This is a genomic window from Actinoallomurus sp. NPDC052274, from assembly GCF_040679475.1.
GTDB lineage: Bacteria > Actinomycetota > Actinomycetes > Streptosporangiales > Streptosporangiaceae > Actinoallomurus > Actinoallomurus liliacearum.
In genome coordinates, this window is the sequence record NZ_JBFAUT010000035.1 from 22,240 (window position 1) to 78,600 (window position 56,361).

The following is a 56,361-nucleotide window of genomic DNA, read 5'->3' on the forward strand; positions in this document are numbered from 1 at the left end:
CACCGACGGCAACGCCTCGGTCGACTCATCGCGACCCCTCGAAGCCGGCCGCTCCCGACTCGGCCCCGACTCAGGCACCGACGGCAACGCCTCGGTCGACTCATCGCGACCCCTCGAAGCCGGCCGCTCCCGACTCGGCCCCGACTCAGGCACCGACGGCAACGCCTCGGTCGGGCCTTCCGTGACGCCGGGATCATCCGGCAGCGGCAGGTCCTTCGTCGTCTCGGAGTCCAGCGGGGACAGGTCCTGGATCGTGCCGGAGTCCACCGTCGGAAGTTCCTTGGTCTCCGCGGCCGCGGACGGCGACTCGCCGGACGTGGGGAGCTCGGGGACGGGCAGGTCCTGCGTCTCGACGCTGTCCCCGGTGTCGGCCTGGTCCTCTTCGGGCGCCGGGACGACCGGCGGCGGAAGCTCCTGCGTCCCGGTCGACGCGACGTCCTCGCCCAGGGCGGGGAAACTCTGCGTGGGCTGCTCGGCGGCTTCGATCTCCTCCGGCTCGGGCACGGGCGGCAGCACGAGCGGGCGGCGCAGGACCGCGGGCGTGGGCGGCCGGCGTACGACCGGCGGCGGCGGCGCCACGGCCTCACCGTCCCCGGTGTACCGGTCGCCGAGCGACTCGGCGGCGATCTTCTCCTGCAGCTTGAGGATGCCGTGCAGGAGCGCCTCCGGCCGGGGCGGACAGCCCGGAACGTACACGTCGACGGGGATGATCTGGTCGACGCCCTTCGTCACGCAGTACGAGTCCCAGTACGGGCCGCCGCAGTTGGAGCAGGCGCCGAAGGAGATGACGTATTTCGGCTCGGGCATCTGCTCGTACAGCCGCTTCACCGCCGGCGCCATCTTGTCGCTGACCGTGCCGGAGACCACCATCAGGTCGGCCTGCCGCGGCCCCGGCGCGAAGGGGATGACGCCCAGCCGGATGAAGTCGTGCCGGGACATCGACGTCGCGATGAACTCGATGGCGCAGCAGGCCAGACCGAAGTTGAACACCCACAGGGAGTACCGCCGCCCCCAGTTGAGCACGAACTTGATCGGCTTCGGGGCGAGCCGGGAGGCGGGCCCGATACGCGGCTCGGGGAGATCGACGGCACCCATGCCCCCATTCTTACGTGTCCTCACACCGCACCGGCGACAAGGTGGATGACGGTGGGACCGTTGGGGCACAGTTGTCACAGATCGGTCATAGTGCGCAACCGACAGCGTAGTCGATCGATCACGTTGCGTACACCGACACCTCTGTCGAGGGAGAGCGGCTCGCACCGGCTCGCCGAACGCCCCGCCGACGGGGCGAAAGGGCCGGGTCACGCCGCCGTCCCCGGCGGAGGCCGGCCCGGCTGAGCCGCTGCCGCAGGACGACCGGCCGCGGTCGGCGGCTCAGACCCAGCCGAGGACGCCCTTCTTCCAGGCGTACGCGAGGCCGGCGGCGATGAAGGCGAGGAAGACGAACATCTCGCCGAGCGTCACGTAGCCGTATCCCTTGGCGGAGAAGACCGTCGCCCAGGGGAACAGGAACACCGCGTCGACCGCGAACACGACGTACAGGTAGGCGAAGACGTAGTAGCGGACGTACGACTGCGCCCAGCCCTCGCCGACGGGGTCGACGCCGCACTCGTACGTCGTGAGCTTCTCCGGGGTGGGCCGGTGCGGGCGCAGCGCCCGGTTGGCCAGGAGCGCGCCGCCCACGATCGCACCGCCGATCACGAACAGCACGACGACCGTCAGGTAGGTCCCGTAATAGCCGTGCATGAACCTCAGCGTAATCGGATCATCCTCCGCAGACGACCTCACCCGCCGCCACGCGGCATACGCCCCACTCCCGGGCGGAGGAAGGCGACCGAAGTCGCTCGGCCACCGCGAGCACGACCCGAGACGGGCGCAGCCCGGGGACGGACGCAGCCCGAGGCAGGCGCGGCCCCTCTCGAGCACGGGCCATCGCGAGCACGGGTCATCGCGGGCGATCGGCGGCTACCTCCGGCGGGGGTGGGCCCGGGGGGGCGTGCGGAACTCTCGGCGAACGGTCGGCCGCGAAACCGACGATCCGGACCTTCCAAGCACTTCGCTTCCCGGCCGCCCGACTTCACCGAGCCTTCGGCACACTGCGACGGTCAGTCGTCCGGAGGAACGGCGGCGAGGCCGTGCAGGCCCGCTCGGATGCGGTCCCGCGGCATCTCGCGAACGGTGACGGGCGCAGCCCGAGACGGGCGCGGGCCATCGCGGGCCGGGCGGTCGGCGGCCGCCTCCGCCGGGGTGAGCCCGGAGGGCGGGCGGAACTCTCGGCGAACGACCGGCCACCAGGCCGACGATCCGGACCTTCCAAGCACTTCGCCTCCCTGCCACCCGACTTCACCGAGCCTTCGGCACACTGCGACGGTCAGTCGTCCGGAGGAACGGCGGCGAGGCCGTGCAGGCCGGCACGGATGCGGTCCGGCGGCATCTCGCGAACGGTGACGAGATAGTCGATGACGTCGGCGCGCAGCGCCGTGAACAGGGCGTGCGCCAGGTACTCGGCGTCGTCGTCGGGACGGGTCGCGGCGAGGCGGCGGGTGAGCTCGTCGATCCAGAACCGGCTGGCGGCGTTCGCGTAGTAGGCGTGCGGACCGCGGTGTTCGAGCGCGCGGATGAGGGTTCGGTTGGCCCAGACGAAGTCGAGCAGGGCGTCCAGGTAGGCGTGCAGCGCGGCGGCGGGCGGACCGCCGGGGCCGAGCGGCGGCGGGCCCGCTTCGACGGTGGCGCGCAAGGCGGTGACCCGGGGCTCGATGACCGCCTCGATCAAGGCGGTGCGGTCTCCGAACCGGCGGAACAGCGTGCCCTTGCCGACACCGGCTGCCGAGGCGATCTCGCTCATCGACACCGCGTCCGCGCCGTCGCGGTCGAAGAGAGCGGCGGCGGCCGCCAGGATCGCCTGCCGGTTACGGGCGGCGTCGGCCCGCTCGGGCTTGCCGGGCATCGATTCTCCTCCTTGCCAACCGGACCATCGGTCCGCATCGTAACCGGGCCGGTTCCGGACCGGCGGTCCGGTTACCTTCGGAGGAGTCTTCACCATGGACACATCCACCACCGACTGGCGCGCGTTGAACGCGCAGGCGATCAGCCGCCTGCGCGAGAACGCCCCTGGCCCCTACCGCGAAGGCCGGCCGGTGCCACGGGTGATCTCGGTCGTGGGACGCCGGAGCGGCCGGCCGCGGCCGTTCCCGGTCAACATCACCCCTGTCGACGGCAGGCTCTACCTCTGCTCGGCGACCCGTCGGCGCGACTGGGTGCGCAATCTGCTCGCCGCCGGCCGGTGCACCGTGGAACGCGACGGCCCGCATGGCGCGGACACCGACTACGTCCCCGTCCTGGTCGAGGGCGAAGAGGCCGCGCGCGTCATGGCGACCTACCTTCCGCAGGCCGGATACGAGGATCCGCAACTGCCCTTCGCCATCGACGCCCCGGTCGAGCAGATCACGCCGCACACCACCGCGATCGCGGTGTTCCGGCTCGACCCTTGCCATCGCGAGGACGAACAGAACACTCGTTGAACGCCCCACCGCCGAGCCACCACGAGTGCGGGCCGACGCGGGCGGCCACCGGCCGCCCTCCGGTGGGGCGGACCGGGCGCCACAGGCGGAACGCTCGGCGAACGGCCCACCGCCGGGCCACCACGACTACAGACCTATGCGGGCGGCCGCCGGCCACCCCCGTCGGGGCGGATCGCTCGGCATGGGCAGAACGCTCGGCGAACGCCGAGCCGCCACGACTACGGGCCTATGCGGGCGGTCCCGTGCCGTCCCGCCGGGGTGGCACGGACGGAACGCTCGGCGAAGGGTCGGCCGCCGGGCCGACCATCCGGGCGTTCCGGGCACTGCGCGGCCCTTTCGCTCAACTTCGCCGAGCCTTCGGCACACCGGCCTGCTCGAACGCGACGCGCAGGGTCTCGACGACATAGTCCCGGCCGTGGAGTACGTCCTCCCAGGTGAAACGCAGTGACCGGTACCCGCCGAGCAGCAGGCGGTTGTGGCGGCGGCAGTCCTCGGTCCAGGCCGACCGGCCGGAGTGCGCCTCGTAACCCTCCACCTCGACCACCACGTGCGCCGACGGCCAGTAGAAGTCGACCCTCACCTGCCCGTCCAGCAGCCGGACCTGGGTCGCCGGCGGCGGGAACCCCGCGAGGTGGACGAGCACCCGGAAGACCGACTCCAAAACCGACTCGGCTTTGGGATCCAGCAGGCCGAGGGCACGGCGTACGCGCCGCGCTCCCGGTCCGCGCGACGCCTCGGCCCGGCCGGACAGGTCCTCGGCGGCCAGCGTGTCCCACGACTCGGCGACACGGGCGGGGCCACGGCGAAAGGCCGAGTCGCCGACCACCACGGCCTCGCCCAGCGGGAGCGTGCGCGCGCAGTCCACGACCGTACGGGCGAGGCAGGTGAGCGACCAGGGCCGACCGCGCAGGTCGCTCGGCACCAGGTCGGCGTAGTGCAGCCGGACGGCGGGGGCGGTCACCTGCTTCCTGCTTTTGGCCGGCACCGTCACATGACAGGTCTCCGATGGCCGGAGCAGCTCGCAGCCCCAGAGGCGCGCGGCCGACGTGTGGGAGACGACTCCTCCGTACCGGACCGCGGCGGCTACGGCACGCGGCGTGCCGGGTAAGGCGAAGGTGCCCCGGAACGGGCGGACCAGCCGCCCGTCGGCGAGGGCTTGGTCCAGCGACCGGCGGCCGGCCACGCGCAACAGCCGCGCGCGGGTGACGGCTCCGCCGTTTCGGGCGACGAAGATGACCGGGTCCATGGGTCCAGAGCATCCAGCAGCTCGGATGACCTGCACCACCATTCTCCACAGCCTGTGGATAACCCTCGGAACGGCCATCCCCCGCGCGGCCCGTCCCTAAGGCTCGGCGAACGCCGCGTCCAGCCGGGCGATTCGTCCGCCTCGCGCCGATCGCCGCTCCGATCACCGAGCCTTTCACTCGGCCCTTCCGCGACGAACCTCAACGCGCCGCTACTCCGAGCGGCCGAAGTGTCACCGGTACTCGACGGCGGCATCGGCGCAGGCGGCAGGGCGGAACCACCTCCACGGAGGGCCACACGTATGGGCATCGACCGGGTAACAGACCGCTTATCCGCCTTGTCCGATGATCAGTGCAAACGTAGGGTCTCGGCGTCGATCGTTATACAGGGGACATCAATTGAGCACGGAGCGAGACGGCGTTCAGGAGCCGTCGCCGGGACAGCCGGAAAAGCCGGAGGAGACCGAGCACGCAGGAGCGCCGGAAGGGGCGCATCCGTCCGCGCCGGGCGAAGGTTCAGCGCAGACGCCCCCGTCCAGCCCACGCGAATCGTCCCCGCAAGGAGCAGGATCGGGGTTTGGCCCACAGGCCGCCCCACCAGAGCAGGCCCCGCCAGGACAGACCGCGCCGGGGCAGGTCCCGTCAGGCCAGGCCGCCCCGCCGGAGCAGGCCACCCCAGGGCAGGCCGCACCGCCGCAGCAGGCCGCCTCAGGGCAGGGCGCCTCGCCGGAGCACGCCGCGTCAGGGCAGGGCGCGGAGGCCGTGCAGGCGAGTGGTCCGGTTCAGGACGCCGCCGAGCCGGCCTCCCCCGGCGAAGAACCGCGCTCAGACGAACCGGCCGGGCCCACCGACGCGCGGCCGGAGCCTTCCGGGCCGCCCGCTGAGACCGGCGTGTGGCCAGGGCAGTCGGGATCCCTATCTCCTGCTCCCCCTGCCCCTGCGCACCAGGGAACGTCACCCGCCGACCCGCCGAGCGGACCCGGCGGTGACGCCGGGTGGTCCGGCGTTCCGAACCTGGCCTCGCCGAGCGGACCCGCTCCGTACCCGGGCGCCCCGGCCGGCCCCGGCCCGCACCCGGAGAACCCCGGCGGCGGCGGCCTCCCCTACCCGGAGAACGCCGACGCACCCGGCCCCTACCAGAACACCCCGGCCGGGCCCGGCCCGCGTCCAGAGAACCCTGGCGGCGACCTCCCGGAGAACGCCGGCGGACCCGGTCCCCACCAGAACACCCTGGCCGGGCCCGGGCCACGCCCGGAGAATCCTGGTGGCACCCTTCCCTATCCGGAGGGCGCCGGCGGGCCCGGCTCCTACCCGGGCGGTCCCGCAGGACCCGGGGCGTACCCCGGAGGGTCGGGCGGGCCCGGGCCGTACGGGCCGAACCCCGGGGGGCCCGGGCCGTACGGGGCGAACCCCGGGGGGCCCGGACCGTACGGGGCGAACCCCGGGGGGCCCGGACCGTACGGCGGAGGCCCCGCGGGACCGTGGGAGAACCCCGGCGGGGCCGCTCCCGGCGGGCCGCAGGGGTGGGGCGGCGGGCAGACCTGGGGGGCGCCCCAGCCGTACGGGTTCGGGCCGCCGCCCGCGAAGAAGTCGAAGGGCGTGCTCATCGCGGTGCTGGCCGGCGCCGGTGTGGTGTTCGTCGTTCTCGCCGTCATCGGGGTCGTGGCGCTGGGCCGCTCCGGTGACGACCCCAAGACCACGTCGGGCAAGGCGGCGCGCCAGGCGGGTCAGACGATCGGCAAGGCGGGCGGGGTGACGCTGACGGGAACGTACGCCGGAAGCCAGGCGACGTTCAGTGTCACGAAGGCGGGGAGCGCTCGTGGCGCCTTCACCGGGGGCGGTTCGCAGGTCTCCCGGGTCGATGTCGGCGGAACCACCTACCTGAAGGCGGGCAGCGGCTTCTGGAACGACGAGGGGCTGTCCTCGACCAGCGCCGAGAAGGCGAGTGGCACGTGGACGCGTGCTCCTGACGACCTGACGCTGCTCGACCTGGCCGACCTGGCGCCCTCCCGGCTGGCGTCCGTTCTCGGCCAGGCCCCGAACGATCCCCTGGCCGTGCGGACCACGGTCAACGGCGTGCAGGCCGTCAAGATGAGGGTCAGCACCCGCACGTACTACATCACGAAGAGCGAGCCCCGCCGGCTGCTCCGGATCGAGGGCGCCTCGGGGGCGGAGCGGTACGGGTTCGACGTCACGCCGCTGACGTCGGCCGGCGTGGGCACGCTGTTCAGCGGGCTGCGCGGTGACGTGCAGGCGCTGAAGGACGCCTACGACCCCGACCTGACCGTGCTGCCGGTCAGCGCCATGAAATTCGGCAGTTGCATCGAGTCGGGCTGCACGGTCAAGGCCGACGTCCGGGCGACGACGCTCGGCGACTCGACCGGAGACGTCCGCGTCACCATGAAGGTGGTGTTCAGCGCCACCAAGGGCGGGTCCGCCGTGTCCACCTGCACCGACACGGCCACGACGAAGGTGGACTCCTCGGTGGGGCTGTCCTGCCGGACGAGCGGCGGGAAGTGGTCGTCCTGGTACCGCTCGCACAACGGAGGGTTCTCCATCCACGCGATGCCGTCGTTCTCCGCGACCGTCAACTCCGCCTCCGACGTCAACGCGCTGCTGAGCAAGCTGACGCAGGAGCAGCGGACCGGCTGAGGACGGTGGGCGCCGGGTCCACAGACCCGGCGCCCACCGGTCCTGCGGTTTCACGGGGTTTCACGCCGCTCGCCGCCCGGCTTCTCCGGGCCGTCGCGGCCGCCCGGGGACATGCCGTGCCTGCCCGCTTCGACGAAAGCCGAGGCTGAGGCCATATAGTTCGGCACGTGTCCGGACTCCTGCTCTTCGCGAGGCTGCACGTCGACCTGTGCCGGTCGGCGAGTGCGCTGTGTCCGGAGCCGGCGGCCTGATCCGGCCGCCCGACGCGGCGCGCCGAGCCGCCGTTCACATGTATGCCGACGCCATGGCCTGGGAAGTCAGTACGGGGCGGGTACGTGAACGGGGCAGATCTTCGAGCGCTGCGACGCATCTCACAAGCGCGCCTTTAGCCGCGGATGTTGAAATAACCACGTGATCCGGGACGTAGCATGAAGGTAAGCCTAAGTGGCACGTCGGATGCGGACGCCTCCCTCCGCCCGAGTGCCGCGCGTCGAGGAGGTCCTGCTCTGTGACCAAACAGGTCCGGCAACTCGACCGCGTCATCATCCGTTTCGCCGGGGACTCCGGTGACGGCATGCAGCTGACCGGCGACCGCTTCACTCAGGAGACGGCCGCCTTCGGCAATGACCTGTCAACACTGCCCAATTTCCCCGCTGAGATCCGCGCGCCGGCCGGCACGCTTCCCGGCGTCTCGAGTTTCCAGCTGCACTTCGCCGACCACGACATCCTGACGCCGGGCGACGCGCCCAACGTCCTGGTCGCGATGAACCCGGCGGCGCTGAAGGCCAACGTCGGCGACCTGCCGCGCGGCGCGGACCTCATCGTGAACACCGACGAGTTCACGAAGCGCGCCCTGGCCAAGGTCGGGTACGCGGCCAACCCGCTCGAGGACGGCTCACTCGACGAGTACCGCGTGCACTCGCTGCCGCTGACCTCGATGACCGTGAAGGCGCTCGAGGACTTCGACATCTCCAAGAAGGACGCCGAGCGGGCGAAGAACATGTTCGCGCTCGGCCTGCTGTCCTGGCTGTACCACCGGCCGACCGAGGCGACGGTCCGGTTCCTCGAGGTCAAGTTCGCCAAGAAGCCCGAGATCATGAAGGCCAACATCGCGGCCTTCCAGGCTGGCTGGAACTACGGCGAGACCACCGAGTCGTTCTCGGTGTCGTACGAGGTGAAGCCGGCGACGCTGCCGCCGGGGCTGTACCGCAACATCTCCGGCAACATGGCCCTGGCGTACGGGCTGATCGCGGCGAGCGTGCGGTCGGGGCTGCCGCTGTTCCTCGGCTCGTACCCCATCACGCCGGCCTCCGACATCCTGCACGAGCTGTCCAAGCACAAGCGGTTCGGGGTTCGAACGTTCCAGGCCGAGGACGAGATCGCGGCGGTGGGCGCCGCGCTCGGCGCGTCGTTCGGCGGTGCGCTCGGCGTGACGACGACGTCCGGTCCGGGCCTCGCGCTGAAGAGCGAGACGGTCGGCCTCGGCGTCGCGACGGAACTGCCGCTGGTCGTCATCGACGTGCAGCGGGCGGGTCCGTCGACGGGCATGCCGACCAAGACCGAGCAGGCCGACCTGATGCAGGCGATGTACGGGCGCAACGGCGAGGCGCCGGTGCCGGTGGTGGCGCCGCGCACGCCGTCGGACTGCTTCGCGACCGCGGTCGAGGCGGCGCGCCTCGCGGTGAAGTACCGCACCCCGGTGATCCTGCTGTCCGACGGGTACCTCGCGAACGGCTCCGAACCGTGGCAGCTCCCCGACGTCGACGCGCTGCCGGAGATCGACCCGGCCTTCGCACAGCCGGGTGAGGAGGAGTTCCAGCCGTTCAAGCGCGACCCGGAGACCCTGGCCCGGCCGTGGGCCGTGCCGGGCACGGCGGGGCTGGAGCACCGCATCGGCGGCATCGAGAAGGCCGACGGCAGCGGCAACATCTCCTACGACCCGGACAACCACGACCTGATGGTGCGGCTGCGCCAGGCGAAGATCGACGGCATCGCCCGCGACATCGCGCCGCTGGCCGTGGACGACCCCGCCGGTGACGCGCGCGTGCTCGTGCTCGGCTGGGGCGGCACGTACGGCGCGATCACCGCGGCCGTGCGGCGGGTCCGCAACTCCGGGGGCGAGGTCGCGCAGGCGCATCTGCGGCACCTCAACCCGTTCCCGGCCAACCTCGAAGAGGTGCTGCGCTCGTACGACAAGGTGATCGTGCCGGAGATCAACCTGGGCCAGCTCGCGCTGATCCTGCGCGGCCGCTTCCTCGTCGACGTGATCGGCTACAACCGCGTCCGCGGCCTTCCGTTCAAGGCCGCGGAGCTCGCGGATGTCATCCGGGATGTGATCAACTCTTGACCTCTCCCCGAGCCGAAGCAGAGGGATTCAACCCTCACGAGTTGAGCTTTCTGCTTCACAGCCCGTCGCCGACCCGGATCACCGGCGAGGGACGGAATGCCGCCCATCGGTCTCACACAGGCTCCACAGACGTGACTTCCCGCCAGCCCGGCGGTAGGCCCAGCGGGCTTGGTTATCAGCCGCCGAGCAAAGGTCACGCTACCACTCGCATACGAGCACATGCGGACAGTTACGGAGATCAGGCGGTGCCGATTTCCGGCCTCGCTCCGCATGGCCCGATTCTTTCCCCGCCCGAAGGCGGGAGTCTTCTCGGAGGTGTGTGATGAGCGATCCTCTTGCTCTCGTGCCGAAGGACCCCGAGCGGCAGACCGCGAAGGACTTCAAGACCGACCAGGAGGTCCGCTGGTGCCCCGGGTGCGGTGACTACGCGATCCTCGCGGCGGTGCAGGGGTTCCTGCCGGAGCTCGGCCTGAAGCGGGAGAACATCGTCTTCGTCTCGGGCATCGGCTGCTCGTCGCGGTTCCCGTACTACATGAACACCTACGGGTTCCACTCGATCCACGGGCGCGCTCCGGCGATCGCGACGGGACTGGCGGCCTCGCGCCCGGACCTGTCGGTGTGGGTGGTGACCGGTGACGGCGACTCGCTGTCGATCGGCGGCAACCACCTGATCCACGCGCTGCGCCGCAACGTCAACCTGAAGATCCTGCTGTTCAACAACCGGATCTACGGGCTGACGAAGGGGCAGTACTCCCCGACCTCGGAGGTCGGGAAGATCACCAAGTCGACCCCGCTGGGTTCGCTGGACTCGCCGTTCAACCCGATCTCGCTGGCGATCGGCGCGGAGGCGTCGTTCGTGGCCCGGACGATCGACTCCGACCGCAAGCACCTGCAGTCGGTGCTGCGGGAGGCCGCCACGCACAACGGCACGGCGCTCGTCGAGATCTACCAGAACTGCAACATCTTCAACGACGACGCGTTCGCGCCGCTGAAGAACCCCGAGACCCGCGACGACGTGACGATCCGCCTCGAGCACGGTGAGCCGGTCGTGTTCGGCGCGAACCGGGACAAGGCGCTGCGGCGGTCGGCCTCCGGCTCGCTGGAGGTCGTCCCGGCGGACTCCCCGGACATCCTCGTGCACGACGCGAAGAACCCGGACCCGTCCCTGGCGTTCGCCCTGTCCCGGCTCGACTCGCCGGCGTTCGAGCACACGCCGATCGGGATCTTCCGCAACGTCGAGCGCCCGTCGTACGACGAGCTGATGCGGACCCAGATCGACGAGGCCATCGCCCAGCAGGGCCCGGGCGACCTGGCCGGCCTGCTCGGCAGCGGAGACACCTGGCGCATCGACTGACACCGGCGGGCGCGGCGGTCGACGCGCTGTTCCACCCGCGCGCGAATCATGGAATCGTTTGGTTCCATGAGCGTGCGGGTGGAGAAGCAGGGTCCGGTGACGACGGTGGTGCTGGCCCGTCCCGAGGTGCGCAACGCGGTGGACGGGCCGACCGCGCGGGCGCTGGCCGAGGCGTTCGGTGAGTTCGACGCCGATCCCGCGGCGAGCGTCGCCGTGCTCTGGGGCGAGGGCGGCACCTTCTGCGCGGGCGCGGACCTGAAGGCGATGGGCACCGATCGCGGCAACCGGCTCGATCCGCCCAGTGCGGGCGCCTCCGCGCACGACGTGTCCCGCTCCGCGGAGGGCCCGATGGGTCCGACGCGGATGCGGCTGTCCAAGCCCGTGATCGCGGCGATCAGCGGGCACGCCGTCGCGGGCGGCCTCGAGCTGGCGGTCTGGTGCGACCTGCGCGTCGCGGAGGAGGACGCCGTGCTCGGGGTCTTCTGCCGCCGCTGGGGCGTCCCCCTGATCGACGGCGGCACCGTGCGCCTGCCGCGCCTGATCGGCGAGTCGCGGGCGGCGGACCTCATCCTCACCGGCCGCGCCGTCCCGGCGCCCGAAGCGCACGCGATGGGGCTGGTCAACCGCGTCGTGCCGCCGGGACGGGCGCGCGCGGCCGCGGAGGAGTTGGCCGCCGAGATCGCCGGGTTCCCGCAGGACTGCCTGCGGCACGACCGCATGTCCATGCTGGAGCAGCAGGGCCTGGAGGAGGACGCGGCGATCGCGAACGAGTTCCGCCACGGCCGCGCCGTACTCGAGGAGACCGGGCTGGCCGGCGTCCAGCGGTTCCGCGACGGCGCCGGGCGGCACGGCTCCTTCGGCCGCTGATCAGACCGACAGCGGGTTGCTCGAGGTCGTCGTCGCGCCCGGGGTCGGGGCCGACGTGGTCCCGGTCGGCGTCGGGCTCGGCGACGTCGACGTCTGGTTCGGGGTGGGCGTGGGGGTCGGGCTCGGCGTCGGGGTCTGCGTCGGGGTCTGCGTTGGAGGCGTCCAGACGGGGGCCGGGGTGGGCACCGGCGCGCCCTTTCCGGTCTTGAGCCGGTTCACGATCTCTTGGGCGGTGCTCTGACTGAGGTTGCCGGTGATGAGCACCCGGCCCTTGGTGATCGGGGCGTCCACCCGGGGGGCGGCCACCACCTGGTCGCGTACGGTCAGTGCGAAGGTGCGGCCGGCGGCGTTGCGGGTGAGGCGTTTCAGCGCCCGGCCGTCCGCCGGGGCGAGGCTGATCGACACGGCGTACCCACCGCTCTTCTTGGCGCGTTCGACGTGGATGTCGTTCACCCGCTTGATGGTGATGCCGGTCGTCAGCTGATAGCACACGGGACCGATGCCGCTCTGGCCCATCATCCCCTGCACCCCGGGCGGGCACTGCTGACCGGGGATCGCCTGGGCGACCGGATAGATCTTCAGCGGGGCGGCGAAGCGCGCCGGATGCTCCTGGGAGAACGCCACGATGAGCGTGCCGGTCAGCGCGATGGCGGCGATGACGAGCCACAGGATGACGACGGCCGCGATCAGCCCCGGCCGGCCGCCGGCCCGTCGCGCGGGTCCCGTCGCGGCCCCGCGTTCCGGCCGCGCGCCCGGGCGCCGCACGATCCGCATCACCGACCTCCGATCCTCCGGTCTCCCGGTGGAGGACGGCTCTGCGCCGCCGGAGGTTGTCGTGCCGGCGCCGACCGGTGGCATCGGGGTGATCGGGGACCCGGCGGGCGGCATCAGCCGCGTCCGGCCGGTCGCGGCGTCACCGCCGGAGTCCGGAGGCCGGACGGGAGGCATCGGTCGGGTCGTGTCCTCAGCGTCGGCGCCGGACTCCGGGGGCTGTCCGTGCGGGGAGGCCGGTCGGCGGGCGGACCGGTGAACCGCGAACCTCAAGTGCTTCTCCTCCGCGTGGGGGCGGGCGGAAGTCTCTCGCCGGGGCATGAATCAGGTCAATCGCATCATGCGGACGGCCTGGCACGCCAGACCGGGCGGCCCGTGTCCGTGGGCGGGACGGGCCGTATTCCAGGTTTTCGCCGGTCCTGGCCGGGTAGTCCGTGCCGCAGAACTCTGCGCCGAACCTGGAAGGCCACGGCCGACTCGCATTGGATCTTCGTGCGTCAAACACGATTCACTCGCCGCAGCCGGGTATGAGCGTCTGGTCACCGATCACCCTGGGTGCGGGTTTCGGCCGACCCGAGGACCACGGAGAGGGGAACGAACATGGTTGCCATCGGTTACACGATGATGTGCGAGCAGGCGACTCCGGACCAACTCGTGCGCGATGTCCGGTCCGCAGAGAACGCCGGGTTCGACTTCTCGGTCATCAGCGACCACTACTTCCCCTGGCTCCCCTCGCAGGGCCACGCCGGGTACGCCTGGGCGATCCTGGGGGCCGCCGCGCAGGCCACGGAGCGGATCCCGCTGATGACCTTCGTGACGTGCCCGACGATGCGCTACCACCCGGCGATCGTGGCCCAGAAGGCCGCCACGGTGCAGATCCTGTCCGGCGGACGGTTCCGCCTCGGCCTGGGCGCCGGGGAGAACCTCAACGAGCACGTCGTGGGCAAGGGCTGGCCGATGGCGAGCGTCCGGCACGAGATGCTGAGCGAGGCCGTCGAGGTGATCGCCGCGCTGTTCGACGGCGGGACGATCGACTACCGGGGCGCCCACTTCGACGTCGAGGCGGCCAAGCTGTGGGACCTGCCCGACCAGCGCGTGCCGATCGGCGTGGCCGTCTCGGGGCCCGAGTCCTGCCGGGTGGCGGGCGAGCAGGCCGACATGATGATCGCCACCGAGCCGAAGGGCGAGCTCGGTGAGCTGTTCGACGCCGCCGGCGGGTCCGGCAAGCCGCGGGTCGGGCAGATCGCCATCGCGTACGACACCGACCGGGAGGCGGCGGTCAAGCGGGCCCACGAGCAGTTCCGGTGGTTCGGCCTCGGCTGGCCGGTGAACGCCAACCTGCCGGGGACCGGCGCGTTCGAGTCGGCGAGTCAGTTCGTCACGCCGGAGCAGGTCGCCGAGCAGCTCTCGTGCGGTCCGGACGTCGACGAGCACGTGGAGAAGATCAAGGGCTTCGTCGACGCCGGGTTCGATGAGGTCGCGATCGTGCAGATCGGCGGCGAGCACCAGGACTCCTTCATCTCCTGGGCCGAACGCGAGCTGCTGCCCGCGGTGCGCTCGCTCTGAGGAGCGTCTGAGGAGCGTCAGAGGACCGGTCAGGGGGCCATCAGGTCGCCGTAGTCCGAGCACGTCCGCTGGCGACCGACGACGACCGTCCAGCCGGGCGAGGGACGCTGGTCGTCGAACGTCGGTGGTTGGTCGGGCTCGGGCCCGACGTATCTCCAGCCGGCCACCTGTACGCGGCGGATGTCCGGCTGGGCGGTCCCGGAGCAGACGATCTGGGCCATCAGCAGCCGGCTCACCGGCGCGTCCCGCTCGTACTCGACCGTCAGGATCCCGTCCCAGACCCTGACCTTGTACACCAGGACGTTCGCGAGAGGGCTCCACATGCCCGCCGCGAGCTCGTCCGCGGTCGGCCCGCTCTGCCACAGGTCGTACAGCGCGGCCTGGGGAGCGCCGGGGAAGGCCACGCGGCGGACCGGCACCAGCCGGCCGCCGCGGACGAGGTAGACGGTCGTCTGGGGCACGGCCTGCTGGGCCACGGCCGGTTCGCCGGCCCCGATCACGCCCGTGGGCCGTACTCCGCAGGCGGTGCCGAGCAGCACGGTGACCAGGGCGAGGACGACGCGGAACCCGAGACGGGCCGTCATGCGGAGTCCTCGGGCCGGTTGGGCAGCCACAGCTCGAACGTCGTACCGGTGTCGGTGTCGAGCAGGGTCAGCTCGCCCCCGTGCAGTTCGGCGTTGGCACGGGCGATGGCCAGGCCGAGGCCGCTGCCCTCGCTGCGGGTCCGCGCGGCGTCGGCCTTGTAGAAGCGCTCGAACACGTGCTTGCGCACTTCCCTGGGGATGCCGGGCCCGCTGTCGGACACGCGCAGCCGGATGCCGGGCCCGTCCGGCACGTACGACCGCCGCAGCCGTACGGTGACGGGTCGTTCGCCGTGCCGGAGCGCGTTGCCGACCAGGTTCGCCAGGATCATGTCGAAGCGCCGGGGGTCGACGCGGGCGCGCAGGTCCGGAACCAGGTCGGTCTCGACCTCATCGCTCCAGTCGCGCAGCCGCAGGCTCTGCAGGACGAGCTCCGGCAGGTCCACGTCGTCCAGGACGAGCGCCGCCGCCCCGGCGTCGAACCTGCTGATCTCCAGCAGGTGACCGATCAGCGTCCGCAGCCGGCGCGTCTCCTCGGCCACCAGCCCGGCGGCCGTGGCGGCGCTCCCGGTCGCCTCCTCCTCCAGGGCGTCCGTGACGGCGGTCATCGCGGTGAGCGGCGTGCGCAGCTCGTGGGACACATCGGCCACGAACCGGCGGGCCGACCGCTCCATCTCCCGGAGTTCGGTGACGCTGGCCTCCAGGGCCTCGGCGCTGGAGTTGAAGATCCGCGCGAGGCGGGCGAGCTCGTCCCGGCCCCGGACCTCGACCCGCCGCTCCAGGTCGCCGGCGCCCAGGCCCTGCGCCGCCGCCGCCAGCCGCCGGACCGGCCGCAGCACACTGCGCGCGGCGAGCAGGGCCAGCAGCAGCGCGACGACGCCGGCCGCGCCGCTCCCGACGGCGACCGAACTGGCCATCCGGTCGAGGTCGTCGCGTTCGCGCTGGAGGCTCACGATGACGTACGCCTCGATGGGGCTGGCGGTGCGGCCGCTCGTGGTCGGGAGGTAGACCGGCGTGCCGACGACCAGGTAGGGCACTCCGCGCGAGGTGATCCGTTGGAAGTAGATCTGCTGCCCGCGCAACGGCCGGGCGAGCCGGTCGTGCGGACCCGGCCCGCGGACGGCGGCGATCAGCTTGGGCGGGATGCGCAGGTGGGTGAAGTGCGCGCCGCTCGTGGCCCATCCTCCGGGCTCGTCGCCGAGCACCCAGGACTGGCGGCCGGGCTGGCGGGCCAGGGCCCTGCTGATCGGCTGGAGGAGGTCGGGGGTCAGGGTCGTGCCGGGCAGCCGCGTGGGCACCGTCTGGGCCAGGGCGTTGCGGACGTCGTTGACGACGGCGTTCTGCACGCGCTCCAGCATCGCCAGCCGCACCAGCCAGTACGCGATCCCGGCGGTGATCGCCGAGGCCAGCAGCGCCACGGCGGCGAACGCCGCGACCAGCCGGGCGCGCAGGCCGATCACGAGGCGACGAAGCGGTAGCCGAAGCCGCGTACGGTCTCGATGTACCTGGGCCGGGACGGCACGTCCTCGATCTTGGACCGGACGCGCTGCACGGTGGCGTCCACCAGCCGGGAGTCGCCGAGGAAGTCGTGCTCCCAGACGGAGGCCAGCAGCTGCTGCCGGGTCAGCACCTGGCCGGGGTGCCGGGAGAGCTCGAGCAGGAGCCGGAGCTCGGTGGCGGTCAGGTGCACGTCCTGGCCGGCCCGCCGCACCTTCATCGTGCCGCGGTCGATGACCAGGTCACCGTGGGTGGAACGGTCCCCTGGCGCGCGCTCGACGCGGCGCAGCACCGCCCGCAGCCGCGCGTCCAGGACGCGCGGCTCGACCGGCTTGACGATGTAGTCGTCGGCCCCGGCCTCCAGGCCGACGACGACGTCGATGTCGTCGCTGCGGGCGGTCAGCAGGATGACCGGCAGGGAGTCCTCCGCGCGGATCCGGCGGCAGACCTCGACGCCGTCGATGCCCGGCAGCATGACGTCGAGGATGACGATCTCCGGGCGCTGCGCGCGTACCTGCTCCAGACCGAGTTCGCCGGTCTCGCGGGCGGTCACGGTGTGTCCGAGCCGGGTCAGCGCGAACTCCAGACCGGCGCGCGCTGAGGGGTCGTCCTCCACGAGCAAGATTGTCGCCACGCGTTCATTATCAGGACGCTCGGCGCAATAGTCAGAACGAAAAGATCATGTAACAGTTCTGGGACACGACGAACTTTTCCACGCCGCCCAGGGCGCGGGCGAGGTGCCGGAGTAGGCAACCCGCCAGCCGGCCGGGTGCCGCGGCCACGACGCCTCGGGCGCCGTACGGTCCGGCACCGGCACGATGACCATGCATGTCCCGGCCGGTGGCGCCTCGTTTCCGCTGTGGAAGAAGGCGACCCGCGTCCAGGAGATCTGGTACGTCTGCCGCACCCAGACCCGCCACGTCAGGCCCGCGTCGACGGCCACCCCGCCACGCGACGGACCGGGCCGGAAGATCGGCTCGCGCGCCGGCAGCCAGGGCTTGGCGATGACGAGGGCCGCGACGAGGTTGAAGGCCGTGAGCCCGACGGCGATCGTCCACGCCGGGCGCGGCAGGGACGCCACCGCGACCAGCACGCCCAGCAGCCCGAGGGCCGTGAGCGAGGCCGCGCCGAGCCGGAATGACGTCCAGTCCCAGGTGAGGAAGCACGTCTCGGGGAAGTCGAACGCGATGAAGGTGTAGTGGGTGAGCCGGTCCCCGGCGTACACCGCGGCGGACAGCCCGGCCCCGGCGAGCACGACCCCCGCCGCGAACGCGTACCCGACGACGGCGTGCCGCCGCCGGATCAGCACCGCGAGCCCGCACAGCGCGTGCGCGACGGCGAGGCAGGCGAGGTAGCGGCCGTAGAAGTAGTTGCCGACCCGGTGCTCGTCCGGCAGCGCCGCTGAGGACGCCAGGGCCGTGCCGACGGTCGCGGCCAGCAGGACGCCGGACAGGATCCGGTCGGCCGGGTCGCTCCAGGGCCGCCAGAGCGTACGGACGGCGGCGACGAGGCCGATCCCCGCCAACCCCCAGGTGGCGACGACGAGGTACCAGATCTGCCCGGCCGCGCCGCACACGGCCCATTCCAGGCCCGCGACCGTGGTGAGCCGCGTCGACAGCAGGCCGCCCAGGTCGCGGACACCGTGGGGGTACAGCGCGGCCCGTACCGCGCCGTTCAGCGCCCACCCGGCACCGGCCGCGAGGAGGACGACCGCCACCGGGACCAGGCTCATCCCGAGGCGGCGCGCCGGCTCCCGCCGCAGCACGTCGCGGGCGAGCACGCCGCCCAGGGTGAGGACGTGCACGGCGAGGATGACGGAGCCGCGGGCGTGCGCGGTGTAGGCGTACGCCGCGGCCAGGCTCGCCAGCGAGCCGGCCGTCACGGCCCGCCGCGCGTACGCCCGGCGGGCCTCCCCGGACGCGGTCCGCCCCTGGGACCAGGCGCGCAGGAAGGAGTGCAGCGCCAGCAGCCAGCCGAGGAGGAGAGTGGGCAGGACGGCGTCGGTCAGCGCGAGCCCGCCGAAGACCGTCGCGGCGGGCAGCAGCGCGGCCGCGAACGCCAGCGCGTACGCCTGCGGGCGGGCCAGCCGCATCCGGCGCAGCGCGACGACGCCGAGCGGGAAGATCGCCGCGCCGACGAGGGCGTTGATCCCCAGCACGATGCGGTAGCAGGTCTGCGGGTCGTGGCTCAGCCAGAACGCCGGAGTCAGCAGCAGCGGGTAGCCGCCCTGGTAGAAGGTGCTGCCCGACAGGTCACCGCCGGGCCCTCCGGCGAGCCACCGGGCCGCGAGCAGGTATCCGCTCTCGTCGGGGAACGCCGCCGGGACGCGTCGCCCCCCGGCGAGCGCGAACCGGATGCCGACCTGGGCGAGCCAGCCGGCCAGGACCAACAGCGGCCAGGACGGCCGGCGACGCGGACGGACCGCCGGTGTGCGCGGCGGTGCCGGGGTCCGGACGTCGAAAGTGCTCGGAGACGACATGCGGACCAAGATCGCGACCCAGTGTCATGGCACTGTCCGCACGATGTCCGGGTTCTGTTACACGCGCCGCTAGTGTCTACCGACATGAGGCGGGGACGGTGGGCGGCGATCGTCGGTGCGGCGGCCGTGCTGGCGGGCGGCGTGACCTGGGCGGCGCTGCCCGGGCCGCCGAGCGTACGGACGACCGAGCAGCGCATCGAGGTGGTCGACGGGCCGCGTGACGACCGGCGCGTCGGCCTGGACACGACCTTCTTCGCGCCCGCCGGCCACGGCCGCGCCCCCGCGGTGCTGCTCGCGCACGGATTCGGCGGCAGCAAGGACGACACCCGCGACGAGGCGGAGCGGCTGGCCCGGCACGGGTACGCGGTGCTCACCTGGTCCGCGCGCGGCTTCGGCCGCTCGGACGGGGAGATCACCCTGGACTCCCCCGACTACGACGTGAAGGACGTCCGGCAGCTCATCGACTGGCTGGCCCGCCGTCCCGAGGTGCGGCTCGACGCGCCCGGCGACCCGCGCGTCGGCATCGCCGGACAGTCCTACGGCGGCGGGATCACCCTGCTGACCGCCGCGTACGACCACCGCGTCGACGCCATCGCCCCACAGATCACCTGGTACGACCTGGCCGACTCACTGTTCCCCGACGCCACCGGCAAGGGCGCGGCGAACGGCGTGTTCAAGAAGGTCTGGGCCGGCATCTTCTTCACCGCGGGCGCGTCGTCCACAGGCTGTGGACGATTCCTGCCGTCGCTGTGCGCGATGTACCAGAAGGTCGCGGAGAGCGGAGGGCCCACGCCCGAGGCCGTCGCGACGCTGCGCCGATCCAGCACCTCGTCCGTCACCGGCCGGATCCACGTCCCGACCCTCCTGGTCCAGGGCCAGTCGGACTCCCTGTTCCCCCTCGACCAGGCCGACGGCAACGCGCGGGCGGTCAGCGGCGCGCCGGTGAAGGTCGTCTGGTTCCAGGGCGGGCACGACGGCGGCGACCCGGAGACCACGCGCGTCCGCGGCCTGGTCACGGACTGGTTCGACCGCTACCTCAAGGGCGACCGTACGGCGACGCCGGGCGAGAAGGGGGCCGGTTTCACCGTCACCCGCAGCGGCGGCATCGACTCCTCCACCCAGCGCGTCGTCGTCACCGCCGCGACCGCGCCCTGGTACCCGGGCCTGTCGGGCACCACCCGCCGTACGCTCCCGCTCGGCGGGCAGGAGCAGACCATCCAGAACCCGCCCGGCGGGTCCCCTGCCTCCATCTCCACACTGCCCGGGCTCGGCGCGCTCGGCGGCGTGAGCGGGTTCGGCACCGGCGGCGCCCAGTTCGACATGCCCGGCCAGTCGGCGGTGTTCGACACCGAACCCCTGAGCGCGCCGGTGACGCTCACCGGGTCCGCGCGCGTACGCGTCCACGTCGCCGGCGGCAGGGCGACGCTGTTCGCCAAGGTGTACGACGTCGGGCCGGACGGTCAGGCCGAACCGGCCCGCCGCCTCGCCGCCCCGTTCAATGTCGACGGCACGGCGGACGTCGCCCTGCCCGCGCTGGACCACCGGTTCGACGCGGGCCACCGCGTCCGGGTCGTCTTCAGCACCACCGACATGGGGTTCGCGTCCCCGACCCGCGCCGCCTCCTACCGCGTGTCCGTGGACTCCCCGCTGACCGTCCCCGTCGACCCGGCGCTGCGCACGCCCCCGGCCCCGCTGCCCTGGTGGGTGTGGGGGTTCCCGGCGATCGCGGTGGCGGCGGCCGTCGTGCTCGTCGCGACGGGACGCGGGCGGCGCCGGCGCGGCGGCGAACCCGGCGACCCCGAGGTGCCGCTGGAGATCGCCGGGCTCACCAAGCGCTACAAGAACGGCCACCTCGCCGTGGACGACCTGTCGTTCCGCGTCGAACGCGGCCAGGTCTGCGGCCTGCTCGGCCCGAATGGCGCCGGCAAGACCACCACGCTGCGGATGCTCATGGGTCTCATCCACCCCGACGGCGGGCAGATCCGCATCTTCGGCGAGCCCGTACGGCCCGGTGCCCCGGTGCTGTCCCGGCTCGGCTCGTTCGTGGAGGGCCCCGGCTTCCTGCCGCACCTGTCCGGCCGCGACAACCTCGAGCTGTACTGGAAGGCCGCCGGGCGCGGCGAGGCGTACCTCGACGAGGCCCTCGAGATCGCCGGGCTCGGCGACGCGATCCGCCGACCGGTACGCACCTACTCGCAGGGGATGCGGCAGCGGCTGGCCATCGCGCAGGCCATGCTCGGCCTGCCCGACCTGCTCGTCCTCGACGAGCCGACCAACGGCCTCGACCCGCCGCAGATCGCCGAGATGCGCGAGGTCCTCGTGCGGTACGCCGCCGCCGGCCGGACCGTCATCATCTCCAGCCACCTGCTCGCCGAGGTCGAGCAGACCTGCACCGACGTCGTCGTCATGCACCGGGGCACCCTCGTCGCCGCGGGGCCGGTCGCCGAGATCGCCGGCCACGACGGCTCGATCCTGATCGGCACGCCGGAGGCCGACCGCGCGATGAGCGTGCTCACCGCCCTGGATGGTGTCGAGGGTGCGGAGCCGTACGCCCCGGGCGTCCTCGTGCGCCTGAACGGCTCGGCGCCGGCGGCCGTGGTCGCCGCCCTGGTCGCCGGCGGCGTTCCGGTGGAGCGGGTGACGCCGCACCGCCGTCTGGAGGACGCGTTCCTCGCGCTGATCGGAGACGCCTCATGACGCGGAAAGGGCTCGTGACTCGGGGAGGGCCGGTGGCCGAGGATCCCACCTACCGGCGGCGTCGGACCCTGCCGCTGCGCGTCGAGGCCGTTCGCCAGTTGCGCCGGCGCCGCACCTGGATCGCGTTCCTGGTCCTGCTGGCGCTGCCCTGGGTGCTCGCCGCCGCCTTCAAGCTCGGCGGTTCGCCGTCGGGGAACGACGCGAACACCCCCGGCCTCGTCACGGTGGCGACGGCGGGCGCGCTGAACTTCACGGCGTTCACGCTGTTCGCATCCGCGGGCTTCCTGCTCGTCGTGGCGGTGGCGCTGTTCTGCGGCGACACGGTGGCGAGCGAGGCCGGCTGGGCGTCCCTGCGGTACCTCCTCGCCGCCCCGGTGCCGCGCGTCCGGCTGCTGCGCCAGAAACTGATCGTCGCCCTCGCGTACGCCGCGCTGGCCGTGGTCAGCCTGCCCACGATGGCGATGATCACCGGGATCTACGTCTTCGGCTGGGCCCGCCTGCGGGTGCCGGGCGGAGACGTCGCGCTGCCGAACGGCACGGCCCTCACCCGGATGCTCATCATCGTCGGCTACATCCTGGCGTCCGAGCTCGTCGTCGCCGCCCTGGCGTTCCTGCTGTCGGTCACCACCGACTCGCCGCTCGGCGCGGTCGGCGGCGCGGTCGGCCTCGTCATCCTCAGCAACATCATCGACGCGGTGACGGCGCTCGGCCACTGGCGGGAGTTCCTGCCGACGCACTGGACGTTCGCCTGGACCGACGCCCTCCAGCCGCATCTGGAGTGGACCGGCATGATCAAGGGCACGGCCCTGTCCGCCTCCTATGCCATCGTCTTCCTCGCCCTGGCCGTCCGCCGCTTCCGCACCAAGGACGTCGTCAGCTGACCCGCCCCTCCTCGACCGCCGCGCGGCCTCACCGCCGGCACATGGCACGAGCGGGCCACTGTCCGCCCCGGAGTCGCCGGGCCGAACTCTCGGTGAAGACCTGCACCGGCGCCGGACGAAAATCCCGCTGAGGGATGTTCCGCAGCCGGTGGATCACTTTCACCGAGCTTTCCGTACGGCCGGCGGGAGCCGAGACTTCAGTACGCCCGTCGGGCTCAGTCGGTGTCCAGCGGGCGGACGAATCGGGCGGAACGGTGGCACGCGTCCTCGAAGCCCAGATGCTTGCGCTCCGTGGTCGACGGATAGCCGAGCTGCGTCAGCAGCGCGGCGATCACGGGAGCGTCGGCGTCCAGAGCGTCTCTGATCAGAACGTCCATCGATGGCTCCTCCCCACCCGGCCGAGCGTTTCACACGCGCGGTGCCGGGAGCACCCGCCCTGATGCTCCCGGCACCGCGTTAGGCGTCCGCCCGCGCGCGGGCCGGCGTCCTGGACACGGTGACCGCGGCATGGGCCTGGGAGAACGGTCTCGTACATCCGTCCGGCCGGTGACCGGGTCACGGCAGATCGATAGTGACGAAGGCGGCCGTTCCGGGGATGATCGTGGCGGACGGCGCGGGAGGCGATGCTGGTGACCGGTTCCGACTTCGAAGAGCTGCTGGTGTTCGGCGGAACGGGCAGTCCGCGACTGACCGCCGCGATCTGCGACCATCTGGGCGTGAAGCCGGGTCGCGGGGAGGTGATCCGTTTCTCCGACGGCAACCTGTTCGTGAAGGTCAACCAGAATGTCCGGGGCCGGCACGTGCACCTGGTGCAGTCCACGGTGTTCCCCGCCAACGACAACTTCGTCGAGCTGCTGTTCTGGATCGACGCGTTCAAGCGGGCCAGCGCCGCGTCGGTGACGGTGCTGATGCCCTACTTCAGCTACGCCAAGGCCGACAAGAAGGACGAGCCGCGGGTGTCGATCCGCGCCCGGGTGTGCGCGCAGTCGATCGAGGTGGCCGGGGCCGACCGGGTCGTCACCATGGACCTGCACGCGCCGCAGATCCAGGGGTTCTTCACCCGGCCGGTCGACGACCTGTACGCCCTCCCCCTGCTCGCCGAGGCGATCGGCGACTCGGGCGACCTCGTCGTCGTGTCGCCGGACGCGGGGTTCGCCAAGCAGGCCCGGAAGTACGCCAGGCGGCTCGGCGCGCCGCTCGCCATCGCCGACAAGGAGCGCGTCGACCACAGCGAGACGGCGCGGGTCGTCGACCTGATCGGTGACGTACGCGGCCGGGACGCCGTGATCGTCGACGACTTCACGATCACGGCCGGCACGCTGACGGAGGTCGCGGAGTCCGTGATGGAGCACGGCGCGCGGAGCGTGCGCGCGGCCGTGACGCACGGGGTGTTCACCAGCAAGTCGATGGAGCGGCTCGACTCCAGCCCGATCTCGCGGCTCTACGTGACCGACACGGTGGAGAACCAGCCGGTACGGCTGTCGCCGAAGGTGCAGAAGGTCTCGGTCGCGCCGCTGTTCGCCGAGGCGATCGCCCGCATCCACCGCCGGGAGAGCATCAGCGTCCTGTTCGACTTCTGACGTCGGGCGGCCCGCGCCGGTCGCGCTTCGCGGCGACACGGATCCGTACGGCCGGTGAGCAGCGGCTTTCCAGATATCGGCGAAACCGGGGAGATGCGCGACCGATATCGCTATTTTGTCAGAATGATCTTGAACCGTTATCGTAAGCACGGTCGGGGCTGGGTAGCGCTGGGCGGCGCCGTGATGCTGCTGGCCACCGTCGCGCAGCCGGCGCAGGCGGCCGAGCCGGACACCAGCGGTGTCGCGCGAAAGCTCCAGAAGACCATGGCCGCGCTGCAGTTCGGCCAGGTCCTGGACACCGAGCCCCCCACGTCCACCCAGGCGAAGAAGTCCGCCTCGGTCGACGTCGACCCGGAGAAGAAGCTCGCGGGACGGGATCGGGCCCCCAAGCTGAAGGCGGCGGCCATCGCGGCCGCGACACAGATCCACCAGCAGCCGAACGTCGACGTGACCGTCCTCGAGCTCGACGACAAGGGCCGGCCCGTCTCCTCTGGCACCGTCGTGACCAGCCCGACGTACAAGAACGGCGTCATCGTCCCGGTCGACCGGAACTTCCACACCACCGCGGTGCGCTACCGGCACTGGGACACCAACCTCTGGAACACCAACAACGGGCAGGGCGACACCGACGTCGTCCCGGGCCGCGAGAACGCGCCCATCGACTTCATGTCGCCCTACCCGGCGTCGACCCTCAAGCTGATGGTCGGCTTCGGCGTCCTGCAGTTGGTGGACAAGGGCGTCATCACGCTGGACGACACGTACTCCTACCAGCCGACGCAGGCCTCCGACCTGTGCGGCGCCGCCACGACCGACACCGTCCGCAACTACTTCGACCGCATGATCACCGTCTCCGACAACGGCTCGGCGTGCGCGATGATCAAGCTGTTGAACGACAAGGGCGCGATCGACGGTCTCAACCAGACCTTCCAGGGCATCGGCCTGGAGACGATGCAGCTGAAGGACACCAACCCCGCCAACGGCGGGAACTGGACCTCCGGCATCAACATGTCCTCGCTGGACACCGCCAAGCTGCTGGCGCTCCTCAACGGCGTCACGGGCACGGCGTGGACCGCTCCGAACGGCAAGGCGGTCACCAGTGACGTCCTGAGCAAGTCCTCCCGCGAGTTCTTCATGAAGGAGCTCGGCGACCAGGGCTGGAACAACGTCCTGTCGACGACGAACTACTGCGGCTACCCCTACCCGGCGGCGGGCATGCCGCAGCGGATCTCGGACCGGTGGATCGGCCCGGACGGCACCGTGACGGTCAACGACGACCCGACCGACGGCAAGTACCAGTACCCCGTGCAGCCCTGCCAGGACGCCGCCCAGGTGACGTTCGCCCACAAGACGGGCCTGTCGGAGAACGCGGTGAGCGACGCGGGCATCGTCAAGTCGCTGCCCGGCAAGCCGAACCGGCACTACATCATCGCCGCGTTCAGCAACCTCGGCTACCGGTACATCGACCCGAACCGCCAGGAGGTTCAGCCGTCGGTCAACCGGACCGAGAAGTTCGCGCTGCTCGGACGCACGATGGACGCCTACGAGGCCGCGCGCTGACCTAAGCGGACAGGGGGCGAAGGGGCCGGGGAATCCCGGCCCCTTCCGCTCATCCGCCGACGATGACCTCATCTCCTGGGGTCCGCACGCCGACGCACATCCGCCGGTCCGCACGCCGACGCACATCCGCCGGTCCGCACGCCGACGCACATCCGCCGGTCCGCACGCCGACGGGCATCTGCCGGTCCACGGACCGGCAGATGGCTGTATTCGTCATATCCGCGTCATTGCGGACATTCGGCCGGAGCGGCGACGCTGAGGACGTGCGGATCACGTTCCTCGTCCACCCCGGCTTCCAGTCGTTGGACCTCACCGGCCCCCTGGAGGTCTTCGACCTGGCCGGCGGCGGCTACACCACCGAGGTCGTCGCCGCCGAACGCACGCCGGTCGAGTCGTCCAGCGGCCTGGCGGTCCTCCCCCACCGCGCCTTCCACGACGACCCCGTCGACACCCTCATCGTCGTGGGCGGTCCCGGCACCGCGGAGGCCGCGCGGGACAAGCGGACGATCGCGTGGATCTCGGCCACCGCGCGACGCGCCCGCCGCGTCGGCTCGGTGTGCAGCGGCGCGTTCCTGCTGGCGCGGGCCGGGCTGCTCGACGGCCGGCGGGCGACCACGCACTGGTCCGCCTGCCGCCTGCTGGCCGAGCGGTTCCCCGCCGTCGAGGTCGATCCGGATCCGATCTTCGTACGGGACGATCCCGTCTGGACCTCGGCGGGCGTGACCGCGGGGATCGACCTGGCGCTCGCCATGGTCGAGGACGACCGCGGCGCCGCGACCGCCCGGGCGGTCGCCCGGCAGCTGGTCGTGTTCGTGCAGCGGCCGGGCGGGCAGGCGCAGTTCAGCGCCCAACTGGCCGCGCAGCGGCCGGACCGGCCCGGCATGCGGGAGCTGCAGCGGTGGATCGCCGACCACCTGACCGCGGACCTGTCCGTGGAGGCGCTGGCGGCCCGGACGGGGCTGAGCCCACGGCACTTCGCCCGCGTGTTCCGCGAGGACGTCGGCGTGACTCCGGGGTCGTACGTCGAGTCGGTGCGGGTCGAGGCGGCCCGCCGGCTGCTGGAGACGACCGCCCGCCCGCTCGACGTGATCGCCCGCGAGTGCGGCTTCGGCACCCCCGAGACCATGCATCGCGGTTTCAAGCGGACCGTGTCCGTCACTCCCGGCGACTACCGCCGCCGGTTCCGTTCATCCGTGACATCCCGATGAGGAGCAGGCCCGTGCGGATCGTATTCGCGCTGTACGAAGGATTCACCCCGCTCGACGCCGTCGGGCCGTACGAGGTGCTGTCGCGCCTGCCGGGCGTCACGACCGTCTTCGCGGCGGCCGAACGCGGCCCCGTCCGTACGGACGGGGCGCTCACGGTCGTGGCCGACGCCGCGTTCGACGCCATCGACCGGTGCGACGTCCTCCTCGTGCCGGGCGGTCCGGGGACCCGCGACGTCGTGCTCGGCGACCGGCGGTACGTCGACTGGGTCCGGCGCGTGCATCCCACGACCCGGTGGACCACGTCGGTGTGCTCCGGCTCGCTGATCCTCGGCGCCGCCGGGCTGCTCGACGGTCTGCGGGCGACCACGCACTGGGCCGTCCGGAAGGAGCTCGAGGCCACCGGCGCGACGTACGTCCCCGAACGCGTCGTGACGGCCGGCAAGGTGGTGACGGCGGCGGGCGTCTCGGCCGGCATCGACATGGCGCTGACCCTGGCCGCCGACATCGGCGGCGACGTCGCCGCGCAGGCGATCCAACTGTGGACCGAGTACGACCCGCGACCGCCGTTCGACAGCGGCTCACTGCCGAAGGCGTCTCCCGAGGTCCTGGACTTCGTCACCGCCCACCTGGCGGCCGGCTGACGGATGCCCCGACGCACGCCCGGGCCGCGGGGCGCACGACTACCCGCCGGTGCCACGCGGTCCGGCGCGACCGATCGGCGATCAGTCGACGAGGCAGAACTCGTTGCCCTCCGGGTCCCGCATCACCTGGAACCGGCCGTGGGCGTCGGTGCGCAGGTCCTCGACGGCGGTGGCGCCCTCGGCGCAGAGGCGTTCGCGCGCCGCGTCGATGTCCGCGACCTCGACGTCGAGATGCAGGCGGTTCTTGACCTCCTTGCCCTCCGGCACGAGCTGGAACGCCAGGCGCAGCGGCTCGTCCGGCGGATCGACGTAGGACCAGTCGGGATCGCGGTCGACGGCCTCTCCGCCGACCACGGCCGTCCAGAAGCGGGCCAGCTTCGGCGGGTCGGCGCAGTCGATGACGAGTTCCTGCAGTCGTCCGATCATGCCGGAACGCTACCCGGCGGCTCGGCTTCCACTCCCGGCCCGGCGGGCCCGGCCGAGATCTGCCCTCCGCTTACCGTCTGATCTGGGAAAAGTCGTCTACCGTGAGATACCCGGGCGGCCGAGAGTGAGGGGGCAGGCATGCCGGATGAGCTGGCGCGCTTGACGGAGTTCGTCTACGAGATGGGACTGCTCAAGCGCTACAAGCGGAGCGGCTGGCTGGTCGCGGGCGTCGTCGCGCCGGAGAGCATCGCGGACCATTCCTTCCGGGCCGCGGTGCTGGCCGGCGTGCTGGCCGCCCTGGAGGGCGCGAACCCCGAGCGGGCCATCCTGCTCAGCCTCTTTCACGACAGCCAGGAGACCCGGCTCACCGACCTGCCGTACCTCGCCAAGCGGTATGTCACCCGCATGCCCAACGAGCAGGTCACCGCGGATCAGGTTCGCGGGCTGCCCGCCCCGGTGGCCGATCTGATCACCGGTTCGGTCGCGGAGTACGAGCGGCGGACCAGCCTGGAGGCCCGCTGCGCGCGCGACGCCGACAAGCTCGAATGCCTGTTGCAGGCCATCGAGTACCGGGACCAGGGGCATCACACCATCCAGCCGTGGATCGACAGCTCGCTCGCCGCGTTGCAGACGCCGACCGGGAAGAAGCTCGCGGATGAGGCGCTGGCCACGGGGTCGCTCGACTGGCTCCCCGGCGTCGTGAACGGCGAGGACGAACCGGCCGCCGGCTGAGCGGCGCACGGTTCGTCCCGGATGTCCAGCCTCGCAGGCCGTGAGGTTTGTTACTTGGATGTTTCTGACAGACGGGGTTAGCGTCTGTTACGTGCATGATGCATCCAATGAGGAGGCGTTCCGTGTGCGGCATAGCCGGCTGGGTGGATTACGACCGCGACCTCACTCTCGAGCGCGAGACCGCGCTCACGATGACGCGCACGATGGCGCTCCGCGGCCCGGACGCCGAAGGCCTCTGGATCGACCCGCACGTCGCACTGGGGCACCGGCGCCTCGCCGTGATCGACATCGAGGGCGGCGCGCAGCCGATGAGCGAGGGACCCGCGACGCTGGTCTACAGCGGCGAGACGTACAACTTCCGTGAGCTCCGCCGGGAGCTCGAGTCCCACGGGCACCGGTTCCGCACCCGCAGCGACACCGAGGTGGTCCTGCAGGCGTATCTGCGCTGGGGCGCCGACCTCGTCGAGCGCCTGAACGGGATGTACGCCTTAGCGCTGTGGGACCGGCGGACCGAGGAACTGCTGCTGATCCGGGACCGGATGGGCATCAAGCCGCTGTACTACGCGCCGACCCGCCACGGGGTGCTGTTCGGCTCCGAGCCCAAGGCCATCCTGGCCAATCCCCTCTTCACCCCGCGCGTCCGGGACGACGGCCTGTTCGAGCTGCTCTCCACCGCCAAGACCCCCGGCCACGCCGTCTTCGACGGCATGTACGAGGTCGAGCCCGGGCACGTCGTCCGCGTCTCGCGCGGCGGGGTGACCGACCGGCGCTACTGGGCGCTCACCGCCCGGGAGCACACCGACGACGTCCCCACGACCGTCCGCCACGTCCGCGAACTGCTCGAGGACATCGTCGAACGGCAGCTCATCTCCGACGTACCCCTGTGCACCCTGCTGTCGGGCGGCCTGGACTCCAGCGCCCTGACCGCGCTGGCCGACCGGGCGCTGGGGGCCGGCACCGTACGCACCTTCGCGGTGGACTTCACCGACGAGGGCGGCGGGTTCGTGCCCGACGCCATGCGGGACACGGCCGACACGCCGTACGTCCATGACGTCGCCAAGCACGTCGGGTCCCACCACACCGACGTCGTCCTCGGCAGCGACAACCTCACCTCGCCGGAGGCCGTCGAGACGGTGATGCGCGCCCGGGATCTGCCCGGCGGCGGCGACATGGACACGTCGCTGTACCTGCTGTTCGCCGAGATCCGGCGGCACTCCACCGTGGCGCTGTCGGGCGAGTCCGCCGACGAGGTCTTCGGCGGGTACCGCTGGTTCCACGATCCAGCCGCGGTCGCCGCCGAGGGCTTCCCCTGGCGCCACGGCCTGGGCAGAGAACAGGACCTCATCGACCGCGACCTCGGCCGGCGCACCGACGCCTACCTCGCCGCGCGGTACCACGAGACGATCGACGAGGTGCCCCGGCTGCCCGGCGAGAGCGGCCTCGAGCGCCGCATGCGGGAGATCTGCTACCTCCACCTCACCCGGATGGTCCGCTTCCTCCTGGACCGCAAGGACCGGATGAGCATGGCGGTCGGCCTGGAGGTCCGCGTGCCGTTCTGCGACCACCGGCTCGTCGAGTACGTGTTCAACACGCCGTGGTCGCACAAGACCTACGACGGCCGGGAGAAGAGCCTGCTGCGCGGCGCGACCGCCGATCTCCTCCCCGAGTCGGTCGTACGGCGGCGCAAGAGCCCGTACCCCGCCACGCAGAACCCCAGCTACGAACGAGCGGTCCGCGACCGCCTGTCCGGCATCCTCGCCGACCCGAACGCGCCCGTACGGCCCTACGTCGACGAGGACGCCGCGCGCACGGCCCTGCGCCGCCCGATCGGCCGGGCCAGCCTCCAGCAGGACCGCATGGCGATGGAGCGGATCGTCGCCCTGAACGACTGGCTGACGGCCTACCGCCCCGAGCACATCTAACTAATCACCATTTATCGCAATTTTAGACTGATCAATTCGCAGCCGATGGCATGGCCGGTTTAAAGTCCCGGCCATGCCATCACTGAGTCACGAATCACTCGCCTTGCTCTTCAAGAACCGTCCGGCCCTGGCGGCAGAGATTCTGCATAACGCTTTAAAGGTGGATATCCCGGACTATAAAGCCGTCCGGGTCGAATCCGGCGATCTCACCGAGTGGAGCCCGGCGGAGTTCCGTGCGGACGCCGTGGTCGTCTTCGAGGCGGCGTCCCCCGTGCTGGCCGTCGTGGTGGAGATCCAGCTCGGGCGGGACCAGGACAAGCGGTGGAGCTGGCCGGTCTACCTCGCCGGGCTGCGCGCGCGGACCCGCTGCCCGGCGGTCCTGCTGGTGATCTGCGCGGACGCCGCGATCGGTGACTGGTGCGCCGAGCCGATCGAGCTCGGCCATCCGGGTTGGACCCTGACTCCCCTGGTGCTCAAACCCGAGGCGGTCCCGGTCGTCACCGACGCGGCGGAGGCCGTCCGCGCACCCGAGCTGGCCGTCCTGTCGACCATGACGCACGGGGCCGCCTATAACCGGGCGAGGATCTTTCATGCCCTGCTTTGCGCTGTCGCCGCGATGGAGGACGGCGACCGCGCGGAACTGTACATTGATGTCGTGCTCGCGGCGCTACCCGAGGCACCCGCCACCGAATTGGAGGCAATGATGCGAAGCGATACATCCCCCTACAAAAGCGACGCGTTCCGCAGAACTTACGCCGAGGGCGAGGCCGAGGGCGAGGTCAAGGGCGAGGTCCGGGGCAGGGTGCGCACCCTCCTCCAGGTACTCGACGCGCGTGGTGTCCCGGTTCCGGACGAAGCACGCGAACGCATCACCGCCTGCACCGACGTCGCGCAGATCGAAGCCTGGGTCAAACGCTCCGTCATCGTCCGCACGGTCGACGCGCTCTTCGAGTGACGCCGCGGCCGGTCAGTCGAGATCTGCGAAGAGGTGGCGGGTGAGGAAGTCGTTGGTGAAGGTGCCGTTCGGGTCGTAGTGGCGGGCCAGGGCGTGGAAGTCGGATAGCCGCGGGTACCTCGCGCGCAGCGCGTCGGCGGGAGTGGTGAACAGCTTGCCCCAGTGCGGCCGGGCGTCGAAGGGCGCCAGGCGCTCGTCGACCAGGTCGAGCACGGGGAGCACCTCACCGGTGTCCTTGACCCAGGTGAAGTGCACGGCCACCGTGTCCCGCCCGTAGGACGTGCTCATCCACAGGTCGTCCGCCGCGACGGTCCTGATCTCGCAGACCTGCAGGACCGGGGCGATGCGGTCCCGGACCTCGTTCAGGGCGTGCAGCGCCTCGACGGCGTGCGACCGGGGCAGCAGGAACTCCGACTGCAGCTCGTCGCCGCTGCTGCTCGGCGCGAAGTCGGGCCGGAAGTGCGGCAGCCGGTCGAACCACGGACCGGGCACGCCGAGCTGCTCGGTGCAGGCGACGGCGGACATCCCGGGGACCGGGTGCCGTGGCCCGTCGGCGGGCCGGGCGCCGAACCACTCCTCCGGCATCGCGTCCCCGTCCGCCGCGTCGACGCGCTGCTTCACCCAGACCTGGTCGATCCGCGCCTCGCGCCACGTGGTGAACAGGCTCACGCTGTAGGCGCCGGAGACGACCTCGGCGAAGCGCTCGTCGAGGACCTCGAGCGGCAGCCCTTCGTACACCCGCTGCCGTACGTCGAACGTCGCGCCGAGGTCCAGCGTCACGCTCACGACGATGCCGAGGGCGCCGAGCCCGACGACCGCTCCGGCGAACCGGTCCCCGTCCCGCTCGCGGCTCAGCGTCACGAGGTCGCCGCCGGCGGTGACCAGCTCGAGCCCGGACACCGCCGTGGCCAGGTTGCCGTTCGTCTCACCGGAACCGTGCGTCGCCGTCGCGATCGAGCCGGCCACGGAGATGTGCGGCAGGGACGCCAGGTTGGGCAGGGCGTACCCCTTGTCGTGCAGCTCCCGGCTCAGCTCGGCGTACCGGACGCTCGCCCCGACCCGCACCGTCGCCGCGGCGCTGTCGATCTCCACGGCGGCCGGCAGCTTGGCCAGGGAGACCAGGGTGTCCGGCGTGTCGGCGATGTCGTTGAAGGAGTGGCCGCTGCCCAGCACGCGCACCTTCGGGCCGCGCGCCGCCAGGCTCCGTACCTCGTCCAGAGAGGCCGGATAGCGGACCTGCTCGGCCTGGAAGCCGATGTTGCCCGCCCAGTTCCGTACCGCACCGGCCACCGGACCACCACCCTTCGCCCGCCGTCGGCCACCCCACGCGGTCGATCAGCCCACCTCGCACGATATGCCCTGGCGGAAATTCCGTTGCCCGCCGTGGCCGCCCTCTGTTGTACTCCCCGCGTACGAGCAGTCGACCGAGGAGATGGTCATGCGCCCTGCGTACGTGTCCACCCAGCAGGCAATCGCCACCTACGCGAAGGACACGACGCCACGTGCGACCATCGACCCGACCGGCGCGGGCAGACGCCGGTAAGCAGACCTCATCGACCACCGTCCTGGGCTGCCTCCGCCCGGGACCTCGCGCGACCACGGCCCTGGTCGCCGCCGTCACGGCGGCGACCGCGCTGCCGCTCGCCGCGCCGCAGCTCACCCGGCGTTTCGTCGACGACGCCATCGGCGGCGCGAGCACCCGCCATCTGGTGTTCGTCGCCGTCGGCTACCTGGCCCTCACCGTCGCCGGGCAGGGCGCCCGTGCCCTCACCGCCTGGCTGGCGAGCCGGCTGGCCTGGGACGGCACCAACCGCCTCCGGGAGAGGCTGGCCGAGCACGCGCTCGGCCTCGACCTGGGCTTCCATCGGCGGCGTACGCCCGGCGAGCTGATCGAACGGGTCGACGGCGACGTCGTCGCCATCGCCGAGTTCGTCGTCGCCTTCCTGCTGGACGTCGTCGCCGGCGTCCTGCTCCTGGCGGGCGTGCTCGTCGTCATGCTGTCCGTGGAGCCGCGCGTCGGCGCCCTGCTCCTCGCGTACTGCGCGGCGATCGGGTTCGCGATGGCCCAGGCGCAGCGGCTGGCCGTGCCGGCGGCCGCGCGGTCCCGCGCGAGGTACGCCGCGTTGTTCGGCGACATCGAGGAGCGGCTGGCCGGCCTCGAGGACCTCCGCGCGAACGGCGCCGGCGAGCACGCCGTGCGCCGGGTGCATCAGGCCAGTGGCCGGAAGTACCGCGCGGAGTTCCGGTCCGAGCGCATCGGCAGCGGCCTGCTCGCGGGCACGTCGGTGGCCTTCGCGGCGGGCACCGCGCTGGTGCTCGCGCTGGCCGCGTGGGCCCGCCAGTCCGGGACGCTCACCGTCGGCACGGCCGTGCTGCTGTTCCAGTACACGCAGATGGTGCGGACACCGTTCGAGCGGTTGCTCGACCAGTTGCGGCAGTACCAGGCGGCCCTCGCCGGCGTCGCCCGCGTCCGGGATCTGCTGGCCGAACGCCGTACGCTGCCGGAGCCCGCCGACCCGCAACCGCTGCCGGCGTCCGGCCCGCTCGGGCTACGGCTCGACCGCGTCGACTTCGCGTACGCCGACGACGACGCGCCGGTCCTGTCCGGAATCGACCTGACGCTGGCGCCGGGCGAGACCCTCGGCCTGGTCGGCCGTACGGGCAGCGGCAAGACCACCATCGCCCGGCTCGTCCTGCGCCTGTACGACCCGACCGGCGGCGTCGTACGGGTCGGCGGGGTGGACCTGCGGACCGCCGACCCGGCCTCCGTACGGCGGCGGATCGGCGTGGTCACCCAGGACGTGCAGTTGTTCACCGCGAGCGTGCGGGACAACCTGACGCTGTTCCGGCCGGGGCTCGCCGACGACCGGCGGCTGCGCGAGATCCTCGCCGAGGTCGGCATGGGCGCGTGGCTGGCCGCCCTGCCCGACGGCCTCGACACCGAGCTGGGGGGCGACGCGGTCGGCGTGTCCGCCGGTGAGGCGCAGCTCCTGGCGTTCGCCCGGACGCTGCTCACCGACCCGGGGCTCGTGGTGCTGGACGAGGCGTCCAGCCGGCTCGACCCGGCGACCGAACGGCGCATCGAGGAGGTCGTCGACCGGCTCCTCGCCGACCGTACCGGCGTGCTCATCGCGCACCGGCTGTCCTCCCTGGCGCGGGTGGACGTCGTCGCGGTGGTCGACGGCGGCCGGATCGTCGAGTCCGGCCGCCGGGAGGAACTGGCGGCCGACCCCGGCAGCCGGTTCGCGCGGCTGCTGAGCGCGGCGGGGGTGGCGCGATGAGGCCCGTACCGACCGTGATGGCCGGCCTCGCCCGCTCCTCCGGGCTGGGCCGGTACATGCTCGGCGGCCTGCTGTGGCTGCCGACGTACCTGTTCCCCATCGGCGGCGGTCTGCTGCTGAAGCGGCTGTTCGACCAGCTCAGCGGGCACCGGGCCGCCGATCTTCGGGAGGCGCTGTGGCTCTGCGCCGCGTTCGTCGGGCTGGAGGTGGTCCGCGGTCTGAACCTCGTCACCGCGTGGGCGTACGGGGTGTACTGGTGGGAGGCCGCGGCGACCACGCTGCGCGTCAACGTGCTGCGCTCGATCCTCACCGCCCGCGGTACCGCCGCGACCCGGCTGCCGCACTCGTCGGGTGAGGCGCTGGCCCGGCTGCGCGACGACGTGGACGACCTCGTCCAGGTCACCGACGACCTGGTGGACCTGACCGGAACCGCGCTGTTCGGCGGCACCGCGCTGGTGATCATGGCCACGATCGACCCCGTCGTGACGCTGGCGCTCGCGGCGCCGATGCTCGCCGCCGGCGTGCTCAGCCGGCTGCTCGGCACGGTGATCCGGCGGCTGCACCGTCGCGCCCGGCGGCTGGGCGCGGTCGTGACGGCCCACATCGGCGACGCGTTCGCGGGCATCCTGGCGGTCAAGACGGCCGGCGCCGAGGACGCGGTGCTGGCACGGCTCCGCGCGCACAACCGCCGGCGGCGGGACGCCGCCGTCCGGGACCGGCTGGCGAGCGACCTGCTGGAGACGGTGACGGGCGCGACCGTGGAGATCGGCATGGGCCTCGTCCTGCTCGTCGCCGCCCCCGCGATGCACCACGGGACGTTCACCGTGGGCGACCTGGCGCTCTTCACCGGCTACCTCGGCTGGCTGACCGCGCTGCCGCGCTCCCTCGGCACGTTCCTGTACCGCCTGCCGCAGGGCGCCGTCGCCGCCGAACGCCTCGGCCGGCTCATGGCGCCGCACGAGGACGTCCACGACCTGGCGCGGCCGAGCGGCGTCTGGTTCCGCCGGGAGCCGCCACCGGTCCGGACGCCACCGCCGCACCCCGACCCGCTGGAGGTCGTCGAGGGCCGCGGACTGACCGTGCGGTACGGCGGCGGCCGCGGCCTGGACGCCGTCGACCTGCGGATCGAACGCGGCTCGTTCACCGTGCTCACCGGAGCCGTCGGGGCCGGCAAGACCACCCTCGTACGGGCGCTGCTCGGGCTCGTGCCGCTGGACGCCGGGACGATCGCCTGGAACGGCCGGCCCGTCGACGACCCGGGAACGTACCTGGTCCCCGGCCGGGTCGCGTACGCGAGCCAGCTCCCCCGGCTGTTCTCCGACTCGCTCGGGGAGAACCTCCTGCTCGGCGCGGCCGACGACCGGCTCACCACCGCGCTCGAGCTCGCGGCCTTCGACGCGGACGTGGCGGACATGCCGGACGGCCTCGAGACGGTCGTCGGTTCCCGGGGCGTACGGCTGTCCGGTGGCCAGGCGCAACGGGCCACGGCCGCCCGGGCCCTCGTACGGGCGCCGGACCTGCTCGTCGTCGACGACCTGTCCTCCGCGCTGGACGTCGAGACCGAACGGCTGCTGTGGGAACGGCTCGCCCGCGCCGCCCGGGACGGCCGCGGACCGGCGACGCTGCTGGTCGTCTCGCACCGCCGGGCGGCTCTCGAACGAGCCGACCGGATCGTGGTGCTCGACCGCGGCCGCGTCGTCGGTCAGGGCCGGCTCGATCGGCTGCTGGCGGACTGCCCGGAGATGCGCCGGCTGTGGACGGGCGGCTCCCTCGCCGAGGCCGAGGAGCAGCCGGACCCCACCATCCGCTGATCCGGGCGGTGGGTCGCGGGGCCGCCGAGAACGGACGGCAACCGAGGACGGCGGGTCACCGAACGGACGGCAACCGAGGACGGCAGGTCACCGAGAACGGACAGTGGATCCCGCGGCGAGGGCGGCGGGCCGGGCAGGTGCGCCGTGAGGTCGAGCTGGTGCACGCCCGCCTCCACCGCCAGCGTCGCCAGTATCGCAGCGCCCGGAGCGTTGATCACTGGCGTTCGGTGCGGATAGAGCGCCGTGACCGCCAGTGATCAGTCGACTCGTCTCAGCAGTAACGGGAGCTCCCCGACGAGCCCCAGGAGCACTTGTCGATCAACGTGCCGGAGGAGCTGCGGAGGTAGGCGGTGTCGCCGGTGTTGTTCCAGACGTAGGCCCGCCGGCCCCAGTAGCGGTTCTTGGTCGTGTCGGTGCCCCTGCCGGTGTGGACGTAGACGATCTTCCGGGCACCCAGCCGGAAACTGCCGAACGTGTAGGTGTAGCCGGTCCGGTCGCGCAGTTTCCAGCCGGTGAGGGACCGTGAAGTCGAGCCACGGTTGATGATCTGGACCCACTCGGCGTTCAGGCTCGCGTTGCTCCGGTTATCGGAGCCCGGCGAGTCGTAGTAGACCCGATAGATCTGAACGGACGAGGCCGCCTGGGCGGGAACCGCCGAGAACAGGGTGGCCGCTACGAACGCTGCCGTCATTCCGGCGATGTGACGTGACTTCATGGCGTGATCATAGTTTTACGTCCTGAAAACATCCGCTATGACCGGCCAGTAGGAAATGGCCCGATAAGGCCCAATCGAAGGGGCAACCACGGCCACCTGACCCGCGTCGCAGTCGGAGCGGACAGGCCGCTCGGTCAGGTCATAGGCTCAGGGGATGGTCTGGAGTCTGTTCGGAGCGATCGCCGCCGCGATCTGTTTCGGCACCGCGAGCGTGCTGCAAGCCCTCGCCGCGCGCACGACACCGACGGGTGCGGGCGTCGATCCGCGGCTGCTGGTCCGCCTCATCCGGCGGCTCCCGTTCCTGGTCGGCACGGCACTCGACCTGCTCGGCTTCGTGGCCGAACTGGCGGCGCTGCGGTCGCTGCCGCTGTTCGTCGTGCAGGCTGTGATCGCCGCCAACCTGGCCGTCACCGCGGTCGTCGCCGCCTGGGTCCTGCACTTCAGGCTGTCCGGCCGGGAGTGGACCGCGGTCGCCGCGGTCTGCGTCGGCCTGGCATTGCTCGGCCTGGCCGCCGGCCATGAGAATCCGGCATCGGTGAGCCTGGCGTTCAGACTCGCGCTGCTCGGCTGCGTCGTCGTGATGGGAGCGGCGGGCATGCTGGCCGGGCGCCTGCGCGGAGAGGCCCGGTCCGCGGTGCTCGGGTTCATCGCGGGCCTGGGGTTCGGCTTCGTCGCCATCGGCGCGCGGGTACTGGTGAGCCTGTCCCCGCTCGACCTCCTGTCCGACCCGGCGACGTACGTCGTGGCCGGTGGCGGCCTCTCGGCGTTCCTGTTCTTCGCGACCGCGCTGCAGCGCGGCGCGGTGACCACGACCACCGCCGCGATGGTCGTGGCCGAGACCGTCGTTCCGGCGCTGGTCGGGGTCGTCCTCCTCGGCGACGGCACCCGTCACGGGTACGCCTGGAGCGCCGTGCTGGGCTTCCTGATCGCTGTCGCGGGCACACTCGCCCTCGCCCGCTTCGGCGAGCCCGCCGCCGAAGCGGCGGAGACCACCCCTACACCGACGACCCTTCGCTGAGCTTCGCGATCACCGATGCTCGACGCGGTCTCGCCTGCGGGATTTGTTCTGCTTCCAGGACAGCGGGCCGGGCAGGTCGACTCGGTGCGCCCGAGAACGGGAGTTCCACGACCAGCGGCCGATTCTGATGCTCCAGGACGAGAAACCGTGCTCGGTGAAATTCAGGATCAGCGGTCCGAACTTCTGCCGCTTGCGGAACATCACGCCCATCGCCGCGCTCCCCTTCGTGCCTTGTAAGCAGGTGTGTCGGCAGGTGCCCGTTATGTCCTGAGTCAAACTTCTCGCATTTCACGCCGACAATCCGGCACCATGCCCGTCCTGGGTTTCCACCGCGCAGGTGTCCGGACCTCGAGGAAAGCAGCACCCACCCCAACCGGACAGCCTGCGAGCGGCCGGTCCGGGTAACGCCTCTCGGCTCTCACGCCAAGTAGGGATGAACCGGCAAGAGGAGTGACTGCATGAGCTGGCCCCAATCCGACGGTGCCTCCGATGAGGAGGGCATCGCCCGCATCGGGCACGATCCCGCGGCATTCGAGGCGTTCTACCGACGGCACATCGAGGCTATCGGAAGGTTCGTGGCGCGACGGGTGGATGATCCGCATACCGCCGCCGATCTGACCGCGGAGGTGTTCCTGGCGGTGATCGATTCAGCCCATTCCTACCGGCCTGGTGCGGGTAGCGAGATCGCCTGGCTGTACGGGGTGGCGCGCAACGTTGTCAGCGCCGAACGCCGCCGATCGGCCCGTGAGAGAGACGCGACCATGCGGATCGCCGGGCGGCGTCTGCTCGACAGCCTCGACATCGCGCGACTGGAGGAGCGTATCGACGCCGAGAGCACGGCACGGGCCGCTTACCGGGCTATCGCGGACCTGCCAGAAGGGACACGCGCCGTCCTGGAGCTGATCCGTATCGAGGGGCTGACGGTGACCGAGGCGGCGGCCGCCCTGGGCATCAGGCCGACCACCGCTCGAGTCCGTCTGCACCGAGCGAGGAAAGCCCTGGCGAAGGTCACTGCCGTCCATCATCACGCGCTCGCCTACGTCAAGGAGTAATCATGAAGACCTTCGAAGACCGGCTTCTGATGGAGCTGAAGAATGTCGTGGCCGCCCGCGTGCCGGCGGAGGGGGAACGACGGCCGGCGCGGCAGCCGACGTTCCGCCGCCGTTGGGGCATGGCCGGGGTCGCCGTGCTGGCCGCCGCCGGGGTCGCGGTCGGCCTTCCGATCGCGCTGGGCGAGAACGGGACCAAGGCGAACGCGGTGGAACGAGAGCCCGACGGGTCGATTCGCATCTACGTCCGAGACTTCCGGCACCCCGAAGTGATCGAACGCAAGCTGCGGGACTTCGGCGTGAAGTCGAACGTGACATTCCTCCCCGAGGGGAAAAACTGCAAGGAACCGCGCGCGGCTCTCATGCGGGACGATGATCCGCGCAGGTCATATCTGCTCCAGTGGGCGGATAACGCCCCCACGGGCGCGGATCAATACCTCCGGCTGGCCGCCAAGGCGATTAAGCCTGACGAGACGTTCGTCTTCACCCTGTGGTACGCCGAACAGGGCGAAACGGCGGCCAGTACGTCCGTGGGTGATCTGGCGACCGGACCCGTCCGACCGTGCCAGGTGGTCTCCGGCGGACCTGGATTCACACGAGGACCCGAGGGAGTGGGTGGCGTCACCGCCGGTGACCCCACGCCATCTCCCCGCGCCACCTGAGGACGGCCGGCGCAACTGCCGTTCTTCCTGACCCGTGCGGCCTCCGGCTCCTGACCGGACCGCGAGGACACCTGCGTACTCCCCGCGGAAAGAAAGCAGCCCCCCGGACCGGGGGGCTGCTGAGCCAGAGCGGCTCGCTGTCAGCGCGGACTCCCCCAGCCCGACCAGCACCGCACCCGCCGCGACCACACCCTGGGGAGTCCCGCGCAGGGGTGCCACCAGGGGTCTGCCTGTTCGTCGTCAACTCCGACGGATTGCCCTTGCTCGCGATACTCGGATAACCGGAACGGACCATCGAGCGTCACCGCCCGGCGGCGTCAGTGGCGCTTCCGCTCCCAATCGGCTCTGCTCAGCGCGTACTCGACCTCACCATGCTCGGAGCCCTCGATGGGTTCCAACCCGTCGGGGTGGAAGGTGCGCACCAGCGTCAGGCCGGCCTTCTCCATCACGCGCCGAGAGGCGGCATTGACCGTCATCGTCTCCGCGACCACGCGTTCCGCGCATGTCGAGGTCATCACGCCGGTCGCCGAATCGGGCCCGCTGATCGCTCGATGGGGTCGGGCGGCCCGTCCTGGGCGACCTACCGCATCCCACGGGTTTTTCCGGAGCTCGATGAGACGGTCCAGGCGCGACAGGACCGCGAGCCCACCGACGATGACGGGTGGCTGGCCGATGAGCGTACGGACCTCGATGACACCCTGGACGACTGCGGCCATCGCATCGCCCCCGAAGGTGACGCGGCTACCAGACACGAGTCCACCGATCATCAGGGGTCCAGGCGGCGAGGATCTCGCGGCCCCGGCCAACGTCCTGGGCCAGGTCCAGCGCGACGAACAGCGGATGCGCGAGAGGCCACTCAAGCGCGTTCGTCTCCAGGTTGATTCTCCCCTGCACGACCGCGGGCACGGGGGCAACGCGCACTGTGGCCCGTGCGTGCGCGGCGCCGCCGGCGATGCCGAGCAGAGTCGTCGCGCGCCGGACGACAGAGTGATCGGGCACGTAGAAATCGAGCACCTGATCAGAGCGAAACGCCAAGGGTGCACCGTAGGCGACCGCAGCAGCGGAGTCGGTCAACGCCCACCCGGACATGTGCTCGACGTCATCGAGGCCGAGTCGCAGCGGGGCGGTCAAGCTCGCCTCACCGGGCATCGGCGGCCGGGCGAGATAGGTCCGTGAAGTGGGCCATCGGTCGGCAACCTGCCAGAACAGCCGCGAACCGGTGACCGCGTTGCCAGGATCGATGAGGTTGTCCTCCCTTAGAGCGGCAAGGACGTCGGAGACCGTACTGGGTGATCGCCCCAGTTCGCGTGCCAGTTGGCGTACCACCACCGCTCGCTCGGGATGCATCAGCAGTGCTGTCGCGACCTCCAGCCCCGCCTTGCCGCTCAGTGCGCCGGTGCGCCCGGCCCGCTCTTTCACCGGCTCAACCTCGGCGTCGATGACGAGGCGGTCCGTACGGAGTGCCAGCCGACCCCGCAGGTCGAGGTAGCCCGCACGCCGGGATGTCAGCACCGCGCGCGCCTGCGGATTCCGGTCCTGTTCGCTGCCGCTGTGTGGGCCGGGACGGGCGGGATCTTTAGCCACCTCCCTTGGGGCGGGTCCCTAAGACCGGGGCACGACTCGGGAAGACACGGGCAGGCAAGCATGCCCGAGACCGCCAGCGAGCTTAGGTGCCCGCGGTCTCCCACCCCAAGGCAGGACACCGGCCAAAGATCCCGCCCACCCCTCCGTAGCTCACGGCCGCTCAGCCCCGACGCCGGGTACGGTCGCCGACGAGATGAACGCATGGAACTCCTCGGCGCTCATCTCATCGAACCGAACCAGAGCAGCCCCGAGGAACAGGAGCTGATCCGTGTCACGAGTCGCGGCATAGACCGGTTCCCCCTTCCACTGCCACAGGGGGATACCGTTCACGTCGTTCCCGACGCGCGCCCACCCGGAGAGACTGGGACTCGTCACGACGGTCATCACGCCCTTCCCTGTTCTGTCGTCGTGCCGACCAGGCATTCGCCGCCGGGGACGGGTTCGCCTAAGCGCGCCAGGAACTCCCGAGCGTGGTCCGGATACTTGCCGACGAGGATCTTGAGCTGTGTGACCTCGGCGATCCACGAGGTGCCCGGTCGGCGCATCCGGTCGACGGTGGCGTGGAAGTTGTGCACCGAGCGCATCAGCTCGTCCGGTGACGCCATCAGAACGCCGAATGAAGCGGTGGGGTGACGACGTGTTTGATCGCAGCCACCGCCCCGGCGATGTCGGACGCCGGGCAGATGCGCTCGCCCCAGCTCCAGTAGAAGGACAGAACCTCGCCCTCGTCGGGCATGATTTTGATGATCTCTGCCAGCCCCGCATGCGTCTTGGGGACGCAGGCCCGCACCCGCGTGGGGCCGAGCACGTCCGCACTCAGTCCCTCCACCCGGCAGGCCCGCGCCAAGCGGTCCGCGACCGTGTGCGCGTCCTCCGGGACCCCTGGCCGTATCGCCTCTGCTGTCATGACGTCGAGGGTGCCGCCGCCGGACGGATTCGAGCCGCACTGCGGTAAAGGTAAAGAGGCCGCAGTCGAGTGCGGGTCAGACGACGCCGGCCCGGCGCGCCAGTCCTCTCAGCTCGGGGGTGCTGGCGCGATGCTCTCGCCGGACGAGTTCGGTGAGCAGCGCGTTGGTACGCGCGTCGTACCGGATGAGTTCTGGCGAGACCCGCTCGGCCTTGAGCAGGGTGTGTACCGCGGCTGCGTCCTTCCGCTGTTGTCCATAGGCGCGCGCCAGGTCGAGCAGGACTTGAGCCCGTCGCCCCCGAAGACCAGGCCCCAGCCGCTGCACGTCGAGCGGTTCGCCCCGCGATAGCGCAAGCTTGGCATCGCCGAACGCTACGGCAGCCGATACCTCGTGGATGACGACGTTCGTCGGTCCGAACGCCGACCAGAAGTCATTGCGGTCCTGTCCGATCTGTTCCGCGATCCCTCGTGCCGTCCGGAGATGCCGGTCAGTGGTCGCTCTGTCGAAGCGCGCTGCCGCTGCCGTAGCCGCCGCGAGGTAGAGGCCCCCGCGAACGGAGAGCGCAGGAGGCTTGGCGCGTCGGCTCGAACCCGCCAGAGCCTCAGCCGCCCGGAGCACGAGGTCTTCCGCTCGGCTCGCATGCTTGAGGCCGATCAGGACGTATCCGAGCCGGTATGCGCTCACCGCCGCCAGGACGGGCCGCTCTGCCACTTCCGCTGCCGCGACGGAACGGTCCGCCGCCGCCCAGGCCAACTCCGGCTCACCGACCCGACTCAGTGTCATGGTGACCGAGTGGTAGACGAGCGCCCGCAGTGCGTCCGCCGTTCGGCGCTCCGCCGCAGGACACGACGCACGCGCTTCCTCTGCCGCGTCGATCAACCCCGGCAGCAGTCGTCCGGCGTCGTCGTAGCGCGCCGCCTGATACAGGCTGTTGGCACGGCGTACCTCGTGACGCAGCCACCGCAGACTCGGCCGGCGACCGCCGTTCGTCCGCGCGTTGATCACTCCGGGGAGCGCCCCGTACCGCGTCATGGCTTCGCGGATGCCCGCGACCGGCTCGTACTTCACCGTCTCCGTACCCGTCTCGCTTGGCGTGAGCTGACTGATGTCCACGCCGAGGATTTCGGCGAGCTGGACGAGGAGCGAGTGGCTGTCGATCGACCGCAGACCGCGCTCCACCTGGCTCAGCCAGCTTTCGGAACGCCCGACCAATTGGGCCAACGCGGCCTGGCTCAATCCTCGCCGCCGTCTCTGGCGGGCGATGCGACGACCGATCTCCGCGCGAGCGTCCACGCTGTGCCTTTCGCCAGGGGCTACGGTGCCCGAAGTGCGTCAAGCTCTGTGAGGATCTGGTCCCAGGGTGGCATACGGGCATCCGGCGGCGCAGACGGATCGAACAGCACCCGTACGCCCATCGAGCGCAACGCGTCGAGGTTGGGACCGAACGCCGCATGGCGGGCAAGCGCGTCCTTGAGCAGCGGAACCGCCACGATCGGGACACCGCATCCCGCCAACTCGCACAGCACACCGACCGCGAACGTGTCGGTGATGCCGGTCGCCCACTTGTTGATCGTGTTGAAGGTTGCCGGGGCGACGATCGCCGCGTCGGCCGGAGGCAGCGCCTTGGGCTCCCCCGGCATGCGCCACTCGCTCCGTACCGGCTCACTGGTCACCGAGGCGAGCCGGTCGGCATCGATGAAGCGCAGGCCCAGCGGAGTGGCGATCACGTAGACGCGCCATCCCGCCGCCTGCGCAAGGAGCACCAGGTCCTCAACACCAGAGGCCGCCGGAGCGGCACAGACCACGAGGTAGAGGACCCCGCGTGGGGTCACGCCCTACTCGGCGCGGGCGACGCCCACCGGGCAGGTCAGGCCGGTGCCGCCGACGCCGCAATAGCCGTTCGGGTTCTTGGCGTCCGACAAGTACTGCTGGTGGTAGTCCTCGGCGAAGTAGAACTCGCCGGCGGGGACGATCTCGGTGGTGATCTCGCCGTAGCCGGCGGCGTTCAGGACCTTCTGGTACGACTCGCGGGAGGCGAGGGCGGCGTCGCGCTCGGCGTCGTCGCGGTAGAAGATGACCGAGCGGTACTGCGTGCCGACGTCGTTGCCCTGGCGCATGCCCTGGGTCGGGTCGTGGCCCTCCCAGAACGCCTTGAGCAGTTGCTCGTAGGAGATCTTGGCCGGGTCGTACACGACGCGCACGGCCTCGGTGTGGCCGGTGCGGCCGGAGCAGACCTCTTCGTAGGTGGGGTTGGGGGTGTAGCCGCCGGCGTAGCCGACGGCCGTCGACACGACGCCGGGGATCTTCCAGAAGGCGCGCTCGACGCCCCAGAAGCAGCCCTCGCCGAACTCGGCGATCGCGGTGCCCGGCGGGTACGGCGGTGCGAGCGGGGTGCCGAGCACGGTGTGCCGCTCGGCGACCGGCATGGGGGTGTCGCGGCCCGGGAGGGCCTCTTCTGGGGTCACCATCGTCGTCTTTGCGAATCCGAACACCCTTGCAGGGTATCCCTCGGCGCAAACGGACCCCCGTCTGTGAAGCAGCGCTTGACATTACCGTGAAGCATCTACGCTAATTACGACTTGGTAGGATTCGGCCGTGGCTGATACCCGTCGTGGCATTCTGTCCGGCATCGCGGCGTACACGATGTGGGGGCTGTTCCCGCTCTACTGGCCGTTGCTCAAGCCGGCCGGGGCGCTGGAGATCCTCGCCCACCGCATGATCTGGTCGCTCGTGGCCGTCCTGGTGATCCTGGCCGTACGCCGGCACTGGACGTGGCTGCGGACCCTGGGGCTGCGGCGGATCCTGCTGCTGGCCCTCGCCGCACTGATCATCACGGTCAACTGGGGAACGTACATCTACGCGGTCAACAGCGGGCACACGATCGAGGCGGCCCTCGGCTACTTCATCAACCCGCTGGTCAGCGTCCTGCTCGGCGTCCTGGTCTTCCGCGAGCGGCTGCGGGCGTGGCAGTGGGCGGCGATCGGGGTCAGCGTGGTCGCCGTCGGGGTGCTCGCCGCGGACTACGGCCGGTTGCCGTGGATCGCGCTGCTGCTGGCCGGCAGCTTCGGCACGTACGGCCTGGTCAAGAAGTTCGCCGCGACCGGGTCGGCGGAGAGCCTGACGATCGAGACGGCGGTGCTGTTCGTGCCCGCGCTGGCGTACACGCTGCTCGCGCCGCACCAGACCTTCACCGGGCACGGAGCCGGGCACGTCACGCTGCTCGTCGGCGCGGGCGTGGTCACGGCGATCCCGCTGATGCTGTTCAACACCGCGGCGACGCGGGTGCCGCTGACCGTCATCGGCATGCTGCAGTACCTCGCGCCGGTCATCCAGTTCCTGATCGGCCTGCTGGTCCAGCACGAGGCGATGCCCGCGAGCCGGTGGGTCGGCTTCCTGCTGGTGTGGGCGGCCCTGGCGATGCTCACCGTGGACGGGCTGCGCGCGGCCCGGTCGAAGCGGCGCACGGCGCTCCGGCCCGAGCCGGTGGCCGAGGCCGCCTGAGTCAGGCCTCCTCGTCGGCCTTGGCGATCAGCTTGGAGACGTCGCCGTCGAAGAGGGCGCTGTAGGAACGCCAGTGGGTCGAGCCGCCCCGCTGATGGCCGCCGAGCGTCCCGATGACCATGCCGCTCTGGGTCCTCCTGTCGTACCGGACGATCCACGGACTGCCGCTGGTGCCGCCGTAGAAGCCCCTGCAGTCGAAGCCGACCTGGTACCGCGACAGCTTGAACGTCCGGTTGGCGCACCAGATGGGGCGGTCCGTCCGGTTGTGGGCCTTGACCGGGTACCCGATCACCGTCACCCGGTTGGTGAACCCCTGGCCGACCAGGAGCCGGTTCGAGCCGACGACGTCGGCGATGTGGCGGCCGCCGACCCTGCCTAGCGCCGCGAAGCCGAAGTCGAGGTCCCGGTCGCCGTGGCTCGTCCAGCGCGAGTCCAGCCAGGTCCGGCGGACGGGCCAGACGCCGTACGGGTGGGGCCGCGCGGTGCGGTACGCCGGGACGAACGCGATGTGCGTCGCGTAGGCGTGGTCGCTCGGGTCGTACAGGCAGTGGGCCGCCGTGAGGATGAGGTCCTTCTTCGACGTGTGGACGACGCTGGCGGTGCAGTAGTGGTCGCCGCGACCGTTGCGGTAGAAGAGCGCGCCGACGACCCGGCTGCCGCCGCCCGGCCTGGCCCGGGGGATTCCCGCGGGCGGTCCGGGCGCGTGGTCTCCCGACCGGGCCTCCGGCGGAGTCGCGGCCGCCATCCGGGAGACGGTCCAGTACGCGGCGTCCCACCCCGCCTCCGGTTCGACGTGGCTGACCGCGCGGATCCCCGCCACGTTCGCCGCGGCGACCGGCGCCGCCGTCGAGGACAGGGCCGCCGTCAGCAGCGCGCCTCGGAGCACCGCTAGGGGGTGTCCAGTGGATCTTGTTCGTGGCGAGCGGCGATCCACCGCACATCCCCTAGGCCTGGTCGTTCGCCGTGACGGCGAGGCGGCCGATGTCGTCGTCGAACAGGGGGCTGTAGGACCGCCAGTCGGTGTCGCCGCCCTTCTGGTAGCCGCCGATCACGCCGATCACGTAACCGCGCTGCGCCTGGTCGTCGTAGTCGGAGATCCACGGGCTGCCGCTCGTGCCGCCGGTGAAGCCGCCGCAGTCGAACCGGAGCTGAGCGTCGGCGTACCGGTACGTCGGGCCGGTGCAGCGGATCGGCCGGTCGCTCGGGTTGTTCGCCCGCGACGGGTAACCGATCACCGTGACGCGGTTGGCGTAACCCGTGTTGATCAGCAGTTCGTTCGCCCCGACGACGTCGGCGATGCGCCGGCCGTTCATCTCCTGCACGGCGGCGAACGCGACATCGGCGTCCTGGTCGCCGTGGTCGATCCAGCGCTGGTCGGCGACCATCAGCCACACCGGCCAGGTGCCGTACGGGCGGTGGCCACGGCTGTACTTCGGCACGAAGACGAGGTTCCGGTTCCACGCGTGGCCGCTCGGGCTGTACAGGCAGTGCGCCGCGGTGATCAGGAGGTTCCGTTTGGCGGAGCCGACCACGCTGGCGGTGCAGTAGTGCCGGCCGCTCCCGTTGCTGAGGAACAGCGCACCGACGACGCGGCTGCCGCCGGTGTAACCGGCCGCCGGCACGGCGTCGGGCGGGCCGGCCTGCCGCACCAGGCGTGCGTCGCGGGCGTCGACGGGCGTCGCGGTCGCCATCATCCGCTCGGTCCAGTAGGCCGCGCTGCGCGTTCCGGCGGTGCGGTCCACGAAGGTGACGGCGTGCACGGCGTGCCCGCCGGCGGCCGAGGCGCGCGGGAGCGGGGTGAGCGGCGTCAGGCCGGCCAGGACGGCACAGAGCAGTCGTGTGGTCTTCACCAGGGACCCACCCTCCGTGCGCACGCGTACACGAAGAGGAACTATTGCATCATCGCCGCGCCGCCGCCGGGTTTTCCCGAGCCGTGTCGCGATTCAGCCGTGCTTCTTGGCCGTCGCGAAGAGGTTGTTGACGTCCTTGTCGAAGACGGAGGCGTACGACCGCCACTCGTACTTGCCGCCCTCCTGGTAGCCGCCGATGACCCCGAGGACGTCGCCACGCCGGGTGGTGGTGTTGTAATTCTTGATCCATGGACTGCCGCTCGTGCCGCCGTAGAAGCCGTTGCAGTCGAAGTAGATCTGGTACTTGAACGCCTTGTGGGTGGTGACGTTGCAGTAGATCGGCTTGTCGACGGAGGAGTACTTCTTCATCGGGTACCCGATGACGCGGACGCGGTTCGTGTAGCCCTGGTTGATGACGAGCCGGTTGGCCCCGACCACGCTCGCGATGGCCTTGCCGTTCCGCGTGCCGACCACCGCGAAGCCGAAGTCGAGGTCCGGGTCGCGCTTCTTCTTCCAGCGCGAGTCGACGTACATGTACTTGACGGTCCACGCGCCGTACGGGCGGGCGCCCTTGGTCTTGCTGTAGCGCGGCACGAAGACGATGTTCTTCGCCCAGCCGTTGGTGCCGTACAGGCAGTGTCCGGCGGTGAGGATCAGGCTCTTCTTGGGCGTGCTGACGACGCTGGCGGTGCAGTAGTGGCTGCCGCTGCCGTTGCTGAGGAACAGCGCACCGACGACGGGGCTGCCGGTCCACGTCTTGGCGGTCGGCCGGCTGGAGGTTACGCCCATCTTGCCGCCGGTCGCCTGGGTCGGGCGTCCGTCGAGCGGTGTGGCCGCCGCCATCCGCTTCGGCGACCAGAAGGCGAGCGTGGCCGGGTCGGAGACGCCGTACGGATCGTCCGCCTGAACGCTGACCGAGGTGCCGCGCCCATGACCCGATCGTGCGACCGCCGGCCCCGCCAGCGCCACCAATGCCGCCGGGATCAGGACAATCGGCATGATCCGCGTCGCCCGCACCAGTCACCCCGTCCATCACAATTGCTAACACTGGCAAAGCGAACCCATAGCGTAGCCCTAACATCTCCACGCTTGATCAAGGTATGCAGTAACTTGCAGGTCCCGGAGTGGACTTGGCCCAGACCGGACATGGACCCGAGAGCCGTCAGGCTCCGAGGAGGAAGCAGTGCGACCAGCTCGTAAGGCCGTCGCGGCCGCCGTCGCGGCCGTAGCGGCGACCGGTCTGGGCGCGGCGCCCGCCGCCGCGGACGGCATCGCCGTCTCACCGCACTCGCCGCGTCCCGGGCAGCGAATCCACATCTCCGTCCCCGACTGCAGCGTCGGGCCGACGGCCCACATCGCCAAGTCCCCGGCGTTCACCCGCGACGTCGCCCTGTACGGGAAGGCGGACACCGGCGAGGGCGACCCGAGGATCAAGAAGGACCTGTCGCCGGGCAAGTACGCCATCGTCGCGTCCTGCGGAGCCGGCCGTACGGTCCACGGCGAGGTCGTGGTGACGGAGAGGGTCGGCAGGACCGGCCCGCACCCGTCGGTGCCGGTCGCGTCGCCGCCCGCGGAGCGGCACACCACGGCCCCACACCCGGCCGCGACCCTCAGTGCCACGCCCACCGCATCGCAGAGTCATGACGACTCGAAGCTGCCGTTCGTGGCGATCATCGCGGGCATGGCGGTGCTGCTGCTCGGCACCGCCGGCACGCTGCTCGTCCGCCGTCGCCGCGGCTGAGGGGCGCCGTCCGCCGCCGCCGCGCGCCGCCGCCGCGCGCGAGCGGCGGCGGACGGCGGCGGCGTCATGATGATCGCGAAGCGCTGTGACCGCCGCCGGTGGCTCGGCGGCCTACGCGGTGCGGGTGAGGACGAAGTCGCAGAGGGAGAGGAACGCCGCCCGCGCGGGGACGTCCGGCAGGGTCAGCAGCTCGGCGCGGGCCTCGTCGACCCACCGCCGCAGGTCCGCGCGGGCCCGGTCCATCGCCGGGTGGGCGCGCAGCAGGGCCAGGGCCTCGGCGTGCCGCGCGTCGTCGGTGAGGTCGGAGTCGAGCAGCTCGCGCAGCCGGGCGTCCTCGTCCGCCACCGAGCGCAGCACGTGCAGCACCGGCAGCGTACGGATGCCCTCGCGCAGGTCGGTGCCCGGCGTCTTGCCCGACTCCTCCGACTCCGAGGCGATGTCGAGGATGTCGTCGGACAGCTGGAACGCGATGCCGATCTTCTCGCAGGCCGAGGTGAGCGTCTCGACGATCTCCGGGCCGGCCCCCGCGAGCAGGGCGCCCAGTTGCGCGGACGCGGCGATCAGCGAGCCCGTCTTGCCCGCCATGACCTCGATGTAGTGGTCGAGCTGATCGGTGCCGGCGGCGGGGCCGGCGGTCTCCAGGATCTGCCCGCGCACGAGCCGGGCGAACGTCCGCGCCTGGATGCGCACCGCCTCCGGCCCGAGGTCGGCGAGGATGTCCGAGGCGCGGGCGAACAGGTAGTCGCCGGTGAGGATCGCGATGGTGTTGTTCCACCGGTTGTTGGCCGAGGCCTGGCCGCGGCGCATCACGGCCTCGTCCATCACGTCGTCGTGGTAGAGCGTCGCCAGGTGGGTCAGCTCCACCACGACCGCGACCGGTATGACCCCGGGCGCGGCCGGGTCGCCGAACTGCGCGGCCAGCAGCACCAGCATCGGCCGGAACCGCTTGCCGCCCGCGTCGGTGAGGTGCCGCGAGGCGTCGGTGATCAGTGCGTAGTCGCTCTGCACCGCGTCCCGCAGCGCCTCCTCGACCTCGGCCAGTCTCTCCTGGATGCCTGCTGCGAGTGTGTCATCGACGGCCGGAAGGCCCAGAAGGGCACTACTCACAGACTTCTCCCCAGTCTCAGCGGACGAACAGCTGATTTGCGGCCGACTGCGCCAGGTGCAGCGCGGGGCCGGGAATCACGCCGAGGACCAGGGTAACGAACGCCCCAACTGCGACCGCCGTCGCGGTCGTCGGGCTGAAGGCCACACTCGGCCCGTCCGCCAGCGGCTCGCTGAAGAACATCAGCACGATGACCCGGACGTAGAAGAACGCGGCGATGGCGGAGGACACCACACCGACGATCACCAGCGGCATCGCGCCGCCGGCCATCGCGGCCTGGAAGACCGCGAACTTCCCGGTGAACCCGCTGGTCAGCGGGATACCGGCGAACGCCAGCAGGAAGAAGGCGAACGTTCCGGCGACGAGCGGCTGACGCTTGCCCAGGCCCGCCCAGCGGGACAGGTGCCCGGCCTCGCCGCCCGCGTCCCGGACCATCGTGATGACCGCGAACGCCCCGACGGTGGTGAAGCCGTACGCCGCCAGGTAGAACAGCGTGCTGGACAGGCCCGCCTTGTTGGTGGCGATGACGCCGGTGAGCAGGAAGCCGCCATGCGCGATGGAGGAGTACGCCAGCATGCGCTTCACGTCGGTCTGCGTGATCGCGACGATCGCGCCGACCAGCATCGTGAGGATCGCGACGGCCCACATCATCGGCCGCCAGTCCCAGCGCAGCGTCTCCAGGCCGACGTAGAAGACCCGCAGCACACCGCCGACCGCGGCGACCAGGGTGCAGGAGGCCATCAGCGCGGTGATCGCCGTCGGGGCGCCCTGGTACACGTCCGGCTTCCACGCCTGGAACGGCGCGGCGCCCATCTTGAACAGCAGGCCGACCGCGAGCAGCGCGACGCCCGCGAGCAGCAGCGGCTCGGTGCCGCCCTGCTTGCTGATCGCCGCCGCGATGTCCGACAGCCGCACCGAGCCGGCGAAGCCGTACAGCAGCGCGGTGCCGTAGAGGAAGAACGCCGAGGAGAACGCGCCGAGCAGGAAGTACTTGACCGCGGCCTCCTGCGACAGCAGACGGCGGCGTCGCGCCAGACCGCACAGCAGGTACAGCGGCAGCGACATGACCTCCAGGGCCACGAACATCGTCAGCAGGTCGTTGGCGGCCGGGAAGATCAGCATGCCGCCGACCGCGAACAGCACCAGCGGGAAGACCTCGGTCTGCACGAGGCCCGCGACGAGGCTCTCGCGCTCCTCCGGGCTGCCGGGGACCGTGGAGGCCTGCGCCGTGAACGGGCTGTCCTCGTGCGTCCGCTCGGCGATCAGCAGCATCGACATCAGGGCGAGGACGAGGATCGTGCCCTGGATGAACAGGGTCGGTCCGTCGACGCCGACCGCGCCCATCGCCGCGACGTGGTGCGGCTGGTCGCCGAGGCCGAGCGCGATCGTCCAGGCGAACGCCCCGACCAGGCCGACGACCGAGACCAGCACCTGCAGCCCGTACCGCTGGGTACGGGGCGCGAGGGCCTCGACGAGCACACCGAGGCACGCCGCCCCGAGCACGATCAGGGTCGGAGCGAGCCGCCCGTACTCGATGTGGGGGGTCGGGATGTCCCCCGCCGCCATGTAGACGGGTGTCACTGGTGGCTTCCCTTCTCGGCGACCGTCGGCTTCGGGTCCTGCTTGTGGACCTGGACCAGGGTCTGCTTGACCGACGGGTTGATGGCGTCCAGCACCGGCTTCGGGTAGAAGCCGAGCGCGACGATGATCGCGATGATCGGCGCCACCACGATCAGCTCACGCTTGGACAGGTCGCTCATGCCCTTGACCGCCTCGGCGGTCGGGCCGTTCATCGTCCGCTGGTACATCCACAGGATGTAGATCGCGGCGAGGATGATGCCGACCGTCGCGATGACCGCGGGCACCTTGTAGCGGGAGAACGTGCCGACCAGGACCATGAACTCCGAGACGAAGCTCGACAGACCCGGCAGCGACAGACCGGACAGGCCCGCGACGAGGAAGGTGCCGGCCAGCAGCGGGGCGACCTTCTGCACGCCGCCGTACGCGTCGATGCGCGCCGACCCGCGACGGGAGATCATGAACCCGGCGAGCAGGAACAGCGCACCGGTCGAGAACCCGTGGTTGACCATGTACAGCGTCGCGCCGCTCTGGGCCGACGAGGTCATCGCGAAGATGCCCAGCGTGATGAAGCCGAAGTGGGACACCGACGTGTAGGCGATCAGGCGCTTGATGTCGACCTGGCCGATCGCGAGCACCGCGCCGTACACGATGCCGACCACCGACAGCGTCAGCACGACCGGCGTGAACCACTTCGAGGCGCCCGGGAACAGCTCCAGGCAGAACCGCAGCATCCCGAACGTGCCGACCTTGTCGAGCACGCCGACGATCAGCACGGCGGCGCCGGCCGGGGCCTGGCCCGCGGCGTCCGGCAGCCAGGTGTGGAACGGCACCAGCGGCGCCTTGATCGCGAAGGCGATGAAGAAGCCGAGGAACAGCCACTTGGCGGTGGTCGGCGCGATGTGCTGCACGATCTCCGGAGCGCGCAGCTCGTCGAACAGGAACGTGCCGTGGCCCAGGTTCGCCGACACGACGTACAGGCCGATCACCGCGGCGAGCATCAGCAGGCCGCCGAACAGCGAGTACAGCAGGAACTTGACCGCGGCGTACGAGCGCTGCGGCCCACCGTAGGACCCGATGATGAAGTACACCGGGATCAGCATCGCCTCGAAGAAGACGTAGAAGAGGAAGACGTCGGTCGCCGCGAAGACGCCGACCATCATCGCCTCGAGAGCGAGCAGCAGCGCGAAGTAGGTCTTGACCGACCGTTTCGGCGGGGCGTCGACCCCGCCCGAACGGCCCGACTCGTTCCAGGAGGCCAGCACGACCAGCGGAACGAGGATCGTCGACAGCAGGATCAGCACGAGGGCGACGCCGTCGACGCCGACCGCGTAGTGCACGCCGAACTGCTTGATCCACCAGTACTTCTCGGTGAACTGGAAACGCTTGCCGTTCGGATCGAACTGCACCGCCATGACGATGGACAGCACCGCCACGACGAGCGTGATGCCGAGCGCGACCTGCTTGGCCAGCGCGTCACGGCCCTTCGGCAGCAACGCGACGAGCAGTGCGCCGACGGCCGGGATCGCGATGAGGGCGGTCAGCATGAGGCCACCTTCCGGTGCGGCAGGGAAGTCGTGGCGACCACTAGATCCTCACCAGGAACAGGGCACCGATGACGAGTGCGGCGCCGACGAACATTGACAGGGCGTACGAGCGGACGAAACCGGTCTGCACGCGCCGGACCCGGCCGGAGGTCCCTCCGATGAACGCGGCGAGGCCGTTGACGATGCCGTCGACGCCGCGGTTGTCGAAGTAGACCGTGAGGCGGGTGAGCCACTGACCGGGCCGCATGAGCAGCGACTCGTTCAGCGCGTCGCCGTACAGGTCCTTGCGGGCGAAGGTCACGGCGGGGTTGCCCGCCGGGGCCGTCCGCGGGATCGGGCGGCGCAGGTACTGCACGTACGCGAGGCCGATGCCGACCACCATGAGCGCGAACACGATCCCGGTGTACGGCGTGATCAGCTTGTGCGCCTCCTCGGGCTCGCCCACGACGGGCGCGAGGAACTTCGCGAACCGGTCGCCGGCGATGAGGAACGCGCCGCCCGCGATCGAGCCGATCGCCAGCAGGATCAACGGGACCGTCATGACCTTCGGGGACTCGTGCGGGTGGACGTCCTCGTCCCAGCGCGGCTCGCCGAAGAACGTCATGAACATCACGCGGGACATGTAGTACGCGGTGATGCCGGCGCCGAGCAGCGCGAGCCAGCCGAGGACCTGGCCGGACGTGCCGCCCTTCTCGAAGGCGGCGTCGATGATGCCGTCCTTGGTCCACCAGCCGGACAGGCCGGGGAAGCCGATGATCGCGAGGTAGCCGAGGCCGAACGTCGCGAACGTGATCGGCATGACCTTCCGCAGGCCGCCGTACTTGCGCATGTTCACGTCGTCGTTCATGGCGTGCATGACCGAACCGGCGCCGAGGAACATGCCGGCCTTGAAGAAGCCGTGCGCGATGAGGTGCGCGATCGCGAAGACGTAGCCGGGACGGCCGAGGCCCGCGGCGAGCACCATGTAGCCGATCTGCGACATCGTCGAGCCGGCGAGGGCCTTCTTGATGTCGTCCTTGGCGCAACCGATGATCGCACCGGCGAGCAGCGTCGCGACGCCGACGATCGTGACGAGCAGCCGCGCGTCCGGCGACAGCTCGAAGATCGCGTGGGAGCGGACGATCAGGTAGACGCCCGCGGTGACCATCGTCGCCGCGTGGATGAGCGCCGACACCGGGGTCGGGCCCTCCATGGCGTCCAGAAGCCAGGACTGCAGCGGGAGCTGGGCGGACTTACCGCAGGCACCGAGCAGGAGCAGCAGGCCGATCGCGGTGATCGTGCCGTGCGACGCCTGCGAGGCCTGGCCGAAGACGTCCTGGTAGCTCAGCGAGCCGAAGGTCGCGAACATGATCATGATCGCGACGGACAGGCCGAAGTCACCGACCCGGTTGACGATGAACGCCTTCTTGGCCGCCGTGGCCGCGCTCGGCTTGTGCTGCCAGAACCCGATCAGCAGGTAGGACGCGAGACCCACGCCCTCCCAGCCGATGTACAGGCCCACGTAGTTGTCGGCCAGCACCAGCAGCAGCATGGCCGCCACGAACAGGTTGAGGTAGGCGAAGAACCGCCGCCGGTCCGGGTCGTGGGCCATGTAGCCGATCGAGTAGATGTGGATCAGCGAGCCGACCCCGGTGATCAGCAGAACGAAGCTGATCGACAGCGGGTCGACCAGCAGGTTCATGTCGACCTTCAGGGAGCCGGCCGAGATGAAGTGGAAGAGGTGCACCACACGGCTGCGCCCCTCCCCGTCCTGACCCAGCATCTGGAAGAAGGTGAGGACGCCGACGACGAAGGCGCCCAGGGACATCGCGGTGCCCAGCAGGTGGCCCCACTTGTCGGTACGGCGCCCGCTCAGCAGCAGGATCGCCGCGCCGGCCAGCGGCAGGGCGATCAACAGCCAGGCGACGGACTGGACGCCCTCGGCCGCCTGGGGGTGGAGTTCCGGCCCACCGGCGGCAAGAACAGCGTTCATCGTGGTCATCGGGATGTCCTCAGTACTTCAGCAGGTTCGCGTCGTCGACCGACGAGGACTTCCTGCTCCGGAAGATCGTCATGATGATCGCCAGTCCGACGACCACCTCGGCCGCGGCCACGACCATCACGAAGAACGCGATGATCTGCCCGTCGAGGCTGCCGTGCATGCGGGCGAAGCTCACGAACGCCAGGTTGGTGGCGTTGAGCATGAGCTCGACGCACATGAAGACCACGATGGCGTTGCGGCGGATGAGCACGCCGACCCCGCCGATCGTGAACAGGATGGCGGACAGAACCAGGTAGTGGCCCGTCACTGTTCCTCCTCCTCGATCTCGACCGGCTTCTCGATCACGGCCTTGACCGTCTTGGTCCCCTCACGGGCGACCGCCTCGGGCGAGGCGCCGTGCAGGTCCTCGTGCTCGCCGGTACGGCGCCGGGCGATCACCGGGCTGACCGACAGCTCCGAGATGCTGCCGTCGGGCAGCAGGGCCGGCATGTCGACGGCGTTGTGGCGGGCGTACGTGCCGGGCGGCGGCAGCGGCGAGACGCGGTCGCTCTT

The 56,361-nt window shown here is 71.2% G+C and carries 53 protein-coding genes and 1 pseudogene (1 of these 54 only partly in view); 23 read left to right on the plus strand and 31 right to left on the minus strand.

Annotated elements, in window-relative coordinates:
* Nucleotides 1-594: 594 nt before the first annotated feature.
* The 3 genes and pseudogenes from AB0K82_RS26815 to AB0K82_RS26825 all read right to left on the minus strand — a co-directional run.
* Nucleotides 595-1,095 (minus strand): annotated as a pseudogene (locus AB0K82_RS26815) (NADH-quinone oxidoreductase subunit B family protein); the annotation flags it as partial.
* A 279-nt stretch (nt 1,096-1,374) separates the two neighbouring features.
* Nucleotides 1,375-1,746 carry an NADH-quinone oxidoreductase subunit A gene (locus tag AB0K82_RS26820; protein ID WP_364401862.1) on the minus strand — a complete coding sequence of 124 codons (372 nt, stop codon included), beginning with the start codon at nt 1,744-1,746 and terminating at the stop codon, nt 1,375-1,377.
* A gap of 625 nt (nt 1,747-2,371) precedes the next feature.
* Nucleotides 2,372-2,947, minus strand: coding sequence for a helix-turn-helix domain-containing protein (locus AB0K82_RS26825; RefSeq protein ID WP_364401865.1), 576 nt, complete (start codon nt 2,945-2,947; stop codon nt 2,372-2,374).
* A 94-nt stretch (nt 2,948-3,041) separates the two neighbouring features.
* Between AB0K82_RS26825 and AB0K82_RS26830 the strand changes: the two genes are divergently transcribed.
* Nucleotides 3,042-3,521 (plus strand): nitroreductase/quinone reductase family protein, encoded by a 480-nt coding sequence (locus tag AB0K82_RS26830; RefSeq protein WP_364401868.1) that lies wholly within the window; start codon nt 3,042-3,044, stop codon nt 3,519-3,521.
* 340 nt (nt 3,522-3,861) lie between these two features.
* Here the strand turns inward: AB0K82_RS26830 and AB0K82_RS26835 are convergent, their stop codons facing one another.
* Nucleotides 3,862-4,767, minus strand: a complete 906-nt coding sequence (locus AB0K82_RS26835; protein WP_364401871.1) for a DUF559 domain-containing protein — start codon at nt 4,765-4,767, stop codon at nt 3,862-3,864.
* A 1,597-nt stretch (nt 4,768-6,364) separates the two neighbouring features.
* On the opposite strand from AB0K82_RS26835, the gene AB0K82_RS26840 reads away from it, so the two are divergent.
* From AB0K82_RS26840 to AB0K82_RS26860, 5 genes are all read left to right on the plus strand, one after another.
* Nucleotides 6,365-7,417, plus strand: coding sequence for a hypothetical protein (locus AB0K82_RS26840; protein ID WP_364401874.1), 1,053 nt, complete (start codon nt 6,365-6,367; stop codon nt 7,415-7,417).
* Between the two features lie 167 nt (nt 7,418-7,584).
* Nucleotides 7,585-7,668 (plus strand): putative leader peptide, encoded by an 84-nt coding sequence (locus AB0K82_RS26845; protein WP_364402014.1) that lies wholly within the window; start codon nt 7,585-7,587, stop codon nt 7,666-7,668.
* Nucleotides 7,669-7,925: 257 nt separating this feature from the next.
* Nucleotides 7,926-9,764: a 2-oxoacid:acceptor oxidoreductase subunit alpha gene (locus AB0K82_RS26850; RefSeq protein ID WP_364401877.1), complete on the plus strand. Its 1,839-nt coding sequence runs from the start codon at nt 7,926-7,928 to the stop codon at nt 9,762-9,764.
* Between the two features lie 322 nt (nt 9,765-10,086).
* On the plus strand, nt 10,087-11,118 hold the full coding sequence (locus AB0K82_RS26855; RefSeq protein WP_364401880.1) for a 2-oxoacid:ferredoxin oxidoreductase subunit beta: 1,032 nt from the start codon (nt 10,087-10,089) through the stop codon (nt 11,116-11,118).
* Between the two features lie 66 nt (nt 11,119-11,184).
* Complete coding sequence (locus AB0K82_RS26860; RefSeq protein ID WP_364401882.1) at nt 11,185-11,985, plus strand: crotonase/enoyl-CoA hydratase family protein; 801 nt, start codon at nt 11,185-11,187, stop codon at nt 11,983-11,985.
* On the opposite strand, the gene AB0K82_RS26865 is transcribed toward AB0K82_RS26860, so the two are convergent.
* Nucleotides 11,986-12,759 carry a hypothetical protein gene (locus AB0K82_RS26865; RefSeq protein ID WP_364401885.1) on the minus strand — a complete coding sequence of 258 codons (774 nt, stop codon included), beginning with the start codon at nt 12,757-12,759 and terminating at the stop codon, nt 11,986-11,988.
* A gap of 597 nt (nt 12,760-13,356) precedes the next feature.
* On the opposite strand from AB0K82_RS26865, the gene AB0K82_RS26870 reads away from it, so the two are divergent.
* Nucleotides 13,357-14,322 carry a TIGR03557 family F420-dependent LLM class oxidoreductase gene (locus AB0K82_RS26870; protein ID WP_364401888.1) on the plus strand — a complete coding sequence of 322 codons (966 nt, stop codon included), beginning with the start codon at nt 13,357-13,359 and terminating at the stop codon, nt 14,320-14,322.
* 29 nt (nt 14,323-14,351) lie between these two features.
* Here AB0K82_RS26870 and AB0K82_RS26875 read toward each other — a convergent pair whose 3' ends face one another.
* The 4 genes from AB0K82_RS26875 to AB0K82_RS26890 are packed head-to-tail and all read right to left on the minus strand — an operon-like array spanning nt 14,352 to nt 18,879.
* Nucleotides 14,352-14,906: a hypothetical protein gene (locus tag AB0K82_RS26875; RefSeq protein WP_364401890.1), complete on the minus strand. Its 555-nt coding sequence runs from the start codon at nt 14,904-14,906 to the stop codon at nt 14,352-14,354.
* Nucleotides 14,903-16,363 (minus strand): HAMP domain-containing sensor histidine kinase, encoded by a 1,461-nt coding sequence (locus tag AB0K82_RS26880; RefSeq protein WP_364401893.1) that lies wholly within the window; start codon nt 16,361-16,363, stop codon nt 14,903-14,905. Before AB0K82_RS26880 ends, AB0K82_RS26875 begins: the two co-directional genes overlap by 4 nt.
* Nucleotides 16,360-17,034 carry a response regulator transcription factor gene (locus AB0K82_RS26885; protein WP_364401896.1) on the minus strand — a complete coding sequence of 225 codons (675 nt, stop codon included), beginning with the start codon at nt 17,032-17,034 and terminating at the stop codon, nt 16,360-16,362. Before AB0K82_RS26885 ends, AB0K82_RS26880 begins: the two co-directional genes overlap by 4 nt.
* Nucleotides 17,035-17,079: 45 nt before the next feature.
* Nucleotides 17,080-18,879: a hypothetical protein gene (locus AB0K82_RS26890; RefSeq protein ID WP_364401899.1), complete on the minus strand. Its 1,800-nt coding sequence runs from the start codon at nt 18,877-18,879 to the stop codon at nt 17,080-17,082.
* Between the two features lie 84 nt (nt 18,880-18,963).
* Between AB0K82_RS26890 and AB0K82_RS26895 the strand changes: the two genes are divergently transcribed.
* Both AB0K82_RS26895 and AB0K82_RS26900 read left to right on the plus strand, forming a co-directional pair.
* A complete protein-coding gene (locus tag AB0K82_RS26895) occupies nt 18,964-21,576 on the plus strand; it encodes an alpha/beta fold hydrolase (RefSeq protein WP_364401901.1) in 2,613 nt (870 codons plus the stop codon).
* Between the two features lie 32 nt (nt 21,577-21,608).
* The gene (locus tag AB0K82_RS26900; protein WP_364401904.1) at nt 21,609-22,457 is read left to right on the plus strand and encodes an ABC transporter permease subunit; all 849 of its coding nucleotides are present in this window, start codon (nt 21,609-21,611) and stop codon (nt 22,455-22,457) included.
* Between the two features lie 215 nt (nt 22,458-22,672).
* Here AB0K82_RS26900 and AB0K82_RS26905 read toward each other — a convergent pair whose 3' ends face one another.
* Nucleotides 22,673-22,834 (minus strand): hypothetical protein, encoded by a 162-nt coding sequence (locus tag AB0K82_RS26905; RefSeq protein ID WP_364401906.1) that lies wholly within the window; start codon nt 22,832-22,834, stop codon nt 22,673-22,675.
* Nucleotides 22,835-23,086: 252 nt separating this feature from the next.
* On the opposite strand from AB0K82_RS26905, the gene AB0K82_RS26910 reads away from it, so the two are divergent.
* The 4 genes from AB0K82_RS26910 (at nt 23,087) to AB0K82_RS26925 (ending at nt 27,443) form a co-directional block, all read left to right on the plus strand.
* On the plus strand, nt 23,087-24,037 hold the full coding sequence (locus AB0K82_RS26910; protein ID WP_345352422.1) for a ribose-phosphate pyrophosphokinase: 951 nt from the start codon (nt 23,087-23,089) through the stop codon (nt 24,035-24,037).
* 129 nt (nt 24,038-24,166) lie between these two features.
* Nucleotides 24,167-25,594 carry a serine hydrolase gene (locus tag AB0K82_RS26915; protein WP_364401909.1) on the plus strand — a complete coding sequence of 476 codons (1,428 nt, stop codon included), beginning with the start codon at nt 24,167-24,169 and terminating at the stop codon, nt 25,592-25,594.
* 263 nt (nt 25,595-25,857) lie between these two features.
* Complete coding sequence (locus AB0K82_RS26920) at nt 25,858-26,802, plus strand: GlxA family transcriptional regulator (RefSeq protein WP_364401912.1); 945 nt, start codon at nt 25,858-25,860, stop codon at nt 26,800-26,802.
* An 11-nt stretch (nt 26,803-26,813) separates the two neighbouring features.
* Nucleotides 26,814-27,443 carry a DJ-1/PfpI family protein gene (locus AB0K82_RS26925; RefSeq protein WP_364401914.1) on the plus strand — a complete coding sequence of 210 codons (630 nt, stop codon included), beginning with the start codon at nt 26,814-26,816 and terminating at the stop codon, nt 27,441-27,443.
* A gap of 81 nt (nt 27,444-27,524) precedes the next feature.
* Here AB0K82_RS26925 and AB0K82_RS26930 read toward each other — a convergent pair whose 3' ends face one another.
* Nucleotides 27,525-27,869 (minus strand): VOC family protein, encoded by a 345-nt coding sequence (locus tag AB0K82_RS26930; protein WP_364401917.1) that lies wholly within the window; start codon nt 27,867-27,869, stop codon nt 27,525-27,527.
* A 138-nt stretch (nt 27,870-28,007) separates the two neighbouring features.
* Between AB0K82_RS26930 and AB0K82_RS26935 the strand changes: the two genes are divergently transcribed.
* The 3 genes from AB0K82_RS26935 (at nt 28,008) to AB0K82_RS26945 (ending at nt 31,478) form a co-directional block, all read left to right on the plus strand.
* A complete protein-coding gene (locus AB0K82_RS26935; protein ID WP_364401920.1) occupies nt 28,008-28,601 on the plus strand; it encodes an HD domain-containing protein in 594 nt (197 codons plus the stop codon).
* Nucleotides 28,602-28,708: 107 nt separating this feature from the next.
* Nucleotides 28,709-30,523 (plus strand): asparagine synthase (glutamine-hydrolyzing), encoded by a 1,815-nt coding sequence (gene asnB / locus AB0K82_RS26940; protein ID WP_364401921.1) that lies wholly within the window; start codon nt 28,709-28,711, stop codon nt 30,521-30,523.
* A 73-nt stretch (nt 30,524-30,596) separates the two neighbouring features.
* Nucleotides 30,597-31,478, plus strand: coding sequence for a hypothetical protein (locus AB0K82_RS26945; protein ID WP_364401923.1), 882 nt, complete (start codon nt 30,597-30,599; stop codon nt 31,476-31,478).
* A 12-nt stretch (nt 31,479-31,490) separates the two neighbouring features.
* On the opposite strand, the gene AB0K82_RS26950 is transcribed toward AB0K82_RS26945, so the two are convergent.
* Nucleotides 31,491-32,768: an FAD-binding protein gene (locus tag AB0K82_RS26950; protein WP_364401926.1), complete on the minus strand. Its 1,278-nt coding sequence runs from the start codon at nt 32,766-32,768 to the stop codon at nt 31,491-31,493.
* Between the two features lie 212 nt (nt 32,769-32,980).
* On the opposite strand from AB0K82_RS26950, the gene AB0K82_RS26955 reads away from it, so the two are divergent.
* Together AB0K82_RS26955 and AB0K82_RS26960 are read left to right on the plus strand one after the other, a co-directional pair.
* Nucleotides 32,981-34,759 carry an ABC transporter ATP-binding protein gene (locus tag AB0K82_RS26955; protein WP_364401929.1) on the plus strand — a complete coding sequence of 593 codons (1,779 nt, stop codon included), beginning with the start codon at nt 32,981-32,983 and terminating at the stop codon, nt 34,757-34,759.
* Nucleotides 34,756-36,570, plus strand: coding sequence for an ABC transporter ATP-binding protein (locus AB0K82_RS26960; RefSeq protein ID WP_364401932.1), 1,815 nt, complete (start codon nt 34,756-34,758; stop codon nt 36,568-36,570). The genes AB0K82_RS26955 and AB0K82_RS26960 overlap by 4 nt, the downstream gene beginning before the upstream one ends.
* A 271-nt stretch (nt 36,571-36,841) precedes the next feature.
* Here the strand turns inward: AB0K82_RS26960 and AB0K82_RS26965 are convergent, their stop codons facing one another.
* Nucleotides 36,842-37,285, minus strand: coding sequence for a lamin tail domain-containing protein (locus AB0K82_RS26965; RefSeq protein ID WP_364401935.1), 444 nt, complete (start codon nt 37,283-37,285; stop codon nt 36,842-36,844).
* 154 nt (nt 37,286-37,439) lie between these two features.
* Between AB0K82_RS26965 and AB0K82_RS26970 the strand changes: the two genes are divergently transcribed.
* A complete protein-coding gene (locus tag AB0K82_RS26970) occupies nt 37,440-38,303 on the plus strand; it encodes a hypothetical protein (protein WP_364401937.1) in 864 nt (287 codons plus the stop codon).
* A gap of 9 nt (nt 38,304-38,312) precedes the next feature.
* Here AB0K82_RS26970 and AB0K82_RS26975 read toward each other — a convergent pair whose 3' ends face one another.
* Nucleotides 38,313-38,513: a DUF4236 domain-containing protein gene (locus AB0K82_RS26975; protein ID WP_364401940.1), complete on the minus strand. Its 201-nt coding sequence runs from the start codon at nt 38,511-38,513 to the stop codon at nt 38,313-38,315.
* A gap of 248 nt (nt 38,514-38,761) precedes the next feature.
* On the opposite strand from AB0K82_RS26975, the gene AB0K82_RS26980 reads away from it, so the two are divergent.
* Nucleotides 38,762-39,355, plus strand: a complete 594-nt coding sequence (locus AB0K82_RS26980) for an RNA polymerase sigma factor (protein ID WP_364401943.1) — start codon at nt 38,762-38,764, stop codon at nt 39,353-39,355.
* 2 nt (nt 39,356-39,357) lie between these two features.
* Nucleotides 39,358-40,014 carry a hypothetical protein gene (locus tag AB0K82_RS26985; protein ID WP_364401945.1) on the plus strand — a complete coding sequence of 219 codons (657 nt, stop codon included), beginning with the start codon at nt 39,358-39,360 and terminating at the stop codon, nt 40,012-40,014.
* Between the two features lie 317 nt (nt 40,015-40,331).
* On the opposite strand, the gene AB0K82_RS26990 is transcribed toward AB0K82_RS26985, so the two are convergent.
* From AB0K82_RS26990 to msrA, 8 genes are all read right to left on the minus strand, one after another.
* Complete coding sequence (locus tag AB0K82_RS26990) at nt 40,332-40,781, minus strand: GNAT family protein (protein WP_364401948.1); 450 nt, start codon at nt 40,779-40,781, stop codon at nt 40,332-40,334.
* A complete protein-coding gene (locus tag AB0K82_RS26995) occupies nt 40,756-41,598 on the minus strand; it encodes a helix-turn-helix domain-containing protein (RefSeq protein ID WP_364401951.1) in 843 nt (280 codons plus the stop codon). Before AB0K82_RS26995 ends, AB0K82_RS26990 begins: the two co-directional genes overlap by 26 nt.
* Nucleotides 41,599-41,748: 150 nt before the next feature.
* Nucleotides 41,749-41,982, minus strand: a complete 234-nt coding sequence (locus tag AB0K82_RS27000) for a hypothetical protein (protein ID WP_364401953.1) — start codon at nt 41,980-41,982, stop codon at nt 41,749-41,751.
* Entirely contained in the window at nt 41,982-42,203 is a 222-nt protein-coding gene (locus AB0K82_RS27005; protein WP_364401956.1) for a hypothetical protein, read from the minus strand. Before AB0K82_RS27005 ends, AB0K82_RS27000 begins: the two co-directional genes overlap by 1 nt.
* A complete protein-coding gene (locus AB0K82_RS27010; RefSeq protein ID WP_364401959.1) occupies nt 42,203-42,505 on the minus strand; it encodes a hypothetical protein in 303 nt (100 codons plus the stop codon). Before AB0K82_RS27010 ends, AB0K82_RS27005 begins: the two co-directional genes overlap by 1 nt.
* 76 nt (nt 42,506-42,581) lie before the next feature.
* Nucleotides 42,582-43,799 carry a helix-turn-helix transcriptional regulator gene (locus AB0K82_RS27015; RefSeq protein WP_364401962.1) on the minus strand — a complete coding sequence of 406 codons (1,218 nt, stop codon included), beginning with the start codon at nt 43,797-43,799 and terminating at the stop codon, nt 42,582-42,584.
* 20 nt (nt 43,800-43,819) lie between these two features.
* Nucleotides 43,820-44,338: a flavoprotein gene (locus AB0K82_RS27020; protein WP_364401965.1), complete on the minus strand. Its 519-nt coding sequence runs from the start codon at nt 44,336-44,338 to the stop codon at nt 43,820-43,822.
* A 3-nt stretch (nt 44,339-44,341) separates the two neighbouring features.
* Entirely contained in the window at nt 44,342-44,998 is a 657-nt protein-coding gene (gene msrA, locus AB0K82_RS27025) for a peptide-methionine (S)-S-oxide reductase MsrA (protein WP_364401967.1), read from the minus strand.
* A gap of 103 nt (nt 44,999-45,101) precedes the next feature.
* Here msrA and rarD point away from each other — a divergent pair, with 103 nt between their 5' ends.
* A complete protein-coding gene (gene rarD, locus AB0K82_RS27030) occupies nt 45,102-46,007 on the plus strand; it encodes an EamA family transporter RarD (protein WP_364401970.1) in 906 nt (301 codons plus the stop codon).
* A gap of 1 nt (nt 46,008) precedes the next feature.
* Here the strand turns inward: rarD and AB0K82_RS27035 are convergent, their stop codons facing one another.
* The 3 genes from AB0K82_RS27035 to AB0K82_RS27045 form a co-directional block, all read right to left on the minus strand.
* On the minus strand, nt 46,009-46,893 hold the full coding sequence (locus AB0K82_RS27035; RefSeq protein WP_364401973.1) for a trypsin-like serine protease: 885 nt from the start codon (nt 46,891-46,893) through the stop codon (nt 46,009-46,011).
* A 58-nt stretch (nt 46,894-46,951) separates the two neighbouring features.
* Entirely contained in the window at nt 46,952-47,857 is a 906-nt protein-coding gene (locus AB0K82_RS27040; RefSeq protein WP_364401976.1) for a hypothetical protein, read from the minus strand.
* Nucleotides 47,858-47,950: 93 nt separating this feature from the next.
* Complete coding sequence (locus tag AB0K82_RS27045) at nt 47,951-48,856, minus strand: trypsin-like serine protease (RefSeq protein WP_364401978.1); 906 nt, start codon at nt 48,854-48,856, stop codon at nt 47,951-47,953.
* A gap of 184 nt (nt 48,857-49,040) precedes the next feature.
* On the opposite strand from AB0K82_RS27045, the gene AB0K82_RS27050 reads away from it, so the two are divergent.
* Nucleotides 49,041-49,598 (plus strand): hypothetical protein, encoded by a 558-nt coding sequence (locus AB0K82_RS27050; protein ID WP_364401981.1) that lies wholly within the window; start codon nt 49,041-49,043, stop codon nt 49,596-49,598.
* A gap of 111 nt (nt 49,599-49,709) precedes the next feature.
* On the opposite strand, the gene AB0K82_RS27055 is transcribed toward AB0K82_RS27050, so the two are convergent.
* The 6 genes in view from AB0K82_RS27055 to AB0K82_RS27080 are tightly spaced (at most 40 nt apart) and all read right to left on the minus strand, a layout consistent with a single transcriptional unit that may run on beyond the window.
* The gene (locus AB0K82_RS27055; protein ID WP_364401984.1) at nt 49,710-50,705 is read right to left on the minus strand and encodes a polyprenyl synthetase family protein; all 996 of its coding nucleotides are present in this window, start codon (nt 50,703-50,705) and stop codon (nt 49,710-49,712) included.
* A 16-nt stretch (nt 50,706-50,721) separates the two neighbouring features.
* Complete coding sequence (gene nuoN / locus AB0K82_RS27060) at nt 50,722-52,269, minus strand: NADH-quinone oxidoreductase subunit NuoN (protein ID WP_364402017.1); 1,548 nt, start codon at nt 52,267-52,269, stop codon at nt 50,722-50,724.
* Nucleotides 52,270-52,280: 11 nt separating this feature from the next.
* Nucleotides 52,281-53,828 (minus strand): NADH-quinone oxidoreductase subunit M, encoded by a 1,548-nt coding sequence (locus AB0K82_RS27065; protein ID WP_364401986.1) that lies wholly within the window; start codon nt 53,826-53,828, stop codon nt 52,281-52,283.
* Between the two features lie 40 nt (nt 53,829-53,868).
* The gene (gene nuoL, locus AB0K82_RS27070; protein ID WP_364402019.1) at nt 53,869-55,800 is read right to left on the minus strand and encodes an NADH-quinone oxidoreductase subunit L; all 1,932 of its coding nucleotides are present in this window, start codon (nt 55,798-55,800) and stop codon (nt 53,869-53,871) included.
* 19 nt (nt 55,801-55,819) lie between these two features.
* Complete coding sequence (gene nuoK, locus AB0K82_RS27075; protein WP_364401989.1) at nt 55,820-56,116, minus strand: NADH-quinone oxidoreductase subunit NuoK; 297 nt, start codon at nt 56,114-56,116, stop codon at nt 55,820-55,822.
* Nucleotides 56,113-56,361, minus strand: partial view of an NADH-quinone oxidoreductase subunit J gene (locus AB0K82_RS27080; RefSeq protein ID WP_364401992.1) — the 3' portion only. The gene runs 582 nt beyond the window's last position; only the last 249 of its 831 coding nucleotides appear in the window; the start codon falls outside the window, past its right edge; it ends in the stop codon at nt 56,113-56,115. The genes nuoK and AB0K82_RS27080 overlap by 4 nt, the downstream gene beginning before the upstream one ends.

Excerpts from the sequence above, each read along its gene's own strand:
- AB0K82_RS26820 (WP_364401862.1), bottom strand. The coding sequence starts at position 1,746 with ATGCACGGCTATTACGGGACCTACCTGACGGTCGTCGTGCTGTTCGTG.
- AB0K82_RS26825 (WP_364401865.1), bottom strand. The coding sequence starts at position 2,947 with ATGCCCGGCAAGCCCGAGCGGGCCGACGCCGCCCGTAACCGGCAGGCG.
- AB0K82_RS26830 (WP_364401868.1), top strand. The coding sequence starts at position 3,042 with ATGGACACATCCACCACCGACTGGCGCGCGTTGAACGCGCAGGCGATC.
- AB0K82_RS26835 (WP_364401871.1), bottom strand. The coding sequence starts at position 4,767 with ATGGACCCGGTCATCTTCGTCGCCCGAAACGGCGGAGCCGTCACCCGC.
- AB0K82_RS26855 (WP_364401880.1), top strand. The coding sequence starts at position 10,087 with ATGAGCGATCCTCTTGCTCTCGTGCCGAAGGACCCCGAGCGGCAGACC.
- AB0K82_RS26860 (WP_364401882.1), top strand. The coding sequence starts at position 11,185 with ATGAGCGTGCGGGTGGAGAAGCAGGGTCCGGTGACGACGGTGGTGCTG.
- AB0K82_RS26865 (WP_364401885.1), bottom strand. The coding sequence starts at position 12,759 with ATGCGGATCGTGCGGCGCCCGGGCGCGCGGCCGGAACGCGGGGCCGCG.
- AB0K82_RS26870 (WP_364401888.1), top strand. The coding sequence starts at position 13,357 with ATGGTTGCCATCGGTTACACGATGATGTGCGAGCAGGCGACTCCGGAC.
- AB0K82_RS26875 (WP_364401890.1), bottom strand. The coding sequence starts at position 14,906 with ATGACGGCCCGTCTCGGGTTCCGCGTCGTCCTCGCCCTGGTCACCGTG.
- AB0K82_RS26890 (WP_364401899.1), bottom strand. The coding sequence starts at position 18,879 with ATGTCGTCTCCGAGCACTTTCGACGTCCGGACCCCGGCACCGCCGCGC.
- AB0K82_RS26895 (WP_364401901.1), top strand. The coding sequence starts at position 18,964 with ATGAGGCGGGGACGGTGGGCGGCGATCGTCGGTGCGGCGGCCGTGCTG.
- AB0K82_RS26905 (WP_364401906.1), bottom strand. The coding sequence starts at position 22,834 with ATGGACGTTCTGATCAGAGACGCTCTGGACGCCGACGCTCCCGTGATC.
- AB0K82_RS26930 (WP_364401917.1), bottom strand. The coding sequence starts at position 27,869 with ATGATCGGACGACTGCAGGAACTCGTCATCGACTGCGCCGACCCGCCG.
- AB0K82_RS26935 (WP_364401920.1), top strand. The coding sequence starts at position 28,008 with ATGCCGGATGAGCTGGCGCGCTTGACGGAGTTCGTCTACGAGATGGGA.
- asnB (WP_364401921.1), top strand. The coding sequence starts at position 28,709 with ATGAGGAGGCGTTCCGTGTGCGGCATAGCCGGCTGGGTGGATTACGAC.
- AB0K82_RS26945 (WP_364401923.1), top strand. The coding sequence starts at position 30,597 with ATGCCATCACTGAGTCACGAATCACTCGCCTTGCTCTTCAAGAACCGT.
- AB0K82_RS26960 (WP_364401932.1), top strand. The coding sequence starts at position 34,756 with ATGAGGCCCGTACCGACCGTGATGGCCGGCCTCGCCCGCTCCTCCGGG.
- AB0K82_RS26965 (WP_364401935.1), bottom strand. The coding sequence starts at position 37,285 with ATGAAGTCACGTCACATCGCCGGAATGACGGCAGCGTTCGTAGCGGCC.
- AB0K82_RS26970 (WP_364401937.1), top strand. The coding sequence starts at position 37,440 with ATGGTCTGGAGTCTGTTCGGAGCGATCGCCGCCGCGATCTGTTTCGGC.
- AB0K82_RS26975 (WP_364401940.1), bottom strand. The coding sequence starts at position 38,513 with ATGGGCGTGATGTTCCGCAAGCGGCAGAAGTTCGGACCGCTGATCCTG.
- AB0K82_RS26980 (WP_364401943.1), top strand. The coding sequence starts at position 38,762 with ATGAGCTGGCCCCAATCCGACGGTGCCTCCGATGAGGAGGGCATCGCC.
- AB0K82_RS26985 (WP_364401945.1), top strand. The coding sequence starts at position 39,358 with ATGAAGACCTTCGAAGACCGGCTTCTGATGGAGCTGAAGAATGTCGTG.
- AB0K82_RS26990 (WP_364401948.1), bottom strand. The coding sequence starts at position 40,781 with ATGATCGGTGGACTCGTGTCTGGTAGCCGCGTCACCTTCGGGGGCGAT.
- AB0K82_RS27000 (WP_364401953.1), bottom strand. The coding sequence starts at position 41,982 with ATGACCGTCGTGACGAGTCCCAGTCTCTCCGGGTGGGCGCGCGTCGGG.
- AB0K82_RS27005 (WP_364401956.1), bottom strand. The coding sequence starts at position 42,203 with ATGGCGTCACCGGACGAGCTGATGCGCTCGGTGCACAACTTCCACGCC.
- AB0K82_RS27010 (WP_364401959.1), bottom strand. The coding sequence starts at position 42,505 with ATGACAGCAGAGGCGATACGGCCAGGGGTCCCGGAGGACGCGCACACG.
- AB0K82_RS27045 (WP_364401978.1), bottom strand. The coding sequence starts at position 48,856 with ATGCCGATTGTCCTGATCCCGGCGGCATTGGTGGCGCTGGCGGGGCCG.
- nuoN (WP_364402017.1), bottom strand. The coding sequence starts at position 52,269 with ATGGCGGCGGGGGACATCCCGACCCCCCACATCGAGTACGGGCGGCTC.
- AB0K82_RS27065 (WP_364401986.1), bottom strand. The coding sequence starts at position 53,828 with ATGCTGACCGCCCTCATCGCGATCCCGGCCGTCGGCGCACTGCTCGTC.
- nuoL (WP_364402019.1), bottom strand. The coding sequence starts at position 55,800 with ATGAACGCTGTTCTTGCCGCCGGTGGGCCGGAACTCCACCCCCAGGCG.